Origin of the sequence: Flavobacterium esculini (assembly GCF_048284325.1) — a bacterium.
Lineage (GTDB): Bacteria > Bacteroidota > Bacteroidia > Flavobacteriales > Flavobacteriaceae > Flavobacterium.
Map to the genome: position 1 here is coordinate 346,029 of NZ_JBLVPI010000002.1, position 42,887 is coordinate 388,915.

A 42,887-nucleotide genomic window follows, 5' to 3' on the forward strand; every position below is an offset into this window, starting at 1 on the left:
AATGGTTTCCTCATCAAAGTTAATCAAGAACAACTGTTTTATTGCGCCCTCGTTGCATTGATGGAAAGCGATGCTTTGCGAGTTGATTTTGGGAATGCATTTTATAATACCATTGTCGAAAATTATTCAGAAGAAAGAGTAATGAAGAAATATTTAGATTGGTTGCAAACTATTTAAAATGAAAAAAGAAGAACAGTTTTATTTGTATTTGATTCTTTTCCATGTTATCATTGGAGCATTAGGATACGTATTACCCTTTACCACTAAAATATACGGTTATTCCATTTTTATATTTGGAGCCTATTATATCATCAAAAAACAAAACAGGAATAACGAAGCCCTTATTGTTGCTGCCTATGTGGTGGGCAGTGAAGTTTTTTTGAGAATGACAGGAGGGAATCCCTTATATGAAATTTCTAAATATGGGGTAATCGTTTTTCTTTTTATGGGCATGTATTTTAGCGGATTCTCCAAAGGCGCCACACCCTATTGGCTGTTTTTGTTATTGTTGATTCCAGGGGTGGTGCTGTCCACTTTTGTATTGGATTTTGATACTAATATCAGGAAAGCCATCGCTTTTAATATTTCGGGGCCAGTCTGTTTAGGCGTAGCATCCTTGTATACGTATAGGCGAAAAATGGCCTTGGATCAGATTAATGACATTATACTCAGTATGGGACTTCCCATTATTACTTGTATGGTGTACTTGACTTTATACACACCTAACGTTCGGGATGTAATCACCAGTACACAATCGAATTTTGAAACTTCGGGGGGGTATGGCCCCAATCAGGTGGCTACTTTTATGGGCTTGGGGATGTTTATTTTTTTTTCGAGAGTTATATTAGAGTCTCCGACTAAATTTATGTTAGTAATGAATTTAATAGTTGCTCTTAATATTAGCTATCGTGGGATGCTTACATTTTCAAGGGGAGGAATGATTACAGGTTTCTTAATGATTGTGTTGTTGTTGCTTTTCTTGTATTTTAAATCGAATTACAAAGGACGCGTAAAACTCAATTATATTATTGTATTTGTGACTTTGGCCATGATGACAACTTGGGGCTACACCTCTTTCCAAACAGGGGGGCTTATCGATAAACGGTATGCTAATCAAGATGCAAAGGGCAGAGTCAGGGAAAGTCAATTGACCGGCAGAGAAGATATAGCGCGCGATGAGATAAGCATTTTTTTTGAGAACCCCATTTTTGGAGTAGGGGTAGGAAAAGGGGTAGAGGTTAGAGCAGAACAAACTGGTGTTAAGGTATTGTCCCATGATGAAATTACCCGTATGATGGCGGAGCATGGGACGTTAGGCATCTTAGGTTTATTAATATTATTTTTTACGCCGTTGGTTTTATATTTAGAGAACAAGTTCAATATGTTTATGTTGTGTTTTGTTACTTTTTGGTTTTTAACGATTAACCATGCCGCTATGCGAACTGCGGCTCCTGCTTTTGTATATTCGTTGTCCTTGCTTAATGTGCAACTAGGGAATTCTAAGAAAGACAGAAAAGAGGATTAAGTATGAGCTATTAAGTATTAAGTTGGTGTCTCAAAAATGAAGTTTAAGATTAATTAAACCTGTTGTGTGTTAAAATATGTGTATGTGATTTTCGTTTTACCCCAGCCTTAACGGCAGCCGGAAATTTAGCGCTAATTTTTTAATAAGAATGTTTTACTTTTAAATATCTCTTTAGATAAGCAATAAGGTCAGATTAGGCGTGTACCCCTTATTTGGCTTATATTCTCAATACTGTTTTTTTATTTCATTGTTAATTATGAAGGCTTAAATAAATTACTTCGTTTTAAAAGAGGAATTTGTTAAAATAATTAACATTTCTTAGAATGATATGTGTTCAAAATGGCTAAATTGCACCAGTAATACTAAATACCACTCATGTTTTCAGTAGACAAGATACATTTTGAAATATCAGAGCGGAAGATGATTCTTCGTTTTTTTGATGTTTTCTTTGTTTTGGGTGCACTCTTTTTTGTTGGTAAAGTGTTCGGTTTTGATTATTTTACTTTTTCTACTATTAATTTTTATTGGACCATAGTTTTGGCTATTTACCTGAATTTTTTTGGGACGATATTCGAAATGTATAATCTTCAGGTAGCCAGTAATCATTTTCAGATAGTTCGAAGTGCCATTATTACTGCATCAACAACTGTTTTAGTTTATTTGTTAACACCGGTTTTTTCTCCGGAATTGCCTTCGAAAAGAATTGAAATCCTAGTGTTTTATTTGGTTGTATTTGTGGCTTTGTTTTTATGGAGAATGTTCTATGTTAAGTTTTTAGCATCCAATCGGTTTCTTCAAAATGCAGTTTTAATATGTGATAAAGAGCAGGTAGAAGAGTTGATTTCCGGATTAGAGCATATTGATCCCCATTATAAAATAATTGCGTTTGTCCATGCTGATGCCGCCGAAGATGAAACAGCCGAATACCAGTATGTGCCTAACATAAAGAGAGACGACTTGTTTTTGTTTGTGAAAGAAAATTTCATATCAGAGATTGTGATAGCTTCCCAAAAAACGGAAGGGATTACCGCTGAATTATACCAACAATTACTACATTTACTGGAATCTGGAAGTATTATTCGGGAGTATACCCAAGTTTATGAAAGTAAAACGCAACGCATACCCGTGCATTATATTTCCAGAGATTTTTATCGCTTTTTCCCCTTTAGCCGAAGCAACCATAATAAATTATATTTGTTAAGTGTCCGGATTGTTGAAATTGGCACTTCTATGCTTGGATTGTCGATTGCTCTTGTTTTATTCCCTTTGATATTAATTGGAAATGCCATAGGAAACAGAGGAAAGTTGTTTTATACCCAGGAACGTGTGGGTAAAGACGGTGTTGTATTTGAAATTTTGAAATTCAGGACGATGATTAGTAATGCTGAATCCAACGGAGCTGTTTTTACGACCACAAACGATTCGAGGGTAACAGCATTCGGAAAATTTTTAAGAAAAACCAGAATTGATGAATTTCCTCAATTTATAAATATTCTAAAAGGGGATATGGCCGTCATCGGTCCGCGTCCGGAACGTCCTTTTTTCGTCAAGGAAATAGCTGAAATAATGCCTTTTTATGAAACACGACATATTATCAAGCCCGGTCTTACGGGTTGGGCACAAGTGAATTATGCTTACGGAGTGACTATTGATGACAGTTTGATAAAATTGCAATACGACTTGTATTATATCAAACATCGAAGTATCTTTTTGGATTTAAGTATTGCCTTTAAAACAATTACCACGGTGTTGTTTTATAGAGGGCAGTAATGAAAACAAGAAAAAAACAAGGTTTTCAGTTAAATGACTTTCTATTTTTATACCGCGTTTTTGAAAAGGCGAAGCTCGGGACTCTCAAAAGGGGGATTAAGTGGGAAATTTTTATGCTTTTCTTTAAAAAGAATGCTGATGTTTCCATTGTTAAATAATAATTGGTATCCGTCTTTTATTCTGAATCGCCAGTCGAACTAAAATAATCATACTTGAAATTACCAAAGGAAGCACAATTAATAAATGTGCTTTGTTGATTAGAATAACCAAGTAGATCAGTAGTGAAAAGAGGTTGAACACAGCCAGTTTGTAAATTCCTTTTTGGTTTTTCTTTGAATAAAAATACAGCAGACCTAATAATGTTGGGTTAAACAACAGGATGTTGTAATTGTAGGTCAATTCATGGTGCTCTGAATAAAATCCCACAAACACAAAGAATATCCCTAACAGTGCCATCATGATGAGGTAAAAGAGACTTATACTTTTCTTATTTATCAGCACAATGAATCCAAGTATAATTACATAAGTATACCAGTTGTTCCACCAAGACCCGGTAGTTTCATGGTCGAATTCGATTATTGTTTTGTTTTCGGGAGCGAGGGGATGGTTCTGGAAAGAAACTTTTTTTAGGCTTTCTTGTAATTCAAAAGGTAAAAAAATCTGGGTACCCAAACCGTCTACTTTTTTACCAAATATAATACTGGTTCCTAATTTTTCATAAAAGTGATTGTCAAAATAAGGATACAATATAGTTCTATAACTGATGTCAGTATCTGCGTTCTTTACAATTGCGACAGTGTCTAATGTTTTATTAATGATGTCTACCACCATAGATGTACAGTTTTTGTCAATAAATTTATATGTATAATGGCTTTCGCCCGAAACTAAAGAAGCATTCAAGTTGTCAAATAACTGCTGCTTCAAAGTGGGAGGGATATTCAATTCTTGCTCATAAACCGATCTTTTCTCATACGTATATTCATTGATAAAATCAGCATAGGAATGTGCTACTGCAAAATACTGTAAATCTCCTTTGATGAATTTCAAAACAAAATTGGGAGTGTTAAAGTCAAAAGCACCATAATTATAAACCACATCGATGTTGTTGTAAATATCAGTGATGCGAATGGCAGTATGTCCAAACAAAGAGTAAGACTCGTTACCCGTTCCACAGGTGAGTACGCTGACTTTTGCTTCTTTAGATAGTAAAAGGTTTTGACCGAAACTGAAATTTACAGTTAAAAAAAGTAATGTAAAAAAGGATATTTTTTTTAAAGAAGATATATTCATTTGGGAGTACTATTAAAAATGGAACAGAGATAACACGGATTGAACAAATTTACACGGATTTTTCAGATCAGCATATAAAAGTTAACAAGAATTGTCACTAATTGTTTTGTGTAATACCATTGTTGTTTATTGATTAGAATTAGTTGTCACATCGAGCACAGTAGATAACCTTTGCAACATCTCGACTGCGCTCGATGGGACAAAAAAGGATTAACGATTGACTTAAGGGTATTAATTTCTAAACATGCCTAGATCTACTTTAACCGAAAAAATATTCGAATATAAGGCTGTACTTTGATTGCCTAAATCGGTTAATGCATAATCAATTTGAATGCCTTTGTATTTAAACCCCAATCCAATATTGGGTTGAAATCCTACTTTTTCAGTGCTGTCCAATTGTGCTACATTTTGAAAATTCCCTACGCCAGCACGCAAGAAGACCAAATCTGTATAGCCAAATTCCAAACCTACCGCAGGGTCAACACTTGCAAAATCAGTTGAAATTAAATCGTTGGTTTTCGCAAATCGCATATTCATATTGGCTGCAGCCAAAACGCTGTAATCATAATGAATGATAAATTTTTTTGCTATTCCCAGTTGTACTTTTGGCGCAGTAATCTCGGTACTTTCTGGTAATTCCTGATTTTCTCCAGGAATTGCATTGGCGATTTTTTTGTATTCGGCTTCATCGATATTCCAAACGTTATAAGTCGTTGTTATATCGCGGAGCATTAATCCAAATTGCCAGTCATTCTTTTTGAATTGTACGCCCACATCAAAACCAAATCCCCAAGAACTGGCAAATTTTCCTATTATTCGTCGGATTACTTTTGCATTTACACCGTATTGAAATCCGGGAACGGGAAGTTTTCGTGCGTATGAAAAAGTAAAACCATAATCGGCGGTAGAAAAAAGACTGATTCGGTTGTAGTCAATGTTGCCTTGACTGTCTATTAATTCAGTGGTGTTTAAAATATCGTCCACACCAAAACGAATTAAAGAAATCCCCCAGGCGCTGCGGTCATCTATAGGACTGGCGTATGCCAGGTAATCGTATTGGGCAATATTAGCAAAATAATTGGCATGCATTAGCGCAACCTGATGGTCTTCCAAGTGAATCAATCCTGCTGGATTCCAATACCCAGAATTGACATCATTTGTTGAAGCTACAACCGCATTTGACATACCCAAAGCGGCGGCATCAACGCCGATATTCATAAACTCATTGGAGTATTTCCTCGCAGTCTGGCTGTAATTTAAGGTGTAAACCAAAAACAATAAAAATAAGGGGACTTTTTTCAATTGAACTATTTTTACAAACCGAAAGCCTGTTTAATTTTTATCAAAAATATAATTTTTTACTGAGGTTATTTCTTCCTTTCGATAAATATATGGAAACAAGAATCGGCTGTTGAAAAATCTCTATTAAAAACGTACTTCTCCTTCACTTATTATGCTAAATTTGCCAACTTTGGTTCACTAAACTTAATAACTATGAATATTAAAAAGCACATCCCTAATATAATTACCTTGCTTAATCTTTTTTGCGGTTGCATTGCTTTGGTTTTTGCATTTCATAGTAATTTTGAGATGGCTTTTTATTTTGTTTGTCTGGGTATATTTTTGGACTTTTTTGATGGGTTTTTCGCCCGATTATTTAAGGTGTCCAGTCCGTTGGGTCTGCAGTTGGATTCTTTGGCTGATATGGTTACCAGTGGCGTTGTTCCCGGTTTAGTGATGTACCAAATGATGCTGAATGTTTCGACGACTATGTCCGCTAGTTTTATGGGAATTTTTCCTTATTTAGGTTTTATTATCACTTTGGGTTCTTGTTATCGCTTGGCAAATTTCAATATTGATACACGTCAAACGGATTCTTTTATTGGTTTGCCAACCCCAGCCAATGCCTTATTTATTTTAAGTTTGCCTTTGGTTCTAAAATATTCGGATTCTATTTTTGTTCTCGAAATTTTCACAAATCCATCGCTTTTATTGGGAATTACTTTAGTAAGCGCTTATATCCTGAATGCTGAAATCCCGCTATTTTCATTTAAAATTAAAAATTTTAATTTTAAAGATAATGCACTTCAAATGATTTTTCTGATTATTTCTCTTTTGTTATTGGTTTTCTTTCAATTTTCAGGAATCCCTTTGCTTATCATTTTTTATGTTTTACTGTCGGTATGGAATAATAAAGTGCTGAAAAAGTAGTTTTTGAATGAGAAAAAAAACGGTCAGAAGACAAACGATGTTAACTCGTAGGCCTAAAAAGAAAGCGTCTGTTTTCTCAGGGAAGCTCGTGCGTTTCTCAATTATTGCTTTTGGTGTCTTACTTATTCTTGGGTTTGGCTTTCATTACCGCAATGGATTAGCGTATTATTTTAGTTTTAAATCGAATAAAGTACTCCGCGAAATAGCTGAAGGTAAGCGCCTTTCAGATGTTCGAAATTTTCAGGTTTTGGAAAAACACGAAGGGAAAAGTATTGGTTTGGATGTTTCGGAGTATCAGGGAAAAATTAGTTGGTCTTATGTAGACACTTTAGAAAAAAAATATCCCTTACACTTTGTGTTTATTCGTGCCACAGTAGGAAAAGACAGAAAGGACCGTCAGTTTAACCGGAATTGGCTTGGCGCCGAAGAAAATGAAATGATTCGTGGAGCTTATCATTATTACCGTCCCAACGAAAATTCACTAGAGCAAGCGAAGCTTTTTATTAAAACAGTGACACTTCGAAAAGGAGATTTGCCACCTATTTTAGATATTGAAAAATTACCTAAAAATCAATCGTTGGATAGCCTGAAAGTGGGGTTAAAGCGCTGGCTGAAAGCCGTGGAATTGCATTATGGGGTGAAGCCGATTATCTATACCGGGGAGAAATATTACGATGATTTTTTGAAAGATGAATTCAGTGATTATCTTTTTTGGATAGCCAATTATAATTTTTATAGGGAAGAAATAGAGGACGATTGGCTGTTCTGGCAGTTCACTGAAAAAGCATCGATTCCGGGTATAAAAGGAAATGTAGATATCAATATTTACAATGGTGATTTACAGCAGTTGCGGTATATTACTGTGGAGTAGTGTTCAGATTTCAGATTAAGAATGTTAAACATCCTATTCGATTTCCATGGGTTAACTGGTATCTGAAATCTGCTAATCGTATTCTGATTAAAACTCCAATTTCTTCTTTCTCAACTCAAAGTTTTGTCCAAGATAGACGCGACGTACCATTTCGTCTTCCACTAGTTCTTCCGGAATACCCGCTTTTAAGATTCCACCTTCAAACATTAAATAAGTTTTGTCAGTAATAGCTAGTGTTTCCTGAACATTGTGGTCGGTAATAAGAATACCGATATTTTTATTTTTTAATTGGGCTACAATTCGTTGAATGTCTTCAACAGCTACAGGATCAACACCAGCGAAAGGCTCGTCCAGTAATATAAATTTTGGATCGGTAGCAAGACAACGTGCAATTTCAGTACGACGGCGTTCTCCACCGGAAAGTAAATCGCCTCGGTTGGTACGGATGTGTTCCAGGCTAAACTCTTCGATTAAACTTTCCATTTTAGCTTCTTGTTCGGCTTTGGATAATGATGTCAGTTGTAAAACGCTCAATATGTTGTCTTCGATGCTTAATTTTCTAAAAACAGAAGCTTCTTGTGCTAAATAACCAATTCCCTGTTGTGCTCTTTTATACATAGGGTAATCGGTAATGTTCAAATCATCAAGGAATATATTGCCTGAATTTGGTTTAACCAATCCTACAATCATATAAAAAGAAGTCGTTTTTCCGGCGCCATTAGGTCCCAAAAGTCCCACGATTTCGCCTTGATTCACTTCTACCGAAATGCCTTTTACAACACTGCGACCTTTATAGGTTTTTACAAGATTTTCGGCTCTTAATTTCATTTTTTTTTAGTTTAATCGTTGATTGTTTAACTGTTTAATCGTTCAAATAAACGAATAAACAATTAAACGATTTTGCTTCTTAACAATTATTTCACAGCGTTTTCTTCCAGTGCTTCCCAGAATTCGTATGCTCTGCGCAAATGAGGTATAACAATAGTCCCACCAACAAGTGTAGCGATTCCCATAGCTTCCATCATTTCTTCTTTGGTTACACCTTCTTTGAAGCTGGTTTCCAAATGGTATTTAACGCAATCGTCACAACGTAAAACAGTTGAAGCTACTAGTCCCAGTAATTCTTTTGTTTTTACATCCAAAGCTCCTGTGGCATACGCATTCGTGTCTAAATTGAAAATACGCTTTACAATTTTATTGTTGTCAGCCAATAATTTTTCGTTCATTTTAGAACGGTATTCGTTGAATTCTTGAATGCTATCAGCCATTTTCTTTTTTTTGATTTCGTACTACAATTTTTGAAATTAAGATACTTGCTTCGTAGATTATTAACATCGGTATGGCAACAATTGTTTGACTAACCACATCGGGAGGCGTAACAATCGCGGCAACGATAAGTATTATTATGACCGCATATTTCCAATATTTTCTTAAAAATTCAGGCGTTACTAATCCTAGTTTAGTTAGGAAGTAGATGATTATTGGTAATTCAAAAAACAATCCGCTGGCAATAACACTTGTTTTTACCATGCTGATATACGAGTCAATGCTGAATTGATTTTTTACTACGGCACTTACTTTGAAAGTGGCGAAAAAGTTAACGGACATGGGTACCACTACAAAATAGCCAAATAAGACTCCTAAAAAGAATAATAAGGATGAAACAAAAATGAAAAGTTTTGCATGCTTTTTTTCTTTTTCATACAAAGCAGGACTGATAAATTTCCATATTTCCCATAAAATATAAGGGAAGCCAAGAATGAATCCAGCTAATATACAGGTCCAGACCAATACATTTACCTGTCCTTCCATATCCGTATTCTGGATGATAAAAGGCATTTCAGTTACGCAAATACTATCTGCAAAACCTAAGGCATGGGATAAATCGCAAAAAAAGCGGTAGGTGATAAAATTTGCATTTGTTGGTCCAAAAATGATTACATCAAAAATATAATCACTGATAAAAAAAGTAACGGTAGCAAGAATCAATATTGCAATAGTACTTCGAACCAATAACCATCTTAATTCTTCAAGATGATCTAAAAACGACATTTCGTTTAAGTTTTTCTTCGCCATTATACTATTCCCTCTTTTAAAATATCGTGTAAATGTAAAACGCCTTTGTATTCACCATTGTCAACCACAACTAATTGTGTGATGGAGAAGTCTTCCAGGATATTCAATGCCTCTACAACCATAGCTGTAGATGGTATTAGTTTTGGATTTTTTGTCATAATGTCTTTTGCGGTCAAATCAGCGAATGAATCTCTGTCATTTAGCATTCTTCGAATGTCACCATCGGTAATAATTCCGACAATTTTATCCTGATCTACAACGGCAGTTACACCGAGACGCTTTTCGGAAATTTCGAAAATAACTTTTTTTATCGAAGCATCCGGAGCAACCATCGGTTTCAAAGTATGTTCCAACATGTCTTTCACGCGGAGTAATAATTTTTTGCCTAAAGCACCGCCTGGGTGGTATACAGCAAAATCTTCCGGTTTGAAATCGCGCATTTCCATAAGACAAACAGCAATAGCGTCGCCCATTACTAATTGAGCGGTAGTGCTATTGGTGGGAGCAAGATTGTTCGGGCAGGCCTCTGCATCTACTGTGGTGTTCAAGATAAAATCGGAACCTTTGGCAAGAAAAGAAGTCATATTGCCTGTAATTGCAATTAAGGTATTGCCAAAACGTTTTAAAAGCGGTACCAAAACTTTTATTTCCGGGCTATTGCCACTTTTCGAAATACAAATGATGATATCGTCATTTTGAACCATTCCTAAATCACCATGAATCGCTTCTGAAGCGTGAAGAAATAGAGAAGGAGTTCCGGTAGAATTAAAGGTGGCTACCATTTTTTGAGCAATAATGGCGCTTTTTCCAATACCTGTCACTACTAATCTTCCTTTGGAATTATAAATGTTTTGGGTAGCTTCAATGAAGTTTTCATCAAGAAATTCAGTTAGTTTGGCAATCGCTTCACTTTCAGATAAAATAGTTTTTTTGGCACTGGCCAATATATTTTCTTTACTTATCAAAACAGAATGGTTAAAGTTTGTATGTTTAAAAGAATTTTGTATCTTTATGTGATGCAAATTTATACAAAATACCACATAATCAAGAATGAATTCAAACGAAATTGATATCCACAAAGAATTAAAAAAATATTTTGGCTTCAGTCAATTTAAAGGATTACAAGAACAAGTTATTAAAAGTCTCCTGGATGAGCAAAACACGTTTGTGATTATGCCTACAGGAGGAGGAAAATCGCTCTGTTACCAATTGCCTGCTTTAATTCAAGAGGGAACCGCCATCGTAGTTTCGCCTTTAATTGCTTTGATGAAAAATCAAGTTGATGCCATTCGTAGTTTATCTTCTGAAAATGGTGTTGCCCATGTTTTAAACTCTTCTCTTACTAAAACCGAAATTACCCAAGTTAAAAAGGATATTACTTCCGGTTTAACTAAGTTGTTATATGTTGCCCCGGAATCCTTGACCAAAGAAGAGTATGTTGCTTTTCTACAAACGGTGACTATTTCCTTTGTGGCTATCGATGAAGCCCACTGTATCTCTGAGTGGGGTCATGATTTTAGGCCTGAATACAGAAATCTAAAACACATCATTAAGCAATTAGGGGATGTTCCCATTATTGGTTTGACCGCTACGGCTACGCCAAAAGTTCAGGAAGATATTCTAAAAAATTTGGATATGACTGATGCCACTACTTTTAAAGCATCATTCAACAGACCTAATTTATATTACGAAGTACGTACTAAAACTAAAAATGTAGAATCGGATATTATCCGTTTTATAAAACAGCATAAAGGAAAATCAGGAATTATCTATTGCTTAAGCCGCAAAAAAGTGGAGGCTGTTGCCGAAGTTTTGCAGGTAAACGGAATAAGTGCGGTCCCTTATCATGCGGGACTGGATGCTAAAACCCGTGCCAAACATCAGGATATGTTTCTTATGGAAGATGTTGATGTAGTGGTAGCCACTATTGCTTTTGGAATGGGAATTGACAAGCCGGATGTCCGTTTTGTGATTCACCACGATATTCCTAAATCACTGGAAAGTTACTATCAGGAAACAGGTCGCGCAGGTCGTGACGGTGGCGAAGGACATTGTCTGGCCTATTATTCCTATAAAGACGTGGAGAAACTAGAAAAATTCATGTCAGGGAAACCTGTTGCTGAACAGGAAATTGGTTTTGCCTTATTACAAGAAGTGGTGGCTTATGCTGAAACATCGATGTCCAGAAGAAAATTTCTGCTTCATTATTTCGGAGAGGAATTTGATGATGTCAATGGCGAAGGTGCTGACATGGACGATAATGTCAGAAATCCAAAAACAAAAGTCGAAGCCATTGATCAAGTGGTGAAATTACTGGAAGTAGTTCGCGATACGAAACATTTATACAAATCAAAAGAAGTTGTTTTTACGTTGATAGGCCGTGTGAATGCAGTCATCAAAGCGCATAGAACCGATACGCAGTCTTTTTTTGGATGTGGTTCTGATCATGATGAAAAATATTGGATGGCCTTATTGCGACAAGTCCTGGTTGCCGGGCTTTTGTCGAAAGACATAGAAACGTACGGAATCGTAAAAATTACCGAGAAAGGATTGCATTTTATTAAAAACAGGGAATCCTTTATGATGTCTGAAGATCATGAGTACAATGAATCGGAGGATGAAGCTATTGTGACTGCGGCAAAATCTACGGGAACTGTAGATGAATTATTGATGGGTATGTTGCGTGATTTACGTAAAAAAGTAGCCAAGAAATTAGGCGTTCCTCCATTTGTGGTTTTTCAAGATCCATCACTCGAAGATATGGCTTTGAAATATCCGGTTTCACAAGAAGAATTAATTAATATTCATGGTGTTGGTGAAGGAAAAGCTAAGAAATACGGTGCAGCGTTTCTGGAATTAATTAGCCGCTATGTGGAAGATAACGATATTCTTCGTCCAGATGATTTAGTGGTGAAGTCCACGGGAGTCAATTCAGTAAATAAACTCTATATCATTCAAAATATTGACAGGAAGTTGTCGCTGGATGATATTGCTTCCGCAAAAGGGCTGAAGATGGACGATTTGATTAAAGAAATGGAGCAAATTGTCTATTCGGGAACCAAGTTAAATATAAAATATTGGATAGATGATATGCTGGATGATGATCAGCAAGATGAAATCCATGATTATTTTATGGAATCCATTTCTGATAATATAGAAGACGCGCTCAAAGAATTTGAAGGCGATTATGATATAGATGAATTGCGTTTGATGCGAATTAAATTTATCAGCGAAGTGGCTAATTAAAGTTTGCAATATACAGTCGCAGTTTTCAGTCTTCATACTGTCAACTGCGACTGTATACTGTGAGCTACTCAAACAATTCTCCTCGATGCGGTTTCAAAGCATCTCTCACCTGAATCATGTTTTCATCGGTAACCACCATAAAAGCGATGGCTTGCATTTCGCCATGAATTTCAAAACCGGTGATGTTCAATTCCAGTTTCTCAATAGCGATGTATTCTTTCAAATGAATTTCGTGATGCTCCGCCGTTTTTGCGGAAGCAGGACCACGGAAATCCCAAATCAGTTTTATTTTTCTAGACATTTTGTTGGAGTTAATAGTTTAACGGGTTGATCGGTTAACTGTTTTGAACAGGGCAAAGTTACAAAGTCTTGTTTTAAAATAAGGTAATTTGAAAAATTGAAAATGGATTCTTTATTTGATTCACTAATTCCACTTCAAAATACTATTTTTGCACTTTGTTTTTCGAATAAACGATTAACAAGACAATGATTAAACAATATAAAATGCCTCAAGAACTCCTTTTACAAGTACTGCCAGAAATAGCTGCAAATGAATTGTTGCTAAAAGACTATTTAGCGAAACAAATTAAGGTTGCTACCAAAGAAATCGAGCATGTTTCCATTTTAAAACGTTCTATTGATGCGCGTCAGAAAGCGGTAAAAATTAATTTGAAAGTGGTGATTTATTTGAAAGGAGAATCTTTTCAGGAGCATAAATTTCAACTTCCCGATTATAAGAATGTAGCAACGGCTCAAGAGGTAATTGTTGTTGGGGCCGGTCCTGCAGGACTTTTTGCAGCATTGCAATTAATTGAATTGGGTTTAAAACCAATAGTCATTGAGCGTGGAAAAGATGTTCGTGGCAGAAGAAGAGATTTGAAAGCAATCAATGTAGAGCATCTTGTCAATGCAGATTCCAATTATTGTTTTGGCGAAGGTGGAGCGGGAACGTATTCGGACGGGAAACTATACACGCGTTCTAAAAAAAGAGGTGATGTAACTAGGATTTTGGAATTATTTGTGGCTTTCGGAGCTTCGGAAGATATTTTAATTGATGCGCATCCGCATATTGGAACCAATAAATTACCTCAAATTATTCAGGATATTCGAGAGAAAGTCATCGAATGTGGCGGGCAAGTCTTGTTCGAAACCCGACTGACTGATATTTTGGTTAAAAATAATGAAGTGCAAGGCATAGTTACTCAAAGAGGAGACACGATTCTGGCTAATAAACTCATTTTGGCCACAGGACATTCTGCCCGTGATATTTTTGAATTATTGGACAAGAAGCAAATTTTTATCGAAGCCAAACCTTTTGCCTTGGGCGTAAGAGCCGAGCATCCACAATCGTTAATCGACAGCATTCAGTATAGTTGTGATTATCGTGGTGAACATTTACCTCCGGCACCTTATTCTATTGTGAAGCAAGTAGGAGGTAGAGGTATGTATTCGTTTTGTATGTGTCCCGGTGGTGTGATTGCACCTTGTGCCACGAGTCCGGGTGAAGTGGTTACGAATGGCTGGTCTCCATCCAAAAGGGATCAAGCGACTGCCAATTCTGGAATTGTAATCGAATTAAAACTCGATGATTTCAAACCGTTTGCCAAATTTGGTGCTTTAGCCGGAATGGAATTTCAAAAAAGTATTGAACAAAAAGCATGGCATTTGGCCGGAGAGAGCCAAAAAGTTCCTGCACAACGCATGATTGATTTTACCCAAAATAAAGTTTCATCGGATATTCCGAAAACGTCTTATGTGCCCGGAACCACATCAGTAGAAATGGGGCAGGTTTTTCCTGGGTTTTTAACGCAAATATTGCGTGAAGGTTTCTCTGAATTTGGAAAATCCATGCGCGGTTATTTGACTAATGAGGCGGTGCTTCACGCGCCAGAGTCAAGAACTTCCTCGCCAGTACGCATTGCCAGAGATCCATTTACTTATGAGCATGTTCAAATAAAAGGCTTGTATCCTTGTGGAGAAGGGGCCGGTTATGCGGGTGGGATTATATCTGCGGCGATTGATGGAGAGAAATGCGCGCTGATGATTGGTGCAATCTTGAATAAATAAAAATCCCGAATCACAGGTTGTATCCCTTGTCCAAAAAGGCGAATTTCCTTTTAGAAGAAATCGATAAAGTTTAATCTGATGACATGCATTTCGACGAATATATCGGCTTCTTTTAGGATTGGAGTTGGAATGTCAGTATATTCCAAAACATCTGAATTGCCAAAAGTTGAAAAAATTAGCGCTTTCATTTTGTTACTTTATTTTTATTAAATTCCTGTAAACATTGATTGATTTTATTATATAATAATTTTTCATCAATGGGTTTTGATACATAATCATTCATTCCGACTGCTTTGCATTTTTTTATATCCACCGAAGTGACGTCGGCTGTAAGTGCAATTATGGGAATATCTGATTTCATTGTATCGCGAATGTGTGCCGTAGCTTCAAACCCATTCATTTCCGGCATTTGTAAATCCATCAAAATGATATCGTAATTGGTTTTTTCGAGGTTTTCAATGCCAAGTTTACCATTATCGGCAATAGTTACATCGCAACCAAAATCCAATAATATTATTTTTATCAAAAGCTGATTCAGTGCAATGTCTTCAACAACCAATACTTTTATGTTTTCGGTTGCTTTTTCTTCACATGGATTTTCCTGAATCGGTTTTATTGCAGGTAAGGGTATTATTTCAGTTGTCGAATCTCTTTTCTCAAAGGGTAACACAAAACCAAAAGAGGAACCTTTTCCTTCTTCACTTTCTACTATAATCGTCCCTCCCTGGAGTTCTACCAATTGTTTAACGATGGCGAGCCCTAAGCCCGTTCCTCCAAAGGAGCTGCTAATGTCCGCAGAGGCTTGTTCGAAATTATTGAAAACTTCAACTAATTTATTCTTCGGGACTCCTATCCCTGTATCCGTTATCAGGAATTCAATGATTGCTTTTTCAGCGTCTTCTTTTAATAAACGAACGGATATTGAAATGGTGCCAGCTGCTGTAAACTTCACGGCGTTACTCATCAGATTTAGGATTATCTGGCGTAGGCGCATAGGATCGCCAATCAAATTCAAAGGAATATTGTAGTCATATTCATTGATTAATTCTAAATTTTTTTCCTTCATTTTAGGTTCAAACAAATGAAGCATTGTAGCAATGGAAACAGATAAGCTTATCGGAAGTTTCTCAAAAATCATCTTTCCGGAGTCTACTTTGGCAATGTCAAGAATATCATCTATTAAAACAATCAATGAATCTCCGGATTCTTTGATTGCATTCATGTATTCTTTTTGGGAATCATCTAATTTTGTCTTTAACACAAAATTAGTAAACCCAATAATTCCATTCATGGGAGTTCTTATTTCGTGGCTCATATTCGATAAAAACTGCTGCTTGGATTTTACCGCTTCTTCAGCAATTTGTGTTTTTAGCTCTGCATTTATTTTAGCTTCAACCAATTCTTTTTTAGCTAGTACTTGTGCCGTTACATCATAAGCAATAATAGTCACGCCAGAAACACTTTGATCCGCTTCCAGATAAGGCTGATAAACAAAATTAAAATAAGTTTGCTCTAATTTTCCGTTGCGAAACATAGGTGCCAGAAGCGAATCTCCATAAAAGGCGATACCGGTAGTGTATACTTCGTCCAGCAATTTTGGAAATTCCAAATCTTTAAGCTCCGGCAAAATGGATATGAATTTTTTTCCTTCAACAGCATTTCCTTTTCCCCATATTTCTTTTATGCTGTCATTGGCAAGTGTAACTACCATATCTTTCCCTTTTAATATTGCTATGGCAAATGGGGAGGTCATCAGCATTAGATTGTAACGTTTTTCACTATTTTCGATCTCTTTAAGAGATTTTTTTTCTATTTCGAGTTGTTCTTCTAAGATTCTTTTTTCTTTTGTTTGGAGTTCAATTGCTAATTTTCGTATCGCAGTAATATCGTTAATAGCCAGAATAATTGATTCTTGGCCAGTTGTTTTTTTAACAAAGTGACTGGCATTTAGTAACATTATTTTTTCGCCAAGATTTGGAAACGTACGTTTCACCTCCAGATCTTGAATGACAGCCTTTTTGGCATTGGTATTATTAAGCAATTCGTCAAGTTCGGGTATGTTCCTTATAAAATGAATTGCTGGCAGATTTTATATAGAAGTCTTTGTCCAGTATCAGCATTGTCTCATGAATGGTGCCAATGATAGCTTCAGCATATTCATACGCTTCAGCCAGTTGCTCATTGTTTTTTTTCAATGTCTGATTGCTGGAAATAAGTTGTTGGTTTTCGGTGATATCTTCCCCGTGCTGGATGATGTATTTCACATTATTATCGGCATCTAATACGGGAGAATGGCTTACTTTCCAATATCTAACTTCAAAGCCGCCACCATTTGCGTCCGTTTTTTTAATGTCGTATTTTTGAGCCGGCAAAGTATCTGTTGCCTTATTTTTAATCACTCTGTTAAAAGAGGCACGTATGTTTTTTTCTCCATCGGCATTTTCTTCATCGGGATTAATGGGAAATGAATCGAAAATATTCTTACCTAAAATAGTTGCTCTTTCTGTCATAGTAGTTTCCAAGAAAGCATCGGTAACTGCAATTATTGTAAAATTAAGATCAATAACTACTACTATTACCGGAGAAAGATTGAATAAATCTTTGAAATCATTTTCAATCATAAGCATGCTATTTTAGTTGTGAAAAATTATTTTATTTTCGCGATACTTTTAAAAATAGTACTAAAGCTAGTGTGTTTCTCTGGCATTGTAGTAATCTAAAAAGTCTGCAAAGTTGAGCAATTCAAATTCAAAAAAATTGTATTGCTTCTAATTATTATTATTAGTCTAAAAAAAGATGAAATATAATCAATATATGTGAATTTCAGTGTGAAATCATAGTTCACTCTTATTATTTTATAACTAACACTATTTCAGTTATTTTTAAAAATATTATGGAGTAAAAAGGTGTTTAGTTTATTAAATAACAAGTTTCTTTTGAACTTAAATGTCGCTTTTATGTTTTCGAGCTGGTTAGTTTCTTGTACATGTATTGAGCCGGAATAAATGACTTTTTTTAAATGGTTGATGATTAATTCGTAATCATGCCATTCTCCAAGCAGGTCAGTTAAATTATCCTTGTTTGAAAATAGTCTATTTTTCTTGTTATCCTTCAAAATTTTCTCACTGTACTGTAATTTTTTTAGTCGTTTGCGAAGTAGGTGTATTTGCTTGTTTTTTAAAGTGTTTTGGCGAAAGAATTTTTGAATTTCAGCTCTTTTTTTATGGATGTAACACTGCGTCTTTTTTTTGCTTATATTGGTGAGGAAGGAAGTGATTTTTCGATACTTTTTTTTCAGATTTGGACTTGATTTACTATTTATAATGGAGAAGTAAATTTTCAATTCTTTGGTCAGTTCTTTTTTTAAATAAGTGTTATAGTCTTTGGGCAAATTGAAAAAGAAATGTTTTTCAATTAAAGACAGTTCTACTTGAAGTTCGCGGACTTTTCCGGCCTGACGAAAAATAAGTTTAAACGGTTTGAAAGTCTTATTTTGTTTAAATCCGTTGGAGCAAAAGTCAACCAAGTCAAATAAAGCATGGAGCTTTTTGATTTCTACCCGAAGTGTGTGGAAAGTATCTGGTGTAAAAGATTGTGGTGGTTTTTGTAAAAGAAGGGTAATCGCAGTTTTTCGTTTTTTTAAATATTGATTAAACGCTTTCATCTTTTGAAATTGTTAATGACCGTTTGTCTTAAAAATAAAATAAGACGAAAGCTTTATCTTGATTGCGTTTAATGAAGTCTCATCAAGTAATTTATTTTTTTCGTCGAATTCTTCTTTCGTAATTTCTCCTTTGGCAAATCTTTTTTTTTTTAGAATATCCAATGCAGTGTCATTTTTTATTCGCTGACCGGGAATGTCATAAGGAGTTGTGAATATCCAGATGAGCATAATTACCCAAAATACCCACCACAAAACGTGTATTCCCGAAAAGGGATGTCCATTATGGATAGCGGGTTTTTTAAAAAGATTGAAAATTAGTATAAATGTATGAAATTTATAGTTGAAAGTCAAGTAATTACATGAGATTGTTTCTTTTGGGAAGTAAAAAACCGTCTGGTTATAGGAGACGGTTTTAGCATAATTTCTATTTTTTATTTTTCAATCGATCTTTAAATAGCTTTTCAAATTTTTCTATTTTGGGTTGAATTACCATTTGGCAATACGGTTGGTTTTTATTATTTGCATAATAATTCTGATGGTAGTTTTCTGCTTTGTAAAACTTGGTCAATGGTTCCAGTGTTGTTACTATAGGACTATCGTATATTTTAGCTTTTTTCAAAGCATTGATAATCGTTAGTGCGGCTACTTTTTGTTGTTCGTTTTTGTAGAAAATGGCAGATCGGTATTGTGTTCCGGCATCAGCACCTTGACGGTTTAACGTAGTTGGATCGTGGACAGTAAAGAATACTTTGAAAATTTCATCCAGATTCGTTACGTTTTTATCATAGGTAATTTGTACCACTTCGGCATAACCTGTTCTTCCCGTGGAAACATCTTCATATGATGGGTTCGTGATTTTACCACCAGCGTACCCCGAAACTGCCGATTTTACTCCATTTAGATTCTCATAAACTGCTTCCACGCACCAGTAACAACCGCCTGCTAAAGTGATGGTTTCGAGATTCGATTGTTTTGCAGCTTGGCCAGCAGTATTGTTTTGTCCAAACATACTCAATGTTGTCAAGAGACAAATTAAAAATAAATTCTTCATAATTATTTAGTATCAGGTATAAAGTCAAGGGCAATGGAATTCATGCAATATCTTTTTCCGGTAGGTGCAGGTCCATCGTCAAAAAGATGTCCTAAATGTCCGTCGCATCGGCCACAAAGAGCTTCGATTCTTTCCATACCCAGTGAATTATCGGTTTTATAAACTACACTATTTTTGTTATCTTGTTCAAAAAAACTGGGCCAACCGCAATTACTGGCAAATTTTGCACCAGAACGGAATAATTTATTGCCACAAGAAGCACAATAATAGGTACCTTTTTCATCCGTGTTCCAATATTTTCCTGTAAATGGTCTTTCGGTATCAGCATGTCGCATTACTTCGTAAACATCTTCAGGTAATACCTTTTTCCATTCGGCATCCGTAAGGTTTAGTTTTGTTGTATCTGTAGTGGAATAATACGGATTTCCAGGTTTGTTAATTGAATTTTCCATACTAGTGGGTTTTTTACTATTGTTTTGTTTATTTGCATTTTGCCCGCAGGCAGTAAATATGAATAGAGGGAGCAAAAATAATACGCTTAAAAAACGGGTTGTTGTTTTCATATATATTTTGTTTTTTTTATGCGAATATGGTATCGCCATTCTTCGTTATTAATTGTAATTTTTGAATCATAGTGATTTCATAATTTTGTTTTTGTACTACAAATGTAAAGCGGTTTTTCACTACAATGTGTCGCCTACTTTACAAATTAATAGTGATTTAAGTAAGTTTTAACTAATATTATTTACGTGAAAAAATAACTTTTGGATTTAGAATTAAAAAAACGTGTCGCTACAAACCCATTCGCATATTTATCAAGTGCTTTTTGAATCCCACTTTTTTATAGGCTTTAATGGCTGGATTGTTATCATTATAAACATCCAGTCGAAGTTCGGATATGTCTTTAGAACGACACCAACCCTTAAGCGCTTCAATAATTATGGAATTCACACCTTTGCCTCTGTGATTTTCATCCGTGTACATAAAACCTAAATAGGCATACGTTTCATGATTCAAATAGGGTTTTGCAGTTTCTATTCTGGCATATCCGGAGCCAATAAGCTGTGAATCAATTTCGGCTACCAATAGTTTAACATCAACTGCTGAAATCATTTTTTCAATATCGTAATAATGGATTTTTCCTTCTTTTAAGGTTGCGTCAAAAGGGCGTTCGGCAATAATAATTCCTTGTTCAAATTCAAGAAGTTTTTCTAAATCGTTAGGATGTGCTTTTCGGATCGTTATATTGTGCATTGTATTATTTGTATTTGAATATAAAAATACAAAAGAATATTCAAATGGATGGCTTTGTGTTTTATTTGGATTGCTCCAAAGTAATTCCACTTCAACAAATCGAAACAGAACGTTAAAGCCCCCTTCCATAATTTTCTTTTTTGTATTTTTGTAAGGCTAAAAATACTTATGAAAGAAGAAAACGTAATATTAGTTAACGAAAATGATGAGCAAATAGGATTGATGCCAAAGCTTGAAGCGCATGAAAAAGCCATTTTACATCGTGCTTTTTCGGTTTTTATTTTAAACAGTAAAAACGAGCTGATGCTGCAACAGCGGGCGCATCAAAAATATCATTCTCCTCTATTGTGGACCAATACCTGTTGCAGTCATCAACGGGAAGGTGAATCTAATGTGGAGGCAGGAAGTCGAAGATTATATGAAGAAATGGGTTTTAAAGCAGAACTCAAAGAGCTTTTTCATTTTATATACAAAGCCCCTTTTGATAACGGTTTGACTGAGCATGAACTGGATCACGTTATGATAGGGTATTATAATGATGACCCCGAAATTAATACGGAAGAAGTAGAAGACTGGAAGTGGATGAAGATAGAGGATGTGAAAGTTGATATGGAAATTCATCCCGAATTATATACTGTTTGGTTCAAAATAATCTTCGACGAGTTTTATCATTTTCTTGAAGAACATAAAGTGTAAGATTACAGGTATAAGATTTCAAAATGCAGTAATCTGAAATTGTAAATTAAAAATATAATTGTCATCCTGAACACAGTTGAAGGTTAACACCATAAATTAACATGAGAGTTACTATTTCACGAAAAGCCCATTTCAATGCGGCACACAGATTACATAGAAAAGACTGGACTTTCGAGCAAAACGAGGCCGTTTTTGGAAAATGCAATAATCCAAATTATCACGGACACAACTACGAATTGATTGTTAGTGTAACTGGAGCAATTGATCCCGAAACCGGTTTTGTCATGGATGTAAAATTCTTGAGCGAAATCATTAAGGAAGAAGTTGAAGATCGGTTTGATCATAAAAATCTTAATCTGGATGTTTTGGAATTTCAGGATTTAAATCCAACAGCCGAGAATATCGTGGTGGTGATTTGGAATAGAATCAGAAAAAGAATCAAATCACAATTTGAATTGGAAGTGGTTCTTTATGAAACACCTCGTAATTTTGTAACCTATAAAGGGGAATAATGGACTTAAAAGTGGGAGATAAAATCCCGAATTTTAAAGCGAAAGATACCAACGGCAATGATTTTGACAGTCAAAGTTTAGTTGGACATAAACCCCTTGTTGTTTATTTTTATCCAAAAGACAATACACCGGGCTGTAGCGCTCAAGCCTGCAGTTTTAGAGATCAATATGAAGATTTTAAGGATTTAGGTGCTGAGGTAATAGGTGTAAGCAGTGATAGTGTTGCTTCTCATCAAGAATTTACTGAACACTATAAACTGCCTTTTCTTCTTTTATCAGACCCTGATAAAAAAATCAAAAGACTTTTTGGTGTTCATTCTCAAATGCTTGGGCTAATTCCGGGACGTGTAACGTATGTAATAGATAAGAACGGAATTATTCAATTGATTTTTGATAGTATACTAGCTACTAGGCACATACCTAAAGCACTTGAAGCCATTAAAAGATTAGTATCATAGATTAACAAAATCGTATTAGATATATTTTGTGTTTTATCTTAATTTGCATCTTATCCCCACTTTATAGGTACCGTTTTTTTAAAATAAGGGAACTGAAGGCTAGTTTGTGGAAATGATAAAGATTATGCAAATTTGCAATACATAAAAAAAGTAAAATGAAATTTTATCCATTACAATTTGAACCCATTCTGAAAGAAAGAATTTGGGGAGGTGAAAAACTTAAAACGGTACTTAATAAATCAATTATATCTAAAATTACTGGGGAAAGCTGGGAGTTATCTACAGTAGAAGGCGATGTGAGTGTGGTAGCTAACGGTGAATGGAAAGGAAAGTTATTGACTATTTTGATTAATGAATGTCCAAACGAAATTTTAGGGACAGCTGTTCATGATCGATTTGGAAAACAATTTCCATTGCTTTTCAAATACCTGGATGCTCGTGAAGATTTGTCCATACAAGTTCACCCTAACGATGAGTTGGCTAAAAAGCGACATAACTCTTTTGGAAAAACAGAAATGTGGTACATCATGCAAGCTGATGATGACGCTAGAATAATAGTTGGATTTAAAGAAAAATCGGATGCCAACGATTATTTAGAAAATCTAAAAAATAAAACCTTACTTTCTATTCTTGACGACGTAAAAGTAAAATCAGGTGATGTCTTTTTCTTGGAAACAGGAACAGTTCACGCTATTGGTGCGGGATTAGTTGTTGCCGAAATTCAGCAAACATCAGATGTTACCTACCGTCTTTATGATTTTGACAGGGTAGATGCTAAGGGAAATACAAGAGAACTACATGTTGATTTGGCTTTGGAGGCGATTAACTATAATACTGTAGAAACCAAAAGAGAATATACTAAAAATGTAAATGAATCCAATGAAGTTGTAGATTGTCCTTATTTTACCACTAATTTTATTCCGTTAGATGGTGAAATTACTGTTTCAAAATCTGGAAAAACCTTTACAGTGTATATGTGTTTGGAAGGAGGATTTGAAATTGATTTTGACAATTCAAAAGCGCAATATAAAAAAGGAGATACTGTTTTGATTCCCGCTGCAATGAATACATTCATTCTCAATGGAAAAGCTTCAATTTTAGAAATTTACATTTCATAGTCGGTAATAGAAAGATTATGTGTACTTTTGCAGACGCAAATTAAAATTCAAATTTTAAAAAAATAAAAATGGCAAACGTTAAGAATTTAAAGAAAGACATCAACTACGTTTTAGGAGATATTATTGAAGCAGTTTACTTGTTCGAAATTTCTACAACAGGAAAACCAACAACAGAAACTAATGCTTTAATTGACGAAGCGATCGCTGCTTTTGACATTTTAATCACAAAAGTGAACGAAAAAAAGGTAGAAGATAAAAAAGCACACTTCAAACAAATCAATGTTGAATTGGAACAAACTGCTAATCAATTGATTGCTAAAATCAACGAATTGTAGTCAAAAAAAAGCAAAAAAAGTTCGAATTTGTTTTGGAAAATAGAAATTCAGACTTATATTTGCACCCGTAATGAGTCGCCAGCGTAGCTCAGTTGGCTAGAGCAGCTGATTTGTAATCAGCAGGTCGTGGGTTCGAGTCCCTCCGCCGGCTCTTTAATAAAACCATCTAATACTCTTAGATGGTTTTTTGTTTTTATTAAAAAAAAGGCAACATTAAATTTAATTCAAGGTTAAAAAAAACCGTCTCGATATATCGAGACGGTTTTTTTATTTTGAAAATAAGAATAGTAATACATTTTATCCTTGTGTAATATTTTTTTTGTTAAATTTGAAATCTAACCTAAAAAAAAAATAGTTATGGAAGAGCATTCAGTTATTGAAAATTTTGAAATGAGACTAAATGAATCTGCAAAAGATTTTTTGAAAGAAACGGCTAAATGGGCTCATTTTTTATCAATCCTTGGTTATATAGGAATTGGTATTATTGTTTTGGCTGCGTTATTTGCGGGTACATTATTTTCTAAGGTTGGCAATATGGCACCTGGGATGGACGCTATGGGGTCTTCTATGGGGATAATTATAACTGTTCTGTATTTAGTACTTGCAATTCTTTATTTTTTTCCGGTGTATTACTTAAATAAATTTGGATCTAATGCTAAAGCAGCGTTTAGAGATAATGATTCGGAAACACTTGCTGTCTCTTTAGAATATTTAAAATCGCATTACAAGTATATTGGAATTATGACATTGGTTGTTTTCTCTTTATATATTTTAATGTTTGCAGGCATGTTAATTATGGGAATGGCTTTAAAGAGTTAATCAATACTTGATTTACACTTACCGTAAAATAGAAAAACCGTCTCGATATATCGAAACGGTTTTTCTATTTTACGGTAAGTTATAATTAACAACTCATTTATTTTTGCTTTTTGATATCGGCAACATATTTAGTCAATTTTTTTCCATAAAGCGATTGTGCTACTTTTGGAGACATGGATTTTTGAATCGTATCCAAGTATTTAATATTGATATCATAGATCTCTGATAAGGCAATATAAGGTGCTACCTCGTAGTTTTTATTGTTTATTGCAAAGTTAGTAGCAAATAAATACTTTCGTTTTGTATTAGAGTCTTGTCTTGCGTTTAAACTGTCAATAGCTTTAGCGTTATTGCTTTTAATGGCATTGAATTTTTTTTCAATTAAAGTAAGATTTTCATCTGTGAAACGTGAATTTATTTTTTTGTATTCTTCAAATAAATCATTATTCTTTGATCCTGTAATTTTAGCGCCAGAAAGATATGAATCTAAACTAGTTTCAATAGTTATATTTCCTGGTTCGGCAAAAAAGGAAAGATTATTGTCTAATGAATTGCTCACGCCTCTGTCCAGAAATAAATAAAGCATTTCAGGAGATTTTAAATCTAAGTCACTTTCAAATGCAGAACTTCCATCGATGTTAATGGTGTCAATAGCAACAAGTGTGGTGTCCATTACTCTTTGAATGTACAACGTTCCTTTTTTTAATCCTTTAATATTTCCGGTAATATGTAAGTTTGTTTTGGAATCCTTTTCGGTACAAGCCGACAAAAGTAAAAGGGTAACGAATGCAATAATAGATTTTTTCATGTGAAGTTAATATTTGTTTTTTTGAACAGGGTGTCGCCATTTTTTAATATAATTTGTCCCGTCCCGAAATTTCGGGATCGGGATTGAATCATGGCGATTTCCTTTGTGTTTATATTTTGACGCAAAATAAAGAAAATTGTTGGAATGATTGGTAACGCATTCAAATTTTACAAAAAAAAAATCCCAATCTATTTCTAAATTGGAATTTTCTGAATTATTTTTTTATCTAGGCTTTAAGCCAAGCGTCTTTTAGTTTGCTCTTGGAAGAATCGGTTGCTTTAAGGCCTTCTTTTTCTTCATAAGGGAGTTTTACTTTTCCTTTTATGATTTGCTCCTTTCCCTCGCGTTTTATTTTCACGGTAATTGCATCGTTTTCTTTCCAATTTTGGCTTTCGGTTATCATTTCATAAATATTGTCTAACGAATAGGATTTGTCATTTATAGCCATTATAACATCTCCTCCTTTAATACCAAGGGTAGTATAAAAATCAATTAACTTTATATTTGGATCAACGAGAATTTCCTTGGTTTGCTGATTAACCGTGATGTATGGTGTTTTTTCTTTTAAGAAAACGTTGCCAGAAACTTTTTTCATCGTATTTGTAACACCCACTTTGGCTAAGTAGGTAGCATAAGGGATTGGAGTTGTTCCAGAGACATAAGTCTTTAAAAAAGTTCCGACTTCAGGATAGGTTAAAGCGGTGATTTTTGCGAAAAGCTCTTCGTCATTAAATGGTTTTTTTGGACCATATTCAGTCGAAAGTTTTTGCATCAAATCAAGAATTCCTTTTTCGCCATTGCTTTTTTCTCGGATTATAATATCCAAGCACATCCCAATAAGGGCTCCTTTTTCATACACATTCAAATATTGATCTTTGTATGGCTCTGTCAATACATTAGCACTCATCGTTGTAAAAGACATCGTGTCATTCAGGGTATTGGCGCGCGTAATTTTTTCGGCTATTCGGGTGTAAAATTCTTCTTCATTAATTAGGCCTTGATTAATTTGAAAAAGATTAGCAAAATATTCAGTTACACCTTCATACATCCATAAGTGCTGAGACATCTTTGGGGCATTATAATCAAAATATTGAATTTCTTTAGAATGAATTGATAAAGGAGTCACGATATGAAAAAATTCATGTGAAACTACATCTTTCATTGATTTTACTAATTCGTCTTTTGGCATCATTTCAGGTAAAACTACTGTTGTTGCGGTAGGATGTTCTAAAGCACCAAATCCTTTTGCGTCATCTTCCTTCATAGTGGACAGGTATACTAAAACGCTGTATTTTTTAGTGGCATTTATTTTACCCAGAAAATTCTTTTGGGCGGTCATCATCGTTTTCATTTCCGGAGTAATACTTTCGGCGGTATATTTGCCCGTAGGAGAATATACAGCAATCAGTATTTCCATTCCGTCAACTGTAAAAGTGGTATAATCTGGCTTGGCATACATGATCGGGTTTTCGACTAATTCAGCGTAGCGAGACATAATGAATTTGTCATTTGTGGTACTTGCGTCCAAATCAGTCATAGAGGTTGCTCCCCAAAGTGTTGCTGGATGTGAAATGGTTACATTATACGGTATTGACATGTAATTTGTAAAATAACCCACAAAACAATGCGTGTTAAGCATTATGTTTTTTCCGGCATCGATATTAGAACCTGCAGGTGAAAAAATTTCATCACCACCAAATTTTTTCCCGGTTTCGGTATCAAAGGAGTCACTTACCAAATAAGTGATTTTATCTAAAGTTTTTGCATTCGCAATGGACCAAGAATTAGCGTCTGTTTTATTTACCGCCAATAGATTTCCTTTTGTATCATACGCTTTTAGATCATCAATATATCTACCGTAGTTGTCTTCAGAATACGTTCCTGGAACTGTTTTTGGAATATGATATGTGATTTCATCAGTCGAAATTGATGGCGTATGGATTGTTACCATCACCTTGTCATCTTTTATTTCATTTAGATTGATTGCAACTTGAACTTCTTGTTTTGCAGTGGTAGTAGCCGATGAACTGGCAGTTTTGCAACTCCAAAGAATAGAAGCTAAGGCAAGGGATAAAAATATTCGTTTCATTTTCGTTTGTTTTATTTTAGCTGTTAGTCTTTTAAAAACGTAATTGTTACAGTTTATAAGGATTTAATGAAAACAGTAATAGTGCTGGTTAATTTTGGCGATACAGGTAAATCAGGATTGGTATAGGATTTCATATTTTCGGTATCATCACCCTTGATTTCTTTGAAAATGTGATTCATGTTATCAATAATGACGAGTTCAGCATCAGGTTTTGCTTTTTTCAATAACTCCGCATCTGCAACATTGACTTGTAAATCTTTGGTTCCATTGATTAGCAATGCCGGAATTTTTAGCTTTTTGATTTCATCTTGCGGATTGTATTTTAACCATGAAATCATATAAGGTTGAACGCTAGCTCTAAATAAAGAAGCTAACATTTGATTTTTTAGTTCAAAAGTTTTTCCGCTTTTAAGAATTTCAAGATCTTTTTGTACTTCTTCTTTTAGAAAAGGGGCTTGTTTCTCTATTTGCTCTACTAAAACAGCATCAATCGTTCTACCGGCTCCTTCCAATGAAATAAAAGCGTCGGAATTGTTATTTGCGGCTAGCATTCCTATTAGTGAGCCCTCACTATGTCCAGCAATTATTATTTTGTTGTATTTTTTTTGATTTTTGAAATAACTAAAAACGTCTTTTGCATCATTGACAAAATCATCAAACGAAAGTGTCATTTCATTTACACTTCCGGATAACATTTGAGCGATAATCCTTTTGTCATAACTGAAAACGGCAATGTCATTTTTTACCAATTCTTCGGATAAGTATTTAGAAGAGTTGTTGATTAAACCTTTTTGGTTTCCATTTCTATCCGTAGGTCCGGAACCGGCAATTAGAATGACAAGATTCGTCTTCTTGTTTTGTTTTAAAGGAGAATACAACGAACCTTTTATCAATGTATTTATAGAAAATTCTTCTTTGTTAAAAGACTGAATTGCTGTTTTTGCCTGAGAATGACATAATGTTGAAAATAATGTCAGGAATAAGAGTAGTGATTTTTTCATTTTATTTAATGTTTAATAAGCGTATTGTTTCTTCAGGATTTTAGACTTCGAGAAATAATTTAGAAAAAAAGTTCTCTATCAATGCTGCAATAATTATTTTTTTCTTTTGTATCGTTATTTTAGTAAGGGACACTCTAAAAACAAAAAACTCCTGAATGATACAGGAGTTTTATTTTAGTCAAGTTTATTTTTTATGTAATATTTACCATCCAAATCTTCATCAAAATCATCTATTTTAACGGGTTTTGGTTTTGGCTTATTTGCAGTAGCTTTCTTTTTCCACATTTCAAATTTTTCTGCGGGCATCTTCTTTTTCATGATCTCAAGAACTTCTTTTTCGGCCAGACCAAATTCTTTTTTGATAATTTCAAAAGGATTTTTTTCCTCTAAGGCCAGTGTAACAAGTTTTTCTGTTTGTTCCCAGTTCAATTCTTTGCGGTTACTCTTTTTCATCACGTGAAAATTAATTCAAATAAGTTGTTAATGATTAATAAATGTCATTTCTAATTATATTCCAATATTAAGAAAAAAAATAATTACTTCGTATCAAAAGAAGATTTTTTTTATTGTTTTTAGTGGTTTTCTTTTGAACGGGGTTTTTGAAACGGTATTTTGAGCAAATTTTTTAGTTGGTTGTGCTCCTCGGGCTTTGTATGGGTATCGATGCCGTAAATGATTTCTTCTTTTGGAAGTGTCATAAAGGTACCAAAAAGACGGTCCCAAACCGAAAATATATTGCCGTAATTGCTATCGGTATAGGGTAAAACATGATGATGGTGTACTTTATGCATGTCTGGCGAGACAATAAAATAGCTCAAAATGGTATCTAATTTTTTGGGAAGCGAAATATTGGCGTGATTAAATTGTGTGGCAACAACGGATAAAGTTTGATAAAGAAAAACCATCCACATAGGACTTCCTACGATTAAAACCCCCAGAGTGGTAAAGACAAATCGGATAACACTTTCTCCGGGATGATGTCTATTCGCAGAGGTGGTGTCTATCCAAGTATCGGTATGATGAATTAAGTGAAAACGCCATAGCAATTTAGTTTTATGTTCTACTAAATGCACCAAATAAGCTCCTATTAAATCCAATAAAAGTAATCCAATGATCATATAAATCCATAGTGGCATTTGCGGAAGCCATTGTAAAATTCCAAAATGATTTGCAATTGTCCAATCAGCAGCTTTTAATAAAATAAAAGCCAGACAGAAATTGACAACGATAGTCGTGAACGTCAGAAAAATATTGATACTCGCGTGATGCCATTTTTTATAGGTAAAAATTTAAAAGCGGAAAAGCATCTTCTATCAACCAAAAAATAGTGATTCCGCCCACAAGAATTAAACTTCTATGCGAAGATGGAATAGTGGAAAAATAGGCAATAATAGTATTCATAGTTTGGGTATTTATTCAAATCTAATGATTTTTTTTAGAAATTATTTATTTGATTACCCTGAAAGTACCATTTATTCTGGGACCTATGGGTTTAGCGGTTTTTGGGATTTGATGTTTCCAGAAATGCTGTGTAGTTCCTTTCATTAGTAATAAACTGCCGTGTTCAAGAACGATACTTTTTTTCTGGTCTTTATCGGAATTGTGTTTTAATTGGAACGTGCGTTCGGCACCAAAACTCACCGAGGCAATTACAGGATTTATTCCTAATTCTTTTTCGTTGTCAGCATGCCAGCCGTTGCTGTCTTTTCCGTCGCGATACTGATTGAGTAAAACGGTGGTGAAATCCGTATCGGAAACACTTTCAATCCGTGTTTTGATCTTTTGCAAAAGCGAATTCCATGGATGCGGTTGCATTTTTATATTCGAATAAGAATATGGTTTTCCTTCGTTTCCAAATAAAGCTGTCAAACGAGGTTGCGGATGAATTTTGCCAAAAACTCGAATCTCATCTTGTTGCCAAGGAATTTCATTTAGCAGTTCATCATAAATGCTATCGGCTTCTTCTTTGTCAAAAAAAGCGGGATAATAGATGATTTCTGCATCTGGCAAATGGAGCTGTATTGATTCTGGTGTGGAGTCAAATAGTGATTTCAATGGCTTAAATATATTGGTAAGCCCAGAAAATCAAGGCTAATTGTAAAGGCATTCGTAGCAGTAAAACCCATTTGGGTAAACCCATTCTTGCTTTTTCATTTGCATACATATAAAGATGGGTTGGGAAAATAGCTATTAATAAGGCTATAATTCCCCATGCCCCGTAATTTGAGATTACAGGAATACACAGTATTATTCCCAAAAGTATTTCGGCAAAACCGCTTATGGAATTTAATAATTTTGGATTTGGAAAAAAAGGAGGAATGATTTTTAGGTAAAGTCGAGGGTTTCTGAAATGATTCAATCCTGCTACCATGTAAACAAAAGCCATTACATATAAATGCCAAGGTAAATTCATAATGAAATTATTTATTACGAATTTATAAAAAATAGTGGTATTAATACTCTTGATTTGAAAATTAGGGGGCTTTCTTAAAATTCACATTCATGATGATAATGGCCAGAATTATTAAAACAATTCCAAACCATTGAAGAGCATTTACTTTTTCGCTTAAAAGAAAATAGGCCATTAGTACCGAAACCGGAAGTTCTAATGCGGACACAATGCTTCCTAAACCAATTCCGGTGAGCGGGAAACCGGCATTAAACAACAATGGCGGGATTATTGTTCCAAAAAGGGCCAGTACAATTCCCCATTTCATAAAAATAGAAAAGTTAATAGGGGTTGTTTGTGTTGCGATTGCAAAACCAGCTACGATAATGGCTCCGCCAAGTAGCATATACAAACTGCGTTGCGCTGATGAAATATGAGTTGCCACACGATTCGCGGTAAACATGGTTGTGGTAAAAGATGCTGCAGCTAAAAGACCCAAAACGATCCCTCGCCAGTCTAGTTGTATTTCGCTTTGAATAAGATTGGTGGCAAGTGCAGTTCCTAATAAAACAATGATTACAGAAACTATTTTTTGAGTGGAAGGAATTTTCTTTTCTAAAATCATTTCGAATAAAACACCCATCCAAACGGTTTGCATCAATAAAACGATAGCGATAGAAACAGGAATGTATTTTACGGCTAAATAATAAAAAACACTGGTCATTCCCAAAGATGTTCCGGCAAGCATCAATTGAAAAATATTTTTCTTGGAGGCTTTTACAACAGCATTGCCTTTTTTAGCTTTTTGAAAGCTATTGATAAGCAGCATTCCCAGAATTCCATATACAAACTGGGCAATTGTTACTTCGGGAGTGGTAAAACCTTCGCCATACGCTATTTTTACAAACGTAGCCAGCATTCCGTAGCTCGTTGCACCAAGACCCACTAATAAAACTCCTTTTAACACCCTATTCTTTATCATTTATTCCATTTTAAAAAGCGGGCAAAGATAAGGTTTTGTAGTGATTTATGCCTTTTTTAAAATAATCCTTCCAGAATTTTGTTTCGTATTCCGATTTGAGAGGAATCAAAATCAAATTTGTTTTTTAAAAGTGAGGCATAAACGCTTCTAAAATCAATATCGTGTTTTAAATCTCCATTGTCTAAATCCGAAAGGTTTGGGTTTCTTCCTATGATTTTTCCTCGGTTATTTCCTCCAATAATAAACATTGGAGCAGCCGTTCCGTGGTCAGTTCCCTTTCCATTGTCTTTTACGCGGCGACCAAATTCCGAGAAAACCACTATTGTTACGTTTTGTAATTGTTGTGATTTTTTCAAATCTTGGTAAAAACTAAAAACGGCATCATTGAGATCCGTCAATTTGTTTTTGTGTATTGCAAGTTGATTGTCATGGGTGTCAAAACCACCTAGCGATGTGTAATATACCTTTGAGTTCAGGTTTCCTTTTATCAATTTCGAAATCCATTCGAGGTTTTTAGCCAAGCCAGATTTTGGATAAACCACATCTGAAACGGCTGATTTAGATAACGCTTTTTGGATATCATCGGAACCTTCAATGACGGAATTGGCAATTTTTCGAACAAAATCCAGTTGCGGATTATCGGATAATTGGCTGTCGTTTTCCAATCTGTTTTTTGTAATAAACCGATTGGGATCTTTTACGGTAATCGAGTTGGGTTCTTCGCCTTTCAACGCTAAATTATCGATGGAGTCAATGTTTATGCCCGCCGTGGGTTGGTGTTCCTTGCATTGCAAATCAAGATAGCGACCGAGCCAGCCTTCATTGAGATATTCCTGATTAGCGGGCGCCGTTTGCCAAATTTCCTGACTTCGAAAATGAGAACGAACCGGATTTGGATACCCCACATTTTGTATGACGGACAAATCGCCGCTTTGCTGTATGCTGGCAAAACCTTTAAGAGCGGGATGAAACGCCATCCCTTTTGACGAGGAAAGTACTTCTGTTTTTGAAATGGAAATTTTGGGACGCAAGTCATAATAAAGGGCATCTTCAAATGGAATAAAGGTGTTTAGCCCATCATTTCCACCATTTAACTGAACAAAAACAATGCATTGTTCACCCAAAACCAAAGTGTTTTGAGAGCCAAAAGAATATAAAAAATCAGGCAATAGGAGTGACCCTCCTGTAAATGTCCCTGTGAGTGTTAAAAAATTTCTTCTGTTCATAATAGTAGTCTTAATGTCCAAAGTCTAAAGTCTAAAGTCTAAATTTTATTTGACTTTAGGACATTTTACTTTCGACTCATATTAGTTGGAATTCCGGTGTCTTTACCATAAAATTAAATAATCGCGTCACGGCATTTTCGGAACCTTCGGTTTTACTGTCGAAATCGTATTTTAATAATTTCTCAAAATCCTGCTGGTCGGTTTCATCGGTTTGAAATAGTAGTCGGTCTTTGAGTTCGGCAATGATTTGCTTATTATTCCCTTCTTTGTCCCAATGCAGCATTGCGTTTCTGGGCCGGTTAGGGTTTTGTTTCCTCATCGCATTCTCATTTTCTTTTTTTCCCCGGTTTAAGTTTTTACCGTTACAAAGTAAATCGGCAACATTGTTTCGTTGGAGAAAAACTTGCGAAGTGAGCCACGAATTCCCGCCGTCCCATCCTTTTACATTGGGCTGGTTGAATAAATCCATACCTTGGTCCTTGATAAAATGCGCCATTAATTTTCCATTCGGATTTTGAACATGGAGTTCATCCATTAATTGTAAAAGGTATTCCAACGGATTTTTAATTTTGGAACCTGCATTGTTTTTGGGGAATTCTTCGGTGAAAATTTTGGTCAGAAGTGGTTTGATTTCAAAATCGACTTTCTTGAAATAATCACCATAATAGTGCACTAACTCCTTCTTTGGATTATCATAAATAAACCATTTTAAGATCTTTCGAGTGATTAAATAAGGGATTTTGGGTTGTTCGAAAATGGCATCGACCATTTCATCCAGTTTTAAATTGCCTTTTTTACCCAGATAACTAAAGCTTTCATTGTCTTCGAAAAATTTTCTGTACACTGCATTTTCTTCCCCAATGCCAAGTCCGGCAAGACCTTTGGCTCCGTTTTTAATATCTTCTTCCGTGTAATTTCCTATTCCAAGGGTAAAAAGTTCGAGTAATTCCCGACTTAAATTTTCATTGAGCTTGTCTTTCCTATTGTCGGTATTATCGAGGTAACGCACCATCGCATTAGTTTTAATGATTTCTTTGGTCATGATTTTGAAATTTCCAAAAGCATGCTCCCTTAAAATTTGATTGTGCTGAAAAACCCAATAATTGACCTTCACTTTTTGATACGTGGACACAAAATGGTTGTGCCAGAAACAGGTCATTTTTTCGCGAAGCGGAAATTCGTCCTCGTTCATTTTACCAATCCACCAAGCTTTCATTTCGAAGGAAGTTTGCACTTCATTTTTTTGCATTTCTTTTGCTTCTTCGGGACTTGAGGCTTTTAATTTTTTCCGGAGTACTTTGAATTCAGTAAATGATTTCGGACTGTTTTCCAGGAAATCAGGAACTTTCGAATCAAACTTTTGGGCAAAAGACTGTTCCAAGAAATTTTTTAAACCTGTTCTTTTGATGGTTTCCGCCTGTTTAGCTGAATATCCGAGTCGCAAGGACCAAAGGGTGTGGTTGTTCATAATCTAAAGTGCTTGACAGTTGGACTTTATAATTGTAAAAGGGTTTAATGGGAAAACAATAAAGTTTGTTCTTCTTTAATAACAGAAACTATCAGGTTTTCGTATTTATAACCAAATAAGTTACACGCCTTCTTTTTTATCCATTAAATCGCTCAAATGCAAGCGAAGTGCATCGACAGAAATATTAATTTCCCAAAACGATAAACCCAATGAAATCAGTAAACTGAATAAACTCAATCCAAAAAGATAAACGCCAAATAATTGCTGATCTAAAAATAATAACAACATCGTAAATACCGACAAGAATAGACTCAAGACGCCAGCCATTTGCATGTAGCGAATGAGGGTCAATCGTAAGTTTAGGTTTTTAATTTCCAATAAAATCAAGCTGTTTTCTTTCTCCTTGTATACTTTTTTCAGTCCTCTTATGATGGTGGCTATCGTTAGAAACCGATTGGTATATGCCAATAAAATCAAGGAAGTTGCGGAGAAAAGGAGGGCAGGAGTTTCAATAGGTAAGGTCATAATTATGGTTGTTTCTTTATAATGAAATATCTAAAGTACGCAATTCGATTCAAAGTTGGATGAATTGCCTATTTGCGGTATCTCGATAGGTTTTTTAAAATAATCTAATTTTGGGTAGGGTAAAGTGCTTTACAGTTGTCTTACTATTGAAGTTAGAATACAAACAATAGTAACTGTAACTAAAATTTATAATCATGAAAATAATTAAAGCCCTGCTTGTCCTGTTTTTTTTGGGAACAATAGCAACAGTACAAGCCCAAGATGCCCGTGTAGAAAGTGAAACACGTATAAATTCCAATCCGGATAAAATCACGTATTACCAACAAAGGGGGAGTGAAGATGCCAATTATGAGTTAACATTTCAGGCTAAAACTAAAGCCGAAGAGAAAGCCTTTTGGAAAGAGCAAAAAGAGTACGAAAAAGAGCTAAAGAAAAAGAATAGAAAAGCCTATCGGGCCTATATTGCCAGTAAGGAAGATGTTTATACAACACATCATGCTCATTGTGATGCCCATTGCCACCATAGTGATTCTTTTTATGGACATGCGGGATTTTATTATTACGAATATGATCAAAGAAATTATCAAAGAAGACCAAGCAATACTTCGGTAAATACACAAATAGGCGTGCGTGCCCCCAGCATACGATTTGGCCTTTAGTATATTGAAGTTTGCAAAAAGCCGTTTTTTCTTGTATAGAAAAAACGGCTTTATTTATTTTATAGCAGGTATTTTGCATTGTTCTCTGTTACAATAAATCCTATTGCGACAAAAAGTAAACTCATTCCAATTAATACGTAGGTCATTTATTTGTATTATTTATCTGATTTTTTTTGTGGGCACGAGCGAGACGCTCGCGCTAGCTTGAGGATTTTTATTGATTATGAAAAGTTAAATTTCACATGAGATTTTAATCCTTCATCTATGATTTTGTTTTCAATTAATAAATTTCGATTTTGACTTTTTTTGTTATTTTCATATTTTTTTATCAAGTCTTTTAACTGTTCAGAATTATAATTTGAAAGAGTATTAAAGATTTTATATTTGAATCGTTCTAAGTTTATGTTATTTTTTAAAGTTTCATATTTCTCTTTACTCCAATTTTCGGTTTTAACTTTATTTTTTAAATAATCCAAACAAACCTTTTCAAAATATTTATTGTATTCCGTAATTTTGATGATTCTATTAATTAAATCTTTATTCTCTTCACTTGGCATGGCCATTTTTGGCGGTTCTTCATATACTTGAGCAGAGCAAATTTCAGATTTGGCGAAAAACATAAAAATTAATAATGCGAAAGTGATTCTTTTGTTCATTTTTTTTGGTTTATTTTAATTTATAGTAATAGTTTTAAATTGTCTTAGATTCTTGATTCTGCGTTATCTGTATACGAGATGATTTTTACATATCCGCGAATCGGGGTTTGCCAAATAATCCCAAATACAAATCCAACTTTCCATTAAGCCAATTGCCTAAATACGTTGTAGCTGTTATGGGTTGCGGCTTTGTTAGTTTATGCTAAAGTCATTTTACCATCGATAAGTATGCTATTACTAGTCCAATAATTCCGATGATTATTGTAATGATTGTGTCTCGTTTTTGCCAACGAAACGATTTTTTAGCAATTTCATCATTGCTATTTACTTCTGTTTTGTTGTCTTTACCTAAGGTAATTTGTCCGCTGTTATTAGAAATAGTACCTACTTCAATTTTATCTCTCATATTATATATGTTAAATTCATTTTTTATGTCTGCGATTTTTGTCGCTGCTGTTGTGTGTTTTTTTCCAAAAACAGTTTCAGTAGGAATAGAATATTTTACATTTTTTCCGCTGTTTTCTTTTATGTTTTTTGCTATTTCAGCAAAACTGTCAACCTCAATTATTTTAGTTTCAAAACTGTCAAATTCGTTTTCGTTTGTGTCTTTGAAAAAATCAAAAAGTTCTTTAAGTATTTCGTCTAAGTTGGAAAGTAAAAATGAAAGACAAAGAAAATCACTATTTGCTTCAGCTCTAAAACTCAGATATTTTTGTTTGTATCGAAAAATTTGTTTTACGTCTTCTTCTGAAAAATTTCTTTTGAAATCTGATATTTCAGAAATATTGTTATTCCATATGCTTGTATAAACATCATCGCCTGACCAAATTCCTAATTCTTGTAATTTACTTGTGATTGGGATGTAAATGTTATCTGTAATAGGTTCAAATTTCTCCTTTATTTGTTTTTGAATGCTTTCGTAAGACCGTTTGTCTTTGTAATTTTCGTTTGGTTTTAATGTGTTTCTTTGTTTATCAAGTTCTTTAAGTTCATTGCAAAGCGGAATATATTTTTGAACGTATTCTGCTTTGTTTTTATCCAAAAAATCGATAAACTCAAATAATGCTTGTATTTTTTGTGGGATCATTTAGTCAAGATGTTATTTGGTTGTTGGAACGTTTTGCCATAGCCCATAACTCGTTTATATGTAAGACCAAATCATACAAGCCCGCCCATTTATGGGTAGATATGTATGACAAACGTCATACTTTGTTACAATTCAAATATATAGATAATTCTTTACAAATAGTTACAACCGATTATTTAATGAGTGAACTGGTTTGAGTGGTTTTGATGAACATTATTTTGAAAAGATAAACACCCTAAATAGCCCTGATGGCAATAAAAATCCCACGCTGGCATTACGAGGGACGAAGCAATCAGCGTGGATTGCAATGGACAGCAGGACGAGTCGTTCTTGTGGAAAACGGATGTGGTGCTCCTAAACAAAAAAAAGCTGCCCGATTGGACAGCTTTAGTATTTTGGATATTCCGAAACAAGTTCGGAATAAGCGATTCACACCATTTTACTTCATAAAATGGGTTCTCTGCTTATTTTATCATATCAAAACTTCTTTTCACAAAAGCAGTCAATGCTTCTCCTTTTAATAAGTTTTGTGATAATTTAGCTAAGTCTAATGCTTGTTTAACTAAACTTTCCTGAGCAGATTTGTCTTCAGTAGTAAGAATGGTTGTAGCCAAATCTGAATTGGTATTCACAACTAAATTGTACATTTCAGGCATATTTCCCATTCCGAACATCCCGCCACCGCCAGACTGACTCATTTCTTTCATTCTACGCATGAATTCTGGTTGCGTAATAATGAATGGGGCTGCTTGACTGTCCATTGCTTCCAGTTGTACCGAATAATTTTGTTTTGGAACTATCGTTTCTAAAACTGTTTTTAAATTGGTTTGCTCTTCCTCAGATAATTTAGAAATGGTAGTTTCCTCTTTCTTGATTAAATTATCAATATGATCTGAATCGACACGCACAAAAGTCATTCCGCTGTTATCGCCTTCAATTTTTTGGATTAAATGCGAGATAATTGGGGAATCAAGCAATAAAACCTCATATCCTTTGTCTTTTGCAATTTCGATATACGAGTGTTGCGCTTCTTTACTTCCGGCATATAAAACAACCAGTTTTCCGTCTTTGTCCGTTTGATTAGCGGCCAGTTTTTCTTTTAATTCTTCCAGCGTGTAAAATTTATCATCTACAGTAGGATACAAAACAAATGCACTTGATTTTTCGTAGAATTTATCTTCAGAAAGCATTCCGTATTCCAAAACGATTTTGATGTCGTTCCATTTTTTCTCGAAATCTTCACGGTTTTCGTTGAATAAAGATTTTAGTTTATCAGCCACTTTACGCGTGATGTAATTCGAGATTTTCTTAACGGCAGCATCAGCCTGTAATCCAGAACGAGATACATTCAATGGAATATCCGGTGAATCAATAACCCCTTTAAGCATGGTCAAAAATTCAGGTACAATTCCTTCTACATTATCGGTTACATAAACCTGATTTTGGTACAATTGAATTTTATCTTTCTGAATTTGTAAATCAGAACCCAATTTTGGAAAATATAAAATACCGGTTAAATTAAACGGGTAATCAACATTTAAATGAATGTGGAATAACGGTTCTTCAAATTGCATTGGATACAACTCATGATAGAAATTTTTATAATCTTTATCTGATAATTCCGTTGGCAGTTTTGTCCAAGCTGGATTTGGGTTATTGATGATGTTATCTATTTCAACTGTTTTGAAGGTCTCTTCTATGTCTTCTGGGGCAACTTCTTCACCCTTTTTTTGTTCAATTTTTTCCGTTTTGGTTCCAAATTTAATTGGAATAGGCATGAACTTATTGTACTTATTTAATAATTGACTGATTTTAGACTCTTCCAGAAATTCTAGAGAATCTTCAGCAATATGTAAAATGATTTCTGTTCCACGAGTGGTTTTATCAGCAGGCTCTAAAGTGAATTCAGGACTTCCGTCGCAGGTCCAGTGGGCTGCAGGTTCATCTTTGAACGATTTAGTGATAATTTCCACTTTTTCGGCAACCATAAAAGCAGAATAGAACCCAAGACCAAAATGACCAATAATACCGGAATCTTTTGCAGAATCCTTGTATTTGTCCAGAAATTCTTCGGCACCGGAAAAGGCTACTTGGTTGATGTATTTTTCTACTTCATCCGCAGTCATCCCTAAACCTTGATCGATAATGTGCAGTTTTTTACCCTCTTTGTCGATTTTTACTTCGATGATTGGATTGCCATATTCTACTTTGGCTTCGCCAATGCTTGTTAAATGTTTTAATTTTAATGTAGCATCAGTCCCATTTGAAATCAATTCACGCAAGAAAATTTCGTGATCACTGTATAAGAATTTCTTGATTAGGGGGAAGATGTTTTCTACCGAAACATTAATTTTTCCAGTTGTCATATTTTGAATTTTTAAGTTTGAATTTGGTACAATTTACTCAAATAAGATACCAATTTAGATTAAAGTGACAAATTGTCGGAAACGTTAATTATGATACAAAATAATTTAATTCTGAAACAATTTTGTTGAAGTGCTTTGTATCTTTGTAAGAGTATTAATTACAAATTTTTAAAAGATGAAAAAAATTATTTTATTATGCATATTAGCTGTTTCGATGTTTGCTTGTAAGTCAAAATCAGTAACAGGTACTAATGAAAATACTAAAGCCCAAGTTGCAATGAAAGGAAACTGGGTGATTAGTTCAGTAACGTATCCGGGTTCGCAATACATTAAAGTAAATTCTTTTCAAATTGCTGATTCAGAATGTTTTGTTGGAAGTACATGGAAGTTTATTTCAAATAATAATAAAGGAAATATGGCTTTGACAAAAGCGGGTTGTACTTCATTTAGCTCACCGATCACTTGGTTTGTAAACAAAGACGGGCAATTTGTTCTAAAAGTTTTAGACGCAGGTATAAAAGCTAAAAAAGTTAGAGAAGGGTATGTCCTTATGGTAGCAAACCAAACAGCTACTTCTTTTCAATTGATTGATAAAATTGACGTGGGAGGAAAAATAACTGACGTGGTTTACCAATTTCAAAAAAACTAATTACATAAAAAGACAGATATGAAAAAGATTTCAATAGTTGCGATAGCAACAATACTAGTTATAGGTTCAATGTTTACAAGTTGTGAAGCATTAAAAAATACAAATAATGCGCAAAAAGGTGCTGGAATTGGAGCCGTTGGTGGAGCCGTTATAGGGGGAATCCTTGGAAACAACCTTGGTAAAGGAGGAAAAGGTGCTCTTGGAGCTGTTTTAGGTGGCGTTGTCGGAGGAGTTGCCGGAGGTGTTATAGGTAACAAAATGGACAAACAAGCAAGAGAAATCGATGCCGCGCTTCCAGGAGCTGAAGTGGTGCGTGTAGGTGAAGGAATTAAACTGGTTTTGAATGAAAATGCAGTACGTTTTAATACGAATAAATCTTCTTTGACTGCCGAGGCAAAAGCAAATTTAGATAAATTAGTTCCCGTTTTTAAAGAGTATCCTGATACAGATATCACAATTTACGGGTATACTGACATTACTGGTACACCAAAATATAATTTGAAACTTTCAGGAGAAAGAGCAGCATCCGTTAGAGATTATTTAGCGAGCAGAGGAGTTTCCTCTACGAGATTTCAAGTTACCGGTTTAGGAATTGCTGACCCAATTGCATCAAATGAAACAGTGGAAGGCAGAAGCCAAAACCGTCGTGTTGAATTTGCGATTACTGCAAATCAGAAAATGATTCAAGAAGCTAAAACTGAAGTGAAGTAATAAGCTGATTTTATATAAAAGTAAAAGCTGTTTCATTACGAAACAGCTTTTTTTTTGGCTTTATTTTTAAATTAAACATTGTAAATTTGCGCTCTTAAATACAGAAGATGCTTGAAATAAAAAACATTTCTTTTACATACATTGAAAATCCCGTTATTAAGAATGTTAGTTTTGAAATTGCCAAAGGACAAAATATAGCTGTAATTGGCGAAAGTGGCTGTGGTAAAAGTACTTTATTGAAATTGATATACGGGTTATATGATTTGGATCAAGGAGAAATAACCTATGATAATAAACTCATTCTTGGACCTAAACAGAATCTTATTCCCGGCGAAGATTATATCAAATATTTAGCGCAGGATTTCGATTTGATGCCTTATATATCTGTCGAAGAAAACGTAGGTAAGTTTTTGTCCAATATTTATAAAGACAAAAAGAAAGCCAGAGTTCAGGAGCTTTTGGAAATGGTCGAAATGACGGAATTTGCAAAAGTTAAAGCAAAATACCTCAGTGGTGGTCAACAGCAAAGGGTGGCGCTGGCAAGAGTTTTGGCATTAGAGCCAGAAATCATTTTGCTGGACGAACCTTTCAGTCAGATTGATTCATTCAGAAAAAATGCCTTGCGCAGAAACTTATTCAGTTACTTAAAACAAAAGGGGATTACCTGCATTATTGCAACACATGACAGTACGGATGCTTTGTCTTTTTCAGATGAAACGATTGTGGTAAGAAATGGAAACATGATAGCAAAAGGAAACTCAAAAACCTTATATAAAAATCCCATTAATAAATACGTCGCGTCTCTTTTTGGGGAAGTTAATGAATTAAAATTGTCTCAATTAATTGAACTTGATGGAGATGATGAAGCGCTTTTATTGTATCCACATCAATTAAAAGTGGTCGACAACGGAAGGATGCAAGTGGTTGTGAAACAATGTTATTTTAAAGGAAGTCATTATTTGATTAAAGCCGCTTTTGAAAGAAGTGCTATTTTCTTTGAACACGATTCGGAATTAGAATTGAATCAAGAAGTGACTTTGATGTTAGCCTAAAGCAGATAGCCGTTTCAGATTGCGAAAGACAATGTAAGGACATAGAAAGGGTCTATAAGTATCGTTATTTCAGGACTAGACACAGATAAAAAACAAAACCCCAAAATCAATTTGATTTTGGGGTTTTGTTTTTTATCTGTGTCTAGTCCTGAAATAGCGATACACAAAAAAGTATTCTATGGAATCCGCACAAGAAACACGGTATGTTAAGCGTACCCAAAAAGACTACACTATGTCTTTAAAGTTAGAAATCGTT

General features: G+C 34.7%; 45 protein-coding genes, 1 tRNA gene and 1 pseudogene (1 of these 47 only partly in view). 18 read left to right on the forward strand and 29 right to left on the reverse strand.

Annotation, left to right across the window (positions count from 1 at the left end; all coding sequences use genetic code 11):
* The 3 genes from ACNQGG_RS03225 to ACNQGG_RS03235 form a co-directional block, all read left to right on the forward strand.
* Positions 1–177, forward strand: partial view of a glycosyltransferase family 4 protein gene (locus ACNQGG_RS03225; protein ID WP_417961472.1) — the final stretch only. The gene continues 897 nt to the left of window position 1, outside the view; the window shows 177 of its 1,074 coding nt (coding positions 898–1,074); the start codon falls outside the window, past its left edge; the stop codon is at positions 175–177.
* A gap of 1 nt (position 178) precedes the next feature.
* Complete coding sequence (locus tag ACNQGG_RS03230) at positions 179–1,525, forward strand: O-antigen ligase family protein (RefSeq protein WP_417961474.1); 1,347 nt, start codon at positions 179–181, stop codon at positions 1,523–1,525.
* A 375-nt stretch (positions 1,526–1,900) separates the two neighbouring features.
* Positions 1,901–3,295 (forward strand): exopolysaccharide biosynthesis polyprenyl glycosylphosphotransferase, encoded by a 1,395-nt coding sequence (locus ACNQGG_RS03235; RefSeq protein WP_417961476.1) that lies wholly within the window; start codon positions 1,901–1,903, stop codon positions 3,293–3,295.
* Between the two features lie 150 nt (positions 3,296–3,445).
* Here ACNQGG_RS03235 and ACNQGG_RS03240 read toward each other — a convergent pair whose 3' ends face one another.
* Together ACNQGG_RS03240 and ACNQGG_RS03245 are read right to left on the reverse strand one after the other, a co-directional pair.
* Positions 3,446–4,585 carry a lipoprotein N-acyltransferase Lnb domain-containing protein gene (locus ACNQGG_RS03240; protein WP_417961478.1) on the reverse strand — a complete coding sequence of 380 codons (1,140 nt, stop codon included), beginning with the start codon at positions 4,583–4,585 and terminating at the stop codon, positions 3,446–3,448.
* 231 nt (positions 4,586–4,816) lie between these two features.
* Positions 4,817–5,887 carry a putative type IX sorting system protein PorV2 gene (locus ACNQGG_RS03245; protein WP_470303302.1) on the reverse strand — a complete coding sequence of 357 codons (1,071 nt, stop codon included), beginning with the start codon at positions 5,885–5,887 and terminating at the stop codon, positions 4,817–4,819.
* A gap of 192 nt (positions 5,888–6,079) precedes the next feature.
* Here ACNQGG_RS03245 and ACNQGG_RS03250 point away from each other — a divergent pair, with 192 nt between their 5' ends.
* Both ACNQGG_RS03250 and ACNQGG_RS03255 read left to right on the forward strand, forming a co-directional pair.
* Entirely contained in the window at positions 6,080–6,796 is a 717-nt protein-coding gene (locus ACNQGG_RS03250; RefSeq protein WP_417961480.1) for a CDP-alcohol phosphatidyltransferase family protein, read from the forward strand.
* A gap of 7 nt (positions 6,797–6,803) precedes the next feature.
* A complete protein-coding gene (locus ACNQGG_RS03255) occupies positions 6,804–7,667 on the forward strand; it encodes a glycoside hydrolase family 25 protein (protein WP_417961482.1) in 864 nt (287 codons plus the stop codon).
* 87 nt (positions 7,668–7,754) lie between these two features.
* Here ACNQGG_RS03255 and lptB read toward each other — a convergent pair whose 3' ends face one another.
* From lptB to ACNQGG_RS03275, 4 genes are all read right to left on the reverse strand, one after another.
* The gene (gene lptB / locus ACNQGG_RS03260) at positions 7,755–8,495 is read right to left on the reverse strand and encodes an LPS export ABC transporter ATP-binding protein (protein ID WP_417961484.1); all 741 of its coding nucleotides are present in this window, start codon (positions 8,493–8,495) and stop codon (positions 7,755–7,757) included.
* An 86-nt stretch (positions 8,496–8,581) separates the two neighbouring features.
* Complete coding sequence (locus ACNQGG_RS03265; RefSeq protein WP_417961486.1) at positions 8,582–8,935, reverse strand: carboxymuconolactone decarboxylase family protein; 354 nt, start codon at positions 8,933–8,935, stop codon at positions 8,582–8,584.
* Entirely contained in the window at positions 8,928–9,743 is an 816-nt protein-coding gene (gene tatC / locus ACNQGG_RS03270; RefSeq protein WP_417961488.1) for a twin-arginine translocase subunit TatC, read from the reverse strand. Before tatC ends, ACNQGG_RS03265 begins: the two co-directional genes overlap by 8 nt.
* Entirely contained in the window at positions 9,743–10,708 is a 966-nt protein-coding gene (locus ACNQGG_RS03275; protein WP_417961490.1) for a KpsF/GutQ family sugar-phosphate isomerase, read from the reverse strand. Before ACNQGG_RS03275 ends, tatC begins: the two co-directional genes overlap by 1 nt.
* 85 nt (positions 10,709–10,793) lie before the next feature.
* Here ACNQGG_RS03275 and recQ point away from each other — a divergent pair, with 85 nt between their 5' ends.
* Positions 10,794–12,989, forward strand: a complete 2,196-nt coding sequence (recQ, locus tag ACNQGG_RS03280) for a DNA helicase RecQ (protein WP_417961492.1) — start codon at positions 10,794–10,796, stop codon at positions 12,987–12,989.
* Positions 12,990–13,053: 64 nt separating this feature from the next.
* Here the strand turns inward: recQ and ACNQGG_RS03285 are convergent, their stop codons facing one another.
* Positions 13,054–13,290 carry a hypothetical protein gene (locus tag ACNQGG_RS03285; RefSeq protein ID WP_417961495.1) on the reverse strand — a complete coding sequence of 79 codons (237 nt, stop codon included), beginning with the start codon at positions 13,288–13,290 and terminating at the stop codon, positions 13,054–13,056.
* A gap of 203 nt (positions 13,291–13,493) precedes the next feature.
* Between ACNQGG_RS03285 and ACNQGG_RS03290 the strand changes: the two genes are divergently transcribed.
* Positions 13,494–15,056 carry an NAD(P)/FAD-dependent oxidoreductase gene (locus ACNQGG_RS03290; RefSeq protein ID WP_417961497.1) on the forward strand — a complete coding sequence of 521 codons (1,563 nt, stop codon included), beginning with the start codon at positions 13,494–13,496 and terminating at the stop codon, positions 15,054–15,056.
* A 50-nt stretch (positions 15,057–15,106) separates the two neighbouring features.
* Here ACNQGG_RS03290 and ACNQGG_RS03295 read toward each other — a convergent pair whose 3' ends face one another.
* The 8 genes from ACNQGG_RS03295 to ACNQGG_RS03330 form a co-directional block, all read right to left on the reverse strand.
* Positions 15,107–15,244 carry a hypothetical protein gene (locus ACNQGG_RS03295; RefSeq protein WP_417961498.1) on the reverse strand — a complete coding sequence of 46 codons (138 nt, stop codon included), beginning with the start codon at positions 15,242–15,244 and terminating at the stop codon, positions 15,107–15,109.
* Positions 15,241–17,097 carry an ATP-binding protein gene (locus ACNQGG_RS03300; RefSeq protein WP_417961500.1) on the reverse strand — a complete coding sequence of 619 codons (1,857 nt, stop codon included), beginning with the start codon at positions 17,095–17,097 and terminating at the stop codon, positions 15,241–15,243. The genes ACNQGG_RS03295 and ACNQGG_RS03300 overlap by 4 nt, the downstream gene beginning before the upstream one ends.
* Positions 17,098–17,101: 4 nt before the next feature.
* Entirely contained in the window at positions 17,102–17,677 is a 576-nt protein-coding gene (locus ACNQGG_RS03305; protein WP_417961502.1) for a PAS domain-containing protein, read from the reverse strand.
* 251 nt (positions 17,678–17,928) lie between these two features.
* Positions 17,929–18,720, reverse strand: a complete 792-nt coding sequence (locus tag ACNQGG_RS03310; RefSeq protein WP_417961504.1) for a CHAD domain-containing protein — start codon at positions 18,718–18,720, stop codon at positions 17,929–17,931.
* Positions 18,721–18,732: 12 nt separating this feature from the next.
* Complete coding sequence (locus ACNQGG_RS03315) at positions 18,733–18,948, reverse strand: SHOCT domain-containing protein (RefSeq protein WP_417961506.1); 216 nt, start codon at positions 18,946–18,948, stop codon at positions 18,733–18,735.
* Between the two features lie 196 nt (positions 18,949–19,144).
* Entirely contained in the window at positions 19,145–19,771 is a 627-nt protein-coding gene (msrA, locus tag ACNQGG_RS03320; RefSeq protein WP_417961508.1) for a peptide-methionine (S)-S-oxide reductase MsrA, read from the reverse strand.
* Positions 19,772–19,773: 2 nt separating this feature from the next.
* The gene (gene msrB / locus ACNQGG_RS03325) at positions 19,774–20,334 is read right to left on the reverse strand and encodes a peptide-methionine (R)-S-oxide reductase MsrB (RefSeq protein WP_417961510.1); all 561 of its coding nucleotides are present in this window, start codon (positions 20,332–20,334) and stop codon (positions 19,774–19,776) included.
* Between the two features lie 229 nt (positions 20,335–20,563).
* Entirely contained in the window at positions 20,564–21,154 is a 591-nt protein-coding gene (locus ACNQGG_RS03330) for a GNAT family N-acetyltransferase (protein WP_417961512.1), read from the reverse strand.
* Positions 21,155–21,193: 39 nt separating this feature from the next.
* Between ACNQGG_RS03330 and idi the strand changes: the two genes are divergently transcribed.
* From idi to ACNQGG_RS03365, 7 genes are all read left to right on the forward strand, one after another.
* Complete coding sequence (gene idi / locus ACNQGG_RS03335; RefSeq protein ID WP_417961514.1) at positions 21,194–21,721, forward strand: isopentenyl-diphosphate Delta-isomerase; 528 nt, start codon at positions 21,194–21,196, stop codon at positions 21,719–21,721.
* A gap of 101 nt (positions 21,722–21,822) precedes the next feature.
* Positions 21,823–22,233: a 6-pyruvoyl trahydropterin synthase family protein gene (locus ACNQGG_RS03340; RefSeq protein WP_417961517.1), complete on the forward strand. Its 411-nt coding sequence runs from the start codon at positions 21,823–21,825 to the stop codon at positions 22,231–22,233.
* The gene (locus ACNQGG_RS03345; protein WP_417961519.1) at positions 22,233–22,691 is read left to right on the forward strand and encodes a peroxiredoxin; all 459 of its coding nucleotides are present in this window, start codon (positions 22,233–22,235) and stop codon (positions 22,689–22,691) included. Before ACNQGG_RS03340 ends, ACNQGG_RS03345 begins: the two co-directional genes overlap by 1 nt.
* Positions 22,692–22,846: 155 nt before the next feature.
* Positions 22,847–23,809, forward strand: coding sequence for a type I phosphomannose isomerase catalytic subunit (locus ACNQGG_RS03350; protein WP_417961521.1), 963 nt, complete (start codon positions 22,847–22,849; stop codon positions 23,807–23,809).
* 68 nt (positions 23,810–23,877) lie between these two features.
* The gene (locus ACNQGG_RS03355) at positions 23,878–24,144 is read left to right on the forward strand and encodes a hypothetical protein (protein WP_417961523.1); all 267 of its coding nucleotides are present in this window, start codon (positions 23,878–23,880) and stop codon (positions 24,142–24,144) included.
* A gap of 77 nt (positions 24,145–24,221) precedes the next feature.
* Positions 24,222–24,295, forward strand: a tRNA-Thr gene (locus tag ACNQGG_RS03360).
* Positions 24,296–24,501: 206 nt separating this feature from the next.
* Positions 24,502–24,963, forward strand: a complete 462-nt coding sequence (locus ACNQGG_RS03365) for a hypothetical protein (protein ID WP_417961525.1) — start codon at positions 24,502–24,504, stop codon at positions 24,961–24,963.
* A gap of 97 nt (positions 24,964–25,060) precedes the next feature.
* Here ACNQGG_RS03365 and ACNQGG_RS03370 read toward each other — a convergent pair whose 3' ends face one another.
* The 11 genes and pseudogenes from ACNQGG_RS03370 to ACNQGG_RS03420 form a co-directional block, all read right to left on the reverse strand.
* A complete protein-coding gene (locus ACNQGG_RS03370) occupies positions 25,061–25,771 on the reverse strand; it encodes a DUF4369 domain-containing protein (protein ID WP_417961527.1) in 711 nt (236 codons plus the stop codon).
* A gap of 226 nt (positions 25,772–25,997) precedes the next feature.
* Entirely contained in the window at positions 25,998–27,860 is a 1,863-nt protein-coding gene (locus ACNQGG_RS03375; RefSeq protein WP_417961529.1) for a M61 family metallopeptidase, read from the reverse strand.
* A gap of 53 nt (positions 27,861–27,913) precedes the next feature.
* Positions 27,914–28,861, reverse strand: coding sequence for an alpha/beta hydrolase (locus tag ACNQGG_RS03380; protein ID WP_417961531.1), 948 nt, complete (start codon positions 28,859–28,861; stop codon positions 27,914–27,916).
* A 174-nt stretch (positions 28,862–29,035) separates the two neighbouring features.
* Positions 29,036–29,314, reverse strand: coding sequence for a DUF2805 domain-containing protein (locus ACNQGG_RS03385; protein WP_035670363.1), 279 nt, complete (start codon positions 29,312–29,314; stop codon positions 29,036–29,038).
* Between the two features lie 119 nt (positions 29,315–29,433).
* Positions 29,434–30,262: pseudogene (locus ACNQGG_RS03390) on the reverse strand (sterol desaturase family protein).
* Between the two features lie 45 nt (positions 30,263–30,307).
* Entirely contained in the window at positions 30,308–30,916 is a 609-nt protein-coding gene (locus ACNQGG_RS03395) for an alpha-ketoglutarate-dependent dioxygenase AlkB family protein (RefSeq protein WP_417961533.1), read from the reverse strand.
* 4 nt (positions 30,917–30,920) lie between these two features.
* Entirely contained in the window at positions 30,921–31,274 is a 354-nt protein-coding gene (locus tag ACNQGG_RS03400) for a DoxX family protein (protein ID WP_417961535.1), read from the reverse strand.
* Positions 31,275–31,335: 61 nt separating this feature from the next.
* Positions 31,336–32,232 (reverse strand): EamA family transporter, encoded by an 897-nt coding sequence (locus ACNQGG_RS03405; protein ID WP_417961537.1) that lies wholly within the window; start codon positions 32,230–32,232, stop codon positions 31,336–31,338.
* 56 nt (positions 32,233–32,288) lie between these two features.
* On the reverse strand, positions 32,289–33,458 hold the full coding sequence (locus ACNQGG_RS03410) for a DUF1501 domain-containing protein (protein ID WP_417961539.1): 1,170 nt from the start codon (positions 33,456–33,458) through the stop codon (positions 32,289–32,291).
* Positions 33,459–33,534: 76 nt separating this feature from the next.
* Positions 33,535–34,926 carry a DUF1800 domain-containing protein gene (locus tag ACNQGG_RS03415; protein ID WP_417961541.1) on the reverse strand — a complete coding sequence of 464 codons (1,392 nt, stop codon included), beginning with the start codon at positions 34,924–34,926 and terminating at the stop codon, positions 33,535–33,537.
* A 120-nt stretch (positions 34,927–35,046) separates the two neighbouring features.
* Positions 35,047–35,451, reverse strand: coding sequence for a DUF2721 domain-containing protein (locus ACNQGG_RS03420; protein ID WP_416857525.1), 405 nt, complete (start codon positions 35,449–35,451; stop codon positions 35,047–35,049).
* 194 nt (positions 35,452–35,645) lie between these two features.
* On the opposite strand from ACNQGG_RS03420, the gene ACNQGG_RS03425 reads away from it, so the two are divergent.
* On the forward strand, positions 35,646–36,110 hold the full coding sequence (locus ACNQGG_RS03425; protein ID WP_417961543.1) for a hypothetical protein: 465 nt from the start codon (positions 35,646–35,648) through the stop codon (positions 36,108–36,110).
* A gap of 221 nt (positions 36,111–36,331) precedes the next feature.
* On the opposite strand, the gene ACNQGG_RS03430 is transcribed toward ACNQGG_RS03425, so the two are convergent.
* From ACNQGG_RS03430 to htpG, 3 genes are all read right to left on the reverse strand, one after another.
* Positions 36,332–36,730, reverse strand: a complete 399-nt coding sequence (locus tag ACNQGG_RS03430; RefSeq protein WP_417961545.1) for a hypothetical protein — start codon at positions 36,728–36,730, stop codon at positions 36,332–36,334.
* Positions 36,731–36,974: 244 nt separating this feature from the next.
* On the reverse strand, positions 36,975–37,853 hold the full coding sequence (locus tag ACNQGG_RS03435; protein WP_417961547.1) for a hypothetical protein: 879 nt from the start codon (positions 37,851–37,853) through the stop codon (positions 36,975–36,977).
* Positions 37,854–38,317: 464 nt separating this feature from the next.
* Positions 38,318–40,219, reverse strand: coding sequence for a molecular chaperone HtpG (htpG, locus tag ACNQGG_RS03440; RefSeq protein WP_417961549.1), 1,902 nt, complete (start codon positions 40,217–40,219; stop codon positions 38,318–38,320).
* A 175-nt stretch (positions 40,220–40,394) separates the two neighbouring features.
* Between htpG and ACNQGG_RS03445 the strand changes: the two genes are divergently transcribed.
* From ACNQGG_RS03445 to ACNQGG_RS03455, 3 genes are all read left to right on the forward strand, one after another.
* A complete protein-coding gene (locus tag ACNQGG_RS03445; RefSeq protein WP_417961551.1) occupies positions 40,395–40,868 on the forward strand; it encodes a lipocalin family protein in 474 nt (157 codons plus the stop codon).
* 18 nt (positions 40,869–40,886) lie between these two features.
* Positions 40,887–41,579 (forward strand): YiaD family glycine zipper/OmpA-like lipoprotein, encoded by a 693-nt coding sequence (locus ACNQGG_RS03450; RefSeq protein ID WP_417961553.1) that lies wholly within the window; start codon positions 40,887–40,889, stop codon positions 41,577–41,579.
* A 107-nt stretch (positions 41,580–41,686) separates the two neighbouring features.
* Positions 41,687–42,631: an ABC transporter ATP-binding protein gene (locus ACNQGG_RS03455; RefSeq protein WP_417961555.1), complete on the forward strand. Its 945-nt coding sequence runs from the start codon at positions 41,687–41,689 to the stop codon at positions 42,629–42,631.
* The last annotated feature ends 256 nt before the right edge of the window (positions 42,632–42,887 follow it).

What these genes read in the sequence shown, in the direction of transcription:
- ACNQGG_RS03230 (WP_417961474.1), top strand. Translation starts at nt 179, where the DNA reads ATGAAAAAAGAAGAACAGTTTTATTTGTATTTGATTCTTTTCCATGTT.
- ACNQGG_RS03235 (WP_417961476.1), top strand. Translation starts at nt 1,901, where the DNA reads ATGTTTTCAGTAGACAAGATACATTTTGAAATATCAGAGCGGAAGATG.
- ACNQGG_RS03240 (WP_417961478.1), bottom strand. Translation starts at nt 4,585, where the DNA reads ATGAATATATCTTCTTTAAAAAAAATATCCTTTTTTACATTACTTTTT.
- ACNQGG_RS03250 (WP_417961480.1), top strand. Translation starts at nt 6,080, where the DNA reads ATGAATATTAAAAAGCACATCCCTAATATAATTACCTTGCTTAATCTT.
- ACNQGG_RS03255 (WP_417961482.1), top strand. Translation starts at nt 6,804, where the DNA reads ATGAGAAAAAAAACGGTCAGAAGACAAACGATGTTAACTCGTAGGCCT.
- lptB (WP_417961484.1), bottom strand. Translation starts at nt 8,495, where the DNA reads ATGAAATTAAGAGCCGAAAATCTTGTAAAAACCTATAAAGGTCGCAGT.
- ACNQGG_RS03265 (WP_417961486.1), bottom strand. Translation starts at nt 8,935, where the DNA reads ATGGCTGATAGCATTCAAGAATTCAACGAATACCGTTCTAAAATGAAC.
- tatC (WP_417961488.1), bottom strand. Translation starts at nt 9,743, where the DNA reads ATGGCGAAGAAAAACTTAAACGAAATGTCGTTTTTAGATCATCTTGAA.
- recQ (WP_417961492.1), top strand. Translation starts at nt 10,794, where the DNA reads ATGAATTCAAACGAAATTGATATCCACAAAGAATTAAAAAAATATTTT.
- ACNQGG_RS03285 (WP_417961495.1), bottom strand. Translation starts at nt 13,290, where the DNA reads ATGTCTAGAAAAATAAAACTGATTTGGGATTTCCGTGGTCCTGCTTCC.
- ACNQGG_RS03290 (WP_417961497.1), top strand. Translation starts at nt 13,494, where the DNA reads ATGCCTCAAGAACTCCTTTTACAAGTACTGCCAGAAATAGCTGCAAAT.
- ACNQGG_RS03295 (WP_417961498.1), bottom strand. Translation starts at nt 15,244, where the DNA reads ATGAAAGCGCTAATTTTTTCAACTTTTGGCAATTCAGATGTTTTGGAA.
- ACNQGG_RS03305 (WP_417961502.1), bottom strand. Translation starts at nt 17,677, where the DNA reads ATGATTGAAAATGATTTCAAAGATTTATTCAATCTTTCTCCGGTAATA.
- ACNQGG_RS03310 (WP_417961504.1), bottom strand. Translation starts at nt 18,720, where the DNA reads ATGAAAGCGTTTAATCAATATTTAAAAAAACGAAAAACTGCGATTACC.
- ACNQGG_RS03315 (WP_417961506.1), bottom strand. Translation starts at nt 18,948, where the DNA reads ATGCTCATCTGGATATTCACAACTCCTTATGACATTCCCGGTCAGCGA.
- msrA (WP_417961508.1), bottom strand. Translation starts at nt 19,771, where the DNA reads ATGAAGAATTTATTTTTAATTTGTCTCTTGACAACATTGAGTATGTTT.
- msrB (WP_417961510.1), bottom strand. Translation starts at nt 20,334, where the DNA reads ATGAAAACAACAACCCGTTTTTTAAGCGTATTATTTTTGCTCCCTCTA.
- ACNQGG_RS03330 (WP_417961512.1), bottom strand. Translation starts at nt 21,154, where the DNA reads ATGGAAGGGGGCTTTAACGTTCTGTTTCGATTTGTTGAAGTGGAATTA.
- idi (WP_417961514.1), top strand. Translation starts at nt 21,194, where the DNA reads ATGAAAGAAGAAAACGTAATATTAGTTAACGAAAATGATGAGCAAATA.
- ACNQGG_RS03340 (WP_417961517.1), top strand. Translation starts at nt 21,823, where the DNA reads ATGAGAGTTACTATTTCACGAAAAGCCCATTTCAATGCGGCACACAGA.
- ACNQGG_RS03345 (WP_417961519.1), top strand. Translation starts at nt 22,233, where the DNA reads ATGGACTTAAAAGTGGGAGATAAAATCCCGAATTTTAAAGCGAAAGAT.
- ACNQGG_RS03350 (WP_417961521.1), top strand. Translation starts at nt 22,847, where the DNA reads ATGAAATTTTATCCATTACAATTTGAACCCATTCTGAAAGAAAGAATT.
- ACNQGG_RS03355 (WP_417961523.1), top strand. Translation starts at nt 23,878, where the DNA reads ATGGCAAACGTTAAGAATTTAAAGAAAGACATCAACTACGTTTTAGGA.
- ACNQGG_RS03365 (WP_417961525.1), top strand. Translation starts at nt 24,502, where the DNA reads ATGGAAGAGCATTCAGTTATTGAAAATTTTGAAATGAGACTAAATGAA.
- ACNQGG_RS03370 (WP_417961527.1), bottom strand. Translation starts at nt 25,771, where the DNA reads ATGAAAAAATCTATTATTGCATTCGTTACCCTTTTACTTTTGTCGGCT.
- ACNQGG_RS03375 (WP_417961529.1), bottom strand. Translation starts at nt 27,860, where the DNA reads ATGAAACGAATATTTTTATCCCTTGCCTTAGCTTCTATTCTTTGGAGT.
- ACNQGG_RS03380 (WP_417961531.1), bottom strand. Translation starts at nt 28,861, where the DNA reads ATGAAAAAATCACTACTCTTATTCCTGACATTATTTTCAACATTATGT.
- ACNQGG_RS03385 (WP_035670363.1), bottom strand. Translation starts at nt 29,314, where the DNA reads ATGAAAAAGAGTAACCGCAAAGAATTGAACTGGGAACAAACAGAAAAA.
- ACNQGG_RS03400 (WP_417961535.1), bottom strand. Translation starts at nt 31,274, where the DNA reads ATGAATTTACCTTGGCATTTATATGTAATGGCTTTTGTTTACATGGTA.
- ACNQGG_RS03405 (WP_417961537.1), bottom strand. Translation starts at nt 32,232, where the DNA reads ATGATAAAGAATAGGGTGTTAAAAGGAGTTTTATTAGTGGGTCTTGGT.
- ACNQGG_RS03410 (WP_417961539.1), bottom strand. Translation starts at nt 33,458, where the DNA reads ATGAACAGAAGAAATTTTTTAACACTCACAGGGACATTTACAGGAGGG.
- ACNQGG_RS03415 (WP_417961541.1), bottom strand. Translation starts at nt 34,926, where the DNA reads ATGAACAACCACACCCTTTGGTCCTTGCGACTCGGATATTCAGCTAAA.
- ACNQGG_RS03420 (WP_416857525.1), bottom strand. Translation starts at nt 35,451, where the DNA reads ATGACCTTACCTATTGAAACTCCTGCCCTCCTTTTCTCCGCAACTTCC.
- ACNQGG_RS03425 (WP_417961543.1), top strand. Translation starts at nt 35,646, where the DNA reads ATGAAAATAATTAAAGCCCTGCTTGTCCTGTTTTTTTTGGGAACAATA.
- ACNQGG_RS03430 (WP_417961545.1), bottom strand. Translation starts at nt 36,730, where the DNA reads ATGTTTTTCGCCAAATCTGAAATTTGCTCTGCTCAAGTATATGAAGAA.
- ACNQGG_RS03435 (WP_417961547.1), bottom strand. Translation starts at nt 37,853, where the DNA reads ATGATCCCACAAAAAATACAAGCATTATTTGAGTTTATCGATTTTTTG.
- htpG (WP_417961549.1), bottom strand. Translation starts at nt 40,219, where the DNA reads ATGACAACTGGAAAAATTAATGTTTCGGTAGAAAACATCTTCCCCCTA.
- ACNQGG_RS03445 (WP_417961551.1), top strand. Translation starts at nt 40,395, where the DNA reads ATGAAAAAAATTATTTTATTATGCATATTAGCTGTTTCGATGTTTGCT.
- ACNQGG_RS03450 (WP_417961553.1), top strand. Translation starts at nt 40,887, where the DNA reads ATGAAAAAGATTTCAATAGTTGCGATAGCAACAATACTAGTTATAGGT.
- ACNQGG_RS03455 (WP_417961555.1), top strand. Translation starts at nt 41,687, where the DNA reads ATGCTTGAAATAAAAAACATTTCTTTTACATACATTGAAAATCCCGTT.